Origin of the sequence: Streptomyces sp. NPDC050546, from assembly GCF_044457425.1 — a bacterium.
Lineage (GTDB): Bacteria > Actinomycetota > Actinomycetes > Streptomycetales > Streptomycetaceae > Streptomyces.
Map to the genome: position 1 here is coordinate 331,285 of NZ_JBITGX010000003.1, position 56,840 is coordinate 388,124.

The window sequence follows — 56,840 nt, forward strand, 5'->3', positions numbered from 1 at the left end:
CTTCACCCGCTTCCTCAACCGCCTGGTCGACGGCCTCGGCACGGACTGAACCCGAGTGGGCGCCCCCGGCCGGCAGGCGCATGATGAAGGCATGACCGACCGCGACGACTTCCTGGCGTGGGTCAGGACCGCCCTGTACGAGGCGGAGCGCGCGCTGCACAACGGCGATGCGGCCCCCCGCCGGGCACTCTGGTCACGCGACGAGCCCGTGAGCGTCATGGGGGCGTGGCGCGACGCCTACGGCCGGCGGGAACTCGACAAGCTCTTCACCACCCTCGGGGAGAGCTTCTCCGACTGCACGTCGTACGAGTTCGAACTGCGGGCGTACGACGTGTCCGGAGACATGGCCTACACGGTCGGCCTCGAACACGCCTCCGCCTCCGTCGACGGAGAGCCGCGCACCTACACCCTCCGCGCCACCCAGACGTACCGACGCGAGGACGGCGAGTGGAGGGTGGCCCACCGTCACGCCGACCGAGTCACCGAGTGACTGCCGCCATTCATGCCGGATCGGAGACACGCATGACAGATCTCAAGTTTGAGCAGAAGCGCTCCCTGTCCCGCCTGGAGGCGGCCGACCAGCTCACGGCACTCGCAACCGCCCTGAGAGAAGGTGGCGACGCTGAACTGGAACTCAGCTCCGGAACGCTGAGCCTGCGCATCCCCGACGACCTCCAAAGCGAGATGGAGGTCGAGATCGACAACGGGGAGATCGAGCTGGAAATCGAACTCAAATGGCCGACCACGCCGAAGCGAGATAAGCCCCCCGCCAAGGCCGCCCGGAAGAGCCCGAGCCCGAGCCCGAGTACGAGCAAGCCCAAGACCACGAAGCGGTCGGCCACGAAGAAGCCGACCACGAAGAAGCCGACCACGAAGAAGTCGGTCACGAAGAAGCCGACCACGAAGAAGTCGGCTACGAAGAAGCCCTGAGCGGCACCGGAGACGAGGCCGGCGCCGAGTCTCCGTAACGGGCGGCCAGCGCGGCGGCCCGGTCGCGCAGGGCGGAGCGCAACGACTGCGGAGTCAGCGCCTCCGCGTCCGTGCCGAGCTGCCACAGCGCCCATTCCGCGTGTCGTGAATCCTGGAAGGTCACCTCCAGCCGCAGCCGGCCGTCCGCGTCGGGCTCTTCCGCGCGGACGGCCAGCGCGGCGTCCAGCAGCTCCTCCCGCCGCGCCGGGTCCACCCGGACCAGCGCGGTGATGTGGTCGCCGCCGGAGAGGAACCGCGCGGAGCGTTCCCGCCAGATCCGGTCCAGATCGACCCGGTCCGGCCGCTCTGCCGTTTCGGGCAGTTCCTCGGCGGCCAGCACCCGCGACAGCCGGTACGTGCGGTCCGTGCCGGCTCTCGTGGCCAGCAGATAGCCCCGGTCGCGCACGGTGACCAGGCCGATCGGGTCCACCGTGCGCCACCGTGGCGTCTGGCCCGTGGCCGCGTAGTGGATACGCAGCTTGTGCCCGGCGAGCACAGCGCGCCGGACCTCGGCCATGGTGGCGCCGGACACCTCATCGGTGACCAGCCGGCGCGCGAGCAGGTCGGTCTCCGGATCGACGAGAAATCGCCGGGCCGCGTCGCTCGCGGTGGCCCGGTGGTTCTCGGGCAGCGCGTCGACCACCTTCCGCATGGCCGAGGCGAGCGCCGGGCCGAGGCCGAACGCCTGCTCGCCGCGCGCCGATCCGGTGGCCAGCAAGGCGAGGGCCTCGTCGTGGTTCAGCCCGGTCAGCTCGGTCCGGAACCCGGGCAACAGCGCGAAACCGCCGTGCCGGCCGCGCTCGGCGTAGACCGGGACGCCGGCCGCGGACAGCGCCTCGATGTCGCGCAGCACGGTACGGGTGGACACCTCCAGCTCGCGGGCCAGCGTGTCCGCGGTCAGCCTGCCGCGCTGACGCAGCAGCAGCACCAGTGAGACCAACCGGTCGGCGCGCATACAAGCACGCTAACGGAATACATGACCAAGGGTGTCATGTTTTGTTGGGAGGCTCGTTGCCACGACGTCGCATCGAATCGAATGGAGCTGACGTGGCAATGGAACGTACGGCGGTCAACCCGGTGACGTGGTCCATGGACCTGGGGTTCAACCAGGGTGAGCTCGTCTCCGGGCACACCCGGACCCTCTACATCTCGGGACAGACCGCGATGAGCGCCGACGGCAAACCCCAGCACGACGGCGACATGGCAGCGCAGTTGGCGCTGAGCATCGACAACCTGGAGGCCGTACTCGGCGAGGCCGGCATGTCTCTCACGAACCTCGTCCGGCTCAACGTCTACACGACCGACGTCGATCTCCTCCTCCAGCACTACGGCGTACTGGCGGCGCAGTTGGGCGCCGCCGCGGTGGCACCGACCACCACGATGCTCGGAGTGAAGCGCCTGGCGATCCCCGGCCAGCTGGTCGAACTCGAGGGAACCGCCGTCGTGTGACGCGGCCCTTCGGCGGTTCACCGCGCCACGGTCGCGAGGACGTCATGCCCCAGCCGCTGGATGACATCCGTGGCGAGCCGGTGCCGCACCAGCTTGCCGTCCCGGGTGGAGCGCACCAGGCCCGCGTCGCGCAGGGTCCGCAGGGCGCGGGAGACCTGCGGTTCGCTGGAGCCGAGCCGGGCGGCGAGCTCCGAGGTGGTGATGGGCTCGCCCAGCAGATGACGGCACAGCTCCATCCGGGCCGGCGAGGTGAGCGCCATCAGCCGGTCGTGCAGATCCCGCAGGGTCAGCTGCCCGCCCGGGACGGCGCCGCGCGCCGCGTACTGCAGCACCACGCACGACGGGTGCTCGTGCTTGACCGTGAGATGCGGCCACACCCGGGCGGACGGGACCAGGACGAGGGGTCGAGGGGCCACCTTCACCTCGTCGATCTGAAGCTTGTCCAGCCGTACCCGTTCTCCCGGCCCGACCCGGGCCGCCGTCGGCAGCAGTTCGGTGAGCACCTCGGCGGGCGACCGTACGGCCAGTGCGCGGCGTACCTCCCGCGCGTGGTTCTCCAGAGCAGGCCGCAGGGCGTGCCAGTCCTCGGCGAAGAACGCCGCGTCGGCGGCCCGCAGCACCGCCAGCAGCCGGTCCCGCAGCTCCAGCGGCGCCGCCACCAGCTGCCGCGCCAGCTCACCGCGGGCGTAGGAACGGCGTAGGCAGCGGCGTACGTAGTCCTCCGCGGCGGCGGTGCCGGCGCGCAGCTCACGGGCCGACGGCACGGGCAGCGCGGTGGTGCCGAGGACGCCGGGCGCCGCCAGCTCCAGGAAGTCCTCGGCCGGCAGCGCCGCGATCGCGGTCAGCTCCTCGTCGAGGCAGGACGCGAGCGGCAGCGCTCGGGGAAAGAACAGGCGGCAGCGGAACCGGGCCCACAGGGGAGCGAACACGGACAGTTCGTCGCGGAGTTCGTCTCCCGCCGCGGCGGCCCGCGCCGTCCAGTCGGCGGCCTCCGGGTGGTGCTCGGGTTCGGCGAGGACGTGGAGGCTCGCCATCAGTTCCGACAGCGCGGAGGGCCCGGCCGTGAGGTCCGCGGGGCCGAGCCCTCCGAGGTCGAGGACGATGCTCACGTCGTCAGCGTACGGCTCGCCGCCCGTGCCGGTGACTCACCGTACGGGCGCGCCAGGGCCGAGCGGGATGCCCAGCAGGTACCAGGCGAAGAACAGCAGCACCCAGACCACCAGCATGATCATGGCCAGGGGCAGGGTGAAGGAGATCAGGGTGCCGATGCCGGCCTTGCGGTTCAGGGTCTGCAGATAGCCGACACAGAGCATGAACGAGGTGCTCATCGGGGTGATGGAGTTCGTGCAGGAGTCGGCGATGCGGTAGAGCGCCATGGTGGTGGCCGGGCTGGTGCCGAGCAGCATCAGCATCGGCACCAGCGCCGGGGCGACCAGCGTCCACAGGGCGGAGCCGGAGGTGATGAGGAGGTTCAGCAGCGCGACCGCGACGATCAGCAGGGTGAACAGCACCAGCGTGGGCGCGCCCAGTTGATCGAGGAAGTCCGCACCCTCGACCGCGACGACCGTGGCGATGTTGGTCCACTTGAACAGGGCGAGGAACTGGGACACGGCGAAGAAGAGCACCAGCAGCGGCGCGATGGAGCGCACCCCGTCCGCCATGAACTGCGGTATCGCACGGCTCCCCCTGATCCGCCCGGTGAGCCGCCCGTACACGGCGCCGACGAGCAGGAAGAAGACGGTGAGGAAGACGGCGATGGCGTTCATGAAGGTGGACTCCACGATCGCGCCGCCCTCACCGCGCAGCGGCGAAGAGGAGGGCAGCATCGCGAGCACGACCAGCGTGGCGTAGCCGAGCACGGCCAGCCCGGTCAGCTTCAGGGCCCGCCGCTCGGTGGCGTCGTCCACCTCGGCGGCGACCACCTGCTGTGCGGCGGCCGCCTCCAGGTCCGCGTCGGGGACCAGGCGGTGCTCGCGCCTGGCGAGGATCTTGTCCACGACCAGGGCGATCGTGCCGGCCAGCACGAACGCCGACACGGTGGTGAAGTACATGTTGTCCGTCGCGCGGACCACCACGTCCTGGTCGACGAGCCGCGCCGCCTCGGTGGCCACGGAGGCGAACAGCGCGTCGCCGGGTGCGATCAGCGGGTTGGCGTCACCGGCGGCGTTGATCGACACGAACGCGACGATCATGCCCAGCATGGGGGAGCGGCCCACGGCGCGGAAGGCCACCGCCCCGAGCGGGATGAGCACCACGTACGCGGAGTCGGACAGGAACTTCCCCAGCACGCCGCCCAGCGCCACACCCAGCACGACCGTACGCGGCGACAGCCCCGACAGCATGCGGCGGGCCAGCGCCTCGAACAGCCCCGACCGCTCGGCGACCGCGACGCCGAGCATCACCATCAGCACGATGCCCAGCGGCCCGAAGGTCACGAAGGACTCCTCGGCGCCGGTGAGCAGATCCCGTACGGCGTCCGCCGACAGGGCGCTGCGCACACCGACCGGGTCACCCGAGGAGGGATCCTCGACCTTCAGCCCGGAGAGGTTCAGCGCCCAGCTCGCGACGGCCACGACCCCGCACAGGATCCAGAACAGCCAGAACGGATGCGGCAGCGCGTTGCCCGCGCGCTCGACCAGGTCGAGGAGCCGGGAGCCACGGCCGCCCTGGTCGGGCCCGGTGGCCGGCACCTCCCGGGTGCGGTCGGCGGATGTGCTCATGGCGGGGCTCCTGGGGCTGCTCTGGGGACGATGGATCAGGGGCGGCAAGTCGCGGGCCACGCCGCGAGCGATGCGAGACGGGAAACGGAACCGGAACGGCGCCCGATCTCCCGACACGGCGTGGGACGGCACGCGGGGCGTTCCCGGGTTGCGCTGCACAGTAGGTCCGCGCTCCGCCCCCGTCACCGTCCGGCGCAACAGTTGACCTGATGACGTCAAGTGATCGCCATGACCTGGGCCATTGCCTAGCGTCACGAAGGTGACCTCGTATGACACCTCCCACACCCACCGGCCCGAGCCCCTCCAGGGCGGCGCCCTGTGGCGTCGCACCCTGCGCATCCCCATGCGGGACGGTGTCCGTCTCGCCGCCGACCTGTACTCGGCCTCACCCGAGCCCGCGGTGACCGCACTTCCCGTGCTCCTGGAACGCACCCCCTACGGCCGGCGCGCACCGCGCGGCTCGGACCAGGACCGCGGCGACGCACCGCTCCCGCGCCCCGAGGACATCGCCCGGCACTTCACCGAAGCCCGCTACCACGTCGTACGGCAGGACTGCCGGGGCCGCGGCGACTCCGGGGGAACGTTCGTGAAGTACCTCGGCGAGGGCCCGGACGGAGCGGACACGATCGCCTGGCTCAGGGACCAGCCCTGGTGTGACGGCAGGATCGTGATGACAGGTGTCTCCTACTCCGCCCACGTCCAGGCAGCGGCGGCCGCCGAAGGACCCACGGGCCTGGCCGCCATGTTCCAGGACTCGGGCGGCTTCTCCTCGGCGTACGACGCGGGGATGCGGATGGGCGGCGCCTTCGAGCTGAAACAGGTGACCTGGGCACTGCGGCACGCCCTGCGGAGCCCGGAGGCCGCGGCGGACCCGGTGCTCTCCGAGGCACTGCTGCGGGTGGACGTCGGGGGCTGGTTCGGCGCGATGCCGTGGCGCCCCGGCTGCACACCGCTGCGCCACCTCTCGCCCTACGAGGACTACCTGCTGGAGCAGTGGCGGCAGGACGCCTTCGGCGACTACTACCGCAACCCCGCGATCTACGGCCGGGGCTTCTACGACCGCTTCCCGGACGCCCCCAGCCTGCACATGGGCAGCTGGTACGACCCCTACGTCCGCTCCACCATCGAGAACTTCACCGCCCTGCGCGAGCTGAAGTCGGCCCCGTCCTACCTGGTCATGGGCCCGTGGACACATGGCCACCGCTGCGAGACATACGCCGGGGACGTGGACTTCGGCCCCCGCTCGACACTCGACGGCAACCTCGCCCCGTCCTACCTGGAGTTCCGCCGCCGCTGGTTCGACCGGGCGCTGAGCCGCGAGGCCGACCCGGAACGGGAGCCCGGCGACCTCCCCGCCGTCCAGTACTTCCTGATGGGCGGCGGCGACGGCAGACGCGACCCGGCGGGCCGCATGCGGCACGGCGGCGCGTGGCGCACCGACACGCACTGGCCACCGACGTCGACGTCCCCCGTCGCCCTGTACCTCACCCCCGCCGGCGGCCTCACCCCCACCCCGCCCACCACGCCCGCGGCATCGGTGACATACGACTTCGACCCACGTCACCCGGTCCCCACGATGGGCGGCCAGGTCACCTCGGGCGAGCCGGTGATGACGGGCGGCGCCTACGACCAGAACGCCCCCGACGCCCGGGTGTACGGCGCACGCGAGCCGTACCTTCCCCTGGACGCCCGCCCGGACGTGATCAGCCTGAGCACCCCGCCACTGGAACGGGACGTGGTGCTGGCCGGCCCGGTATCGGCAAGGCTCCACATCTCGACCACAGCCCCCGACACGGACTTCACCATCAAACTGATCGACGTCCACCCGCCCAACGCCGACTATCCGCACGGCTTCGCCATGAACCTCACCGACGGCATCGTCCGCTGCCGCTTCCACCGCTCCTGGGAACACCCGGAGCCCCTCACGCCGGGCGAGGTCTACGAGATCGAGGTCACCGCCCCCGACACGGCCAACCTCTTCGCCACCGGCCACCGCATCCGCCTCGACATCTCCTCCAGCAACTTCCCCCGCTTCGACATCAACACCAACACCGGGGAACCGGAGGCGACGGCCCGCCGCACGGCCACGGCGACGAACACGGTGCACATGGACGCGGAGCGCCCTTCCTGCCTGCGGGTGTGGCTGGAGGGAGGAGCGGACGCGCTCGGGTGATGTGCCCCGGCCTGCTGTAGCCCACGCGAGGGAACCACTGCTCAGACCGCTCGGGGGCTGGGAATGATGGACGCGTCGATCGTCCATGGCTTCAGTGTCCTCAGTGCCTTCGGGTCTCTTCAGGTCTCTTCAGGGGAGCGAGCATGTCGAACATTCCGGCTGACCTGCGTTACGCCGAGTCGCACGAGTGGGCACGACGGGAATCGGACGGCGTGGTCACGGTCGGCATCAGCGATCACGCTCAGAAGGCGCTCGGCGATCTCGTGTTCGTGGAGCTGACGCAGATCGGCAAGGTCTTCGAGGCCGGCGATGCTGCCGGTGTCCTGGAGTCCGTGAAGGCGGCGACGGACATCTACACGCCGGTCGGCGGTGAGGTGATCGCTGTCAACGAAGAGCTGGCGGACAGTCCGGAGCTCCTCAACGAGGATCCCTACGACGCTTGGATCTTCAAGCTCAAGCCGTCGAACGCCCGTGAGCTCGAAAGCCTCATGAACGCCGCAGGCTACAAGGCCGCGATCGGCGAGTGACCGGCACAGTCCTGAGCTTGAGGCCCGTGGACCGAGTGGAGCGTGCTCATGGCCCGGAACCGGATTCTGATCCAGAGCTCGCCGTCGGAAGTCTGGCGCCTGCTGTCCGACGGCCACCGCTACGGGGAGTGGGTGACAGGAACCCGGCAAGTCCTCGCGGTGGACCCGCATTGGCCGGACGTCGGCGCCCGGCTGACGGTCCGCGTCGGCGCCGGCCCTCTCACCCTTGACGACACCTGCGTCGTCCGGATCGCCGAACCGCGCCACCGCTTGCAACTGGAAGCGAAGGCAGGGCCCTTCGGCGCGGCCCGCATCGCCATGAAGCTGACCCCCTGGGGCGAGCACACCCTCTTCACCCTCGACTGGCACCCCCTCCGGGGCCCCGGCACGCGGATGCACGGCCTCCCCGTGGACTACGTCGTCGCGGTCCGCAACGGCATGATGCTGACGAAGCTGGCCCGGATCGCGGTACGCGAGCACGCCGCGAGTGTCTGAGGCACCTGACCAGACCCTGAGAGCGGCGCATCTGAGTACCTGTACTGATGCGCGATGCCCGCGGCGGCACCACGCTGACCGCATGCGGTTGGTGGAGCGTCACCTGCGGACGGGACGACAGTGGGCATGAGACAGCCGAACGAGCCTTCAACCGGCCGGCAGATCGGGGTCAGCGTGGCACTGCTCGTCATCGACTTCATGCTCATCGCCTGGTCGGTGTACGCCGTGGGGATCGCGGGATGGGCCGACAGCTACGAAAGCGACGGCGTCGTTCCGACGAGTGCGTCGCGCGCGGCGTCGCAGGCATCGTGGATTCTGGGAGGCGGCGCAGTGCTGACGGGCGGTGGCCTGCTCGCTCTGGGATGGCGCATCCCCGGCATCGTGCAGTTGGTCGCCCTCGGGGGCGGGGCGCTGCTGGTCTCCTCACTTGCTGCCGGCGGATAGCGCGCCTGCCCAGTCGCAGCAACTCCACCAGCCTGCCGCCGGCAGATAGCATCAGAGCTCCGGCGTGGCTCCCAGTGAAGGCGACGATCATGGATCCGGCCGCGGTATCTCCGCTTCCCGCGAGCATCAGCCTGCGCGAGTTGCTGATGGCTCTGGGCGATTCGCTGGTGGAGGTGCAGGCCGCTCCCGCCGGACTGGACGTCGAGATCCGCGGCGTCGCCCTGCTCGATCCCGAGGAGCCGCCGGCCAGTCGGCCGGGCGAGCTGGTGCTCGTCATCGGTGCCCGTGGCCGAGCCGCCTATCCCGCGCTGCGGGCCGCCGGACGCGACGGAGCCGCCGGCGTCGTGGTCAAGGTGGACGGCCCCGGCCAGGCCGCGGCCCTCAGCGAGACCGCCACCGAGGCCGGGGTCGCCCTGCTCTCGCTGCGCGGCGAAGCACGCTGGGAACAGGTGAACGCGGTGGCCCGCGCCGCCCTCGACGACGCGCCCCCGGGCCAACCCGGCGAAGCCGAGGCGAGCGACCTGTTCTCGCTCGCCCAGACCACCGCCATCCTCACCAGCGGCATCGTCAGCATCGAGGACGCCGCCAACCGGGTGCTTGCGTACTCCCGCTCCACCGACTCCGACGAGATCGACGACCTGCGGCGGCGGTCCATCCTCGGCTGGCAGGGACCGGAGGCGTATCTGGCGAAGCTGCGCGAGTGGGGTGTGTTCCAGCACCTGCACTCCAGCGACGAGGTGATCAGTATCGACAGCCACCCCGAGCTGGGGATCCGCCGCCGGCTCGCGGTGGCCATCCGCTCCGGTGACCGGCAGCTGGGGACCATCTGGGTGCAGGAGGGCTCGACACCGCTGTCCGAACGCTCGGGCCAGGCACTGCTGGGTGCCGCCCGGGTCGCCGCGCTCCATCTGGTGCGCCGCCGCCGGGAGCACTCGGAGAACCTGACGTTCACCCGGACCCTGCTGGCCGGACTGCTGGAGGGGAACACCGGGCCACAGCCGCTGGCCACCCACCTGGGATTCGACGCGACCCGCCCGGCCGCCGTCCTGGGCTTCTCGTACGGGACCGCGGAGGGCGTCGCCGCGGCGGAGCTGACCCACGCCGAAGTCACCAACCTGGTCTCCGTGCACATAGCCGCCCGGCATCGCAGCGCGCTGGTCGCGCAGGTCGACCCCCGCATCTACGTGCTCCTGCCCCAGTTGCCGCGCAGCATCGACATAGACACGCTGCGCGGCTGGGGTCAGGAGATCACCGACGCCGTACGCCGGCACCTGGGCCTGCCGCTGCGTGGCTCGGTCGGTTGCGTGGTGTCCACGCTCGGCGACGTCACCGAGTCGCGCCGGGAGGCCGACCGCATCCTCGACGCCATGCTGGCAGCGGACGTACCCGCCGCGGTCGCCGCGTTGCCGGACATCCAGTCGGAAGTACTGGTCAGTGAGGTGCTGACGCTGCTCTCCGGCCATCCCGAGATACGGGATCCACGGCTGACCGCCCTCGTCGCCCACGACAGCCGGCACCAGGGCAGCCTTTCGGAGACCCTGCTGACCTACCTCAATTCCTTCGGTGACGTGCGGGATGCCGCCGCCCAGCTGCATGTGCACCCCAACACGCTGCGCTACCGCCTTCGCCGGGCCGAGGAGCTGACCGGTCTCGATCTGAGCCGCCCTGACCAGCGTCTTCTCGCCATGCTCCAGCTGCGACTGCCGCCCGGCAGCTGATCCCGCTCCCTCTCCGCATCGGCGGGCCGTACAGCCATCGGCGACGAATTCGTCCTACTGGACAAGCCTGCTGCCCCATGACCCCTCATACGCTTGCGCAAATCTCCTCCCGCAAGCGAAACGGGCCGCCTCTCATGAGGAGGCGGAGCGCAGCGCGGACGTGCGGTGACGACCCCCTCACCTGCACGGCATCCGGATACCGCGCCCCGCACCCTGAACGCTTGCGGCATCTTCAAGGCCACCGCCCTCCCCCGGTGATGCAGTGCCCCAGCAACCACGGCAGCCCTTCCCCACACGGCTTCCCAACCCCTCAACGGATGGATGTCGACCGACATGACCACACGTCCCCCAGATGCACCGGCCCATGACACCGCCCCACCTGCCGACGGTCAGTCGTCCCCGGAGCAGGCAGGCCTGAAGGCCGGTCTCAAGAACCGCCATCTGTCCATGATCGCCATCGGTGGTGTGATCGGCGCCGGCCTCTTCGTGGGCTCCGCCTCCGGTATCGCCGCCGCGGGGCCCGGCATCCTGCTGTCGTACGCGCTGGTCGCGGCCCTGGTCGTGTTCGTGATGCGGATGCTCGGCGAGATGGCCGCGGCCTACCCGACCTCCGGCTCCTTCTCCGCTTACGCGGACCGGGCGCTGGGCCGCTGGGCCGGGTTCTCGATCGGCTGGCTGTACTGGTTCTTCTGGGTCGTCGTGCTCGCCGTGGAGGCGACGGCGGGTGCCGTGATCCTGGAAGGGTGGGTGCCGGCCGTGCCGCAGTGGGCCTGGGCCCTGATCGTGATGGTGGTCCTCACCGCCACCAACCTGATCTCGGTCGGCTCCTTCGGCGAGTTCGAGTTTTGGTTCGCCGGCATCAAGGTCGTCGCCATCGCGGGCTTCATCCTCCTGGGCGGCCTGGCGATCTTCGGTGTGCTGCCCGGCACCGACCACGCCGCCACGGGCTTCGGCAACCTCACCGAACACGGCGGCTTCCTGCCGAACGGCTCCGGAGCGATCCTCACCGGCATCCTGCTGGTCGTCTTCTCCTTCATGGGCAGCGAGATCGTCACCCTCGCCGCCGCCGAGTCCCCGGACGCGCGGCGGGCGGTCGCGAAGGCCACCCGGAGCGTGATCTGGCGGGTCGGCGTCTTCTACATCGGCTCGATCCTCGTCGTGGTCGCCCTGCTGCCGTGGAACGACCCCGCGATCGAGAAGAAGGGGTCGTACGTCGCGGCCCTGGACTCGATCGGCATCCCGCACGCCGGCGAGATCATGAACTTCATCGTGCTGACCGCCGTGCTGTCCTGCCTCAACTCCGGCCTCTACACCGCCTCTCGTATGGCCTTCTCCCTCGGCCAGCGCGGCGACGCCCCGCGGTCCTTCGTACGGACGAACGCGCGAGGTGTCCCGCAGCCCGCGATCCTGGCCTCCGTGGCCTTCGGCTTCGTGGCGGTCGCCTTCAACTACCTGTGGCCGGACACGGTGTTCCAGTTCCTGCTGAACTCCTCGGGCGCGGTCGCGCTCTTCGTGTGGCTGGTCATCTGCTTCTCGCAGCTGCGGATGCGGGGGATCATCCTGCGCGAGAACCCGGAGAAGCTCGTCGTCCGGATGTGGCTGTTCCCGTATCTGACATGGGTGACGATCGCGATGATCTCGTTCGTCCTTGTCTACATGCTCACCGACGACAAGGAGGGCGGCGGCCGGAGCCAGGTTCTGCTCTCCTTGCTCGTGGCCGCCCTGGTGATCGCGATCGCGTTGATCCGGGAGCGCAGGCGCCCGGAGAGTGCCAAGGACGCGGTCCTGCCCCAGTAGCAGCCGCGGACGCCGCGCTCGGCTTCGGTTGGCGGGCTTGCCTCTCCTCAGTGCGGCTTCCGGCCGACCGGAAGCGGGACTGGGGAGGGGCGGTTGCGCCCGTCGAAACGGGAGGCCGGGTCATTGCCCCATCGCGCCGAGAGGCGCGGCACGTGGTCCACCCACGCCAGGTCGGCCGTCGTGACGAGCGACTGGCCGGCCACGGTCGCGGGGGTCACACCGGTGAACGACACGACGTCCCGGTGCAGATGCGGCTGGTCGGCGTAGCCGCAGTCGGCCGCGACCCTGGCCGCCTCCTGGCCCCCGGCCAGGCGGGTGGCGGCCCAGTCGAAGCGGACGAGCTTCACGGCGCGCTTGGGCGGCAGGCCGAGCTGCGCGTGGAAGCGGGACCACAGGCGCTTACGGCTCCAGCCCAGCTCGTCGGCCAGCCCCTCGACCCGCACCTGGCCGTGCCCGGCGACGATACGGTCCCAGGCCCAGGCCAGCTCCGGCTCGATGGCGGGCCCCGCGGCGGACAGCCGGGCGAGGAACGCCTCGACGAGCGCGAAGCGTTCCTCCCACGAGGCGGCCTGGGCCAGCCGCTCGCGCAGCCGGGACGCTCGCCGCTCTCCCCACAGGTCGTCCAGGGCCACCACTGAGTTCTCCAGCTCAGCAGGACCCACGCCCAGCACGGTGCGCGCGATGGCGGGGGAGAGGCGCACCTGCATCCACTCGACGTTCGCGGCCCGCACCCGCGCCGCACCGCCGACGCCGAACCCGAGCCCGGTGACGAGGCTGCCGCGGTGCCGCCGCCCCGTCGGCTCGTCGATGCCGAGCGCCGCCTCGCCGCAGGCCAGCGCGAGCGTCAGCACGGGGTGCGGGTCGAGCCGGTGGTCGACCGGAGCCGGGCCGCGGTCGCGCAGCCCCGCCAGGACGACGCCGGGTACGCGGCCCGGCCGGGCCGGGCGCGTGACCTCCCACACGGGGACAGCGACGTGCCGGCGCACGGCAGTTGACATGCGTCCATGCTACGGGCCTGCCCGAACCGAGCATCCGGACGGAGCACCCGGACGGAGCACCCGGACGGAACATTTCTTCAATCCACCGGGCCGCAGCCGCGGCGAAGGTGAGCGCATGACTTCCACCGGAACCACCGCGCCGCCACCACCGGGCGTGGCCCGTCTGTTGCGCCCGTACGCGGGCGGCTTCGCCGTCGTCATCGTCCTCCAGGTCATCGGCGCCGTCGCCGGCTTGGCGCCGCTGCTCGCGGTCGTCGAGCTCGGCCGTACGCTGCTGGCGCCGGGACCGGCCGACGACGGGCACGTGCGCGACGTCGTGATCGCGGGCGCGGCAGGGCTCCTCGTACGGCTGCTGTTCACGGCCGCCTCGTCCGGCGTCGGACACCTCCTCGACACCCGGGTGCAGCTGTCGCTGCGCCGGCGACTCGCCGCGCGGCTCGGGCGGGTGCCGATCGGCTGGCTGGCGCGGCGGCGCAGCGGGGAGCTGGCGAAGCTGGTGGGCGAGGACGTCAGCGCCGTGCACCCGCTCATCGCCCACACGCCGGGCGAGCTGGTCTCCGCCTTCGTGGTGCCGCTGGCCTCGCTCGGCTACCTCCTCACCGTGGACTGGCGGCTGACGCTGATCACGCTGATCCCGGTGCTGCTGGCGGTCGCGCTCGTGCCGCTGATGATGACCCCCACGCGGCTGCGGGAGCAGCAGGAGTTCGACGCCGCGATGGGGCGGATCTCGGCGTCGGTGGTCGAGTTCGTGCAGGGCATCGCGGTGGTGAAGGCGTTCGGCGGGTCGGAGAGGGCGCACGGCAGGTTCCGTACCGCGGTGGATGACTTCACCCGGAGCTTCTACCGGATGGTGCGCGGTCTTTCCGGGGTCGCCGCCGGGATGCAGGTGGCGCTGTCACCGCCGTTCGTGCTGCTGGCGGTGCTGGTCGGCGGCGCGTACCGGATCACCGGGGGCGGGCTCGCCCCGGCGGACCTGCTGCCGTTCCTGCTCCTCGGCCTCGGTCTGACCGCGCCCGTGGCCGCGCTCGGGCACGGCTTCGACGACCTACAGGCCGCGCGGCGCGCCGTCGGCCGCATCCGGGACGTACTCGCCGAGCCGCCGCTGCCCGAGCCCGCACGGCCCGTGATGCCCGAGGGACACCGGGTGGAGCTGCGGGACGTCCGCTTCGGGTACGCCGGGTACGCCGGGTACGCCGGGTACGCCGGGTACTCCGGGTACGAGGACGGAGCGGTCGGGCGCGAGGTGCTGCGCGGGATCGACCTGGTGCTGGAGCCGGGGACGATCACCGCCGTAGTGGGGCCGTCCGGCAGCGGCAAGTCCACGCTGGTGCAGCTGCTGCCACGGTTCTACGACCCGACGCACGGCTCCGTGCTCCTCGGCGGTGTCGACCTGCGTGAGGTGGGCAGCCAGGAGCTGTACCGGCGGGTGTCCTTCGTCTTCCAGGACGTCCGGCTGCTGCGCGCCTCGGTCGCGGACAACATCGCCCTCGCCGTCCCGCACGCCGACCGCGACGCCGTGGTCCGCGCCGCCCGCCGGGCGAGCATCCACGACCGCATCCTCGAACTGCCCCGCGGCTACGACTCGGTGATCGGCGAGGACGCCCGCCTCTCCGGCGGCGAGGCACAGCGCGTCTCGATCGCCCGCGCCCTGCTCGCGGACGCCCCCGTCCTGGTCCTCGACGAGGCCACCGCGTTCGCCGACCCGCGGACCGAGCAGGCGGTGCGCGAGGCGCTGGCGCAGACCCGGGAGAAGCGGACGACGCTGGTCATCGCCCACCGCCTGGAGACGATCGCCGACGCCGACACCGTCGTGATGCTGCGCGACGGCGAGATCGTGGAGCGGGGCACGACCACCGAACTCCTCGCGCATAACGGCGAGTTCGCAGAATTCTGGAAGATCCACGCGGGTGCCAAGGAAGCCGGTGCCGTGGAAGCCGGTGCCATGGAAGCCAGTGCCATGGAAGCCGGTGCCATGGAAGGGGAAGAGGCCCGATGATCAGCACACTGCTGCGTGTGCTCGGCCACGAGTACGCCGTGCCGGTGCGCCGCACCATCGCCCTGATGACGGCGACCGCCCTCGCCGAGGGACTGTCGTACGCCCTGCTGGTGCCCGTACTGCGCGCGCTCTTCGGCAGCACACCCGAGGACGCCCGGCCCTGGCTGGCCGCCTTCGGCGCGGCGGTCGCGGTGTACGCGGTGCTGCGGTACGTCAGCGACCGCTCCGGTTTCCGCGTGGGCACGACGCTGCTGCACGGCATGTACGAGCGCCTCGGCGAACACCTCGCCCGGTTGCCCATCGGCTGGTATCGACCCGGCCGCACCGGCGAGGTGTCCGTCCTCGCCGGCCAGGGCGTGTTGCAGGCGATGGGCGTGATCGCGCACCTGCTGGCGCCGTTCGTCTCCGCCTGTGTGACGCCGCTGACGATCGTCGCCGTGATGCTCGCCTTCAACTGGCAGCTGGGGCTCGCCGGCCTGGCCGCCGTGCCGTTGGTGGCCGCGGTCCAGCTGCGTACGGCCCGCGCGACGACGGTGACCGACGCGGAGCGTGTGGAACGCGAGCGCGCGGCCACCGGCCGCGTCATCGAGTACCTCCAGGCCCAGCCGGTGCTGCGCGCCGGCGGCCGCACCGGCGAGCGATTCGGTCTGCTGGACGACTCCCTGAAGGAACTGCGCCGCGCAGCCCGCCGTTCCACCCTTGCGGCGCTGCCGGGTGTGCTGGGGCTGGCGGTCACCGTGCAGGCGGTGTTCACGGCCGTGCTCGCACTCGGTGCGTACCTCGCCCTCGGCGGGGACATCGGCACGGCCGACGTACTTGCGATCCTGGTGCTCGCCGCCCGCTGCGCCGACCCGCTGCTGTCCCTCGCCGAGATGAGCGGTGGCATCCGCGCCGCCCGCGCCGAACTGACCCGCCTCGACGAGGTCCTCACCACCAAGCCGCTGCCGGAGCCCCGCGCGCCGCGCGAACCGTCCCGTCACGACGTCGAGTTCGACGAGGTGACCTTCCGGCACGGCGACCGCGCGGTCGCCGACGGGGTGACACTGTCCGTCCCCGAGGGCCGGCGGCTCGCCGTCGTCGGGCCGTCGGGCGCGGGCAAGACGACCCTGCTGCAACTGCTCGCCCGCTTCTACGACGTCGACGCGGGCGCGGTGCGGATCGGCGGCGTGGACGTACGGGAGATGGACTCTGCGGCGCTGATGGCGCGGATCGCCATCGTCTTCCAGGACGTCTATCTCTTCGACGGCACGATCGAGGAGAACGTGCGCCTCGGCCGCCCGGACGCCACCGACGCCGAGGTACGGGCCGCGGCCGCCGCGGCCCGTCTCGACGAGGTGATCGAGCGGCTGCCCGGCGGCTGGTCGGCGGACGTGGGCGAGGGCGGGGCGCTGCTGTCGGGCGGCGAACGGCAGCGCGTCTCCATCGCCCGCGCGCTGCTGAAGGACGCCCCGATCGTGCTGCTCGACGAGATCACTTCGGCCCTGGACCCGGTGAACGAGGCGGCCGTGCACGCCGGTATCGAGGAGCTGACGGCGGGCCGGACCGTGCTGCAGGTGGCACACCGCATGGGGACTGTGCGCCGAGCCGACCGCATCGCCTTCCTGGACGCCGGGCAGGTGGTCGAACAGGGCAGCCACGAGGAACTGCTGCGACGCGCAGGCCGGTACGCCGCGTACTGGGAAATGTCCCTGGCGGGGGCGGCGCGGGGCTGAGCCCGCACGCGGCCGCCGGGGACCGACACCCACTGCTAGCCTCACACGACTCTGACTGCTACTCACATAAGAACTACGGGGATTGAATTGCGCATCAAGCGAATAGTTCAGGGCGGAATGTCCGCACTGGCCATGGGCGCTGTCGCGGTGGCCATGGTGCCGGGCTCGGCGCAGGCGGTGGACTGGGACCACGGACCGCTGTACGACAGGGGCAAGCACGCCGCGGCTTACATCGAGGAGCGCGGCGACTACCTCAGGGTCTGTGACACCAAGAGCGACGGCAAGAAGGCGTGGGTGAACGTCTTCGACTACTACAGCGGCGACCTTGTGTACAGCCTCACCGACACGAAGAACGACGGTAAGTGCAGCTACCGGGACGCCTCGGACGGCGGCAAGTACAACCTCGCGGAACACAGCAAATTCGACGTCATCGTCTCGCATGAGCCCTCGGATAATTCGGGCTCCTACCACTTCAATTTCCTCAACGATCACTGATCGCATTCTCGTGACGGGCCATCAGCGATGCGCTGCTGATGGCCCGTCGGTCTGCTGCGAGCTTGACCTCGGCGGCCTGGCGCACGATGTTCGCGACCCTCGTGCCGGCAGCGACCCCTAGGTCGTGTCCCCGACCCCTTTCCGGGGCGTTCCCGATGGTGTGAGGAACGCGCCCTTGGTGACCTGTTCTCATGAGCCATCGACAGTCCTCTCGTGGACTCCCCATCGCCCTTGCCGTCGCAGCCGTCGCCCTGGGAACACTCACCGCCACCACTGCCGCACCGGCCGGGCCACCCCACCACGCACCATCCCGATTACATCCGCACAGCCAGGTCGCGCACGCGAAGACCCAAGCCGTACTGAACGAGATCGTCGCGCAGGGCACCCCCGGCGTCATCGCCCAGGTACGGGACCCGCGCGGTGTGTGGGACGGCCGGGCCGGTGTCGGTGACCTGTCCGCCGAGCGGCCGAGGAGCACCGGCGAGAAGTTCCGGATCGCCAGCGTCACCAAGACCTTCACCGCCACGGTGCTGCTCGGGCTCGAAGCCGAGGGCAGGATCTCGCTGGACGACAGCGTGGCGGAATGGCTGCCCGGGGTGGTGCGCGGCAAGGGCTACCGGCCCGGGAACATCACGGTGCGGCACCTGCTCAACCACACGAGCGGCATCTTCGACTACAACATGGATGAGGGCTTCCGCGCCCTGTACGCGGGGGACGAGTTCGACCGGAACCGCCACATCAGGTGGTCCCCACAGGAGCTGGTGGACATCGCGCTCGCCCACCCGCCCAACTTCCAGCCGGAGCAGGGCAGCAGGCCCGGCAGGCCAGGCAGGTGGGACTATTCCGACACCAACTACGTCCTCGCCGGCATGATCGTCGAGAAGGCCACCGGCGGCACCTACGCGCAGGCCGTCGAGCGTCTTGTCATCCGGCCGCTCGGCCTGCGCGGCACAAGTGTGCCGGGCACCTCGCCCAAACTGCCCGCACCGCATGCGAGGCACTACTCCACGCTGTTCGAGGACGGGCCGGCGGCGAAAGTGCGTGACGTCACCGAGTTCAGCCCCACCGTCGCCTTCTCCGCCGGACAGATGATCTCGACCGTCGAAGACGTGAACACCTTCCTGTCCAAGCTGCTGGCCGGTGAACTGCTGCCGCCCGCCCAGCAGCGGCAGCTGCTCGACGCGGTCCACGTCGACGGGGACAAGGGACACGGTTCTCCGCAGGACAGCTACGGCCTCGGTATACGGCACTTCAAGCTCAAAGAGGGCTGCTGGGCATGGGGCCACGGCGGCATGATCCCCGGCTCCGCGACCCGGACGCTCGCCTCGGCGGACGGCCGACGCGTCATGACCATGAACCGCAACGGCGACTGGGGCGAGCAGCGACTGGAGGACGCGGCCGTCGAGACCGAGTTCTGCGAACTCTGACAGGGCCTGCCCAACAGTGCAGGCCGCCGGCGGTCGCCCGGCTGATCGCCGCCGGGCGGCACTGTCTGGCGACCGAGGCGGACGTACGAGCGGCACCGTGTACCCGTCCTTCGTCGATGCCCGCTGGGCGGTCGCGTTCGTGAGCCTGACGAACCACTGGATCACCTACGCGACGTGCATTGTCCTGGACTCGGACGGCGCGAAGCTCGAGTTCCCCCGCGCCGTGGCCGACCGACTGCACGAGGAATTCCGACAGGCACGGCGCGCTTACCGGCCGCACCACTCCGGCCCCGGATTCCACCGAGCCGGTGGGGCGGGCTGCCGTCCCGGAGCGGTTCAGCGAGCCTTCAGAAGCTAGGCAGGCAGCTACCGGTGAGTCCGGCAGTCTGTGGACCTGCCCGGTAAAGCACGATTTGGGGGACGTGATCTTCGAGGCCCGCCCTGCCATGACCGGGACACGAAGCGAATCGGCACCACACGGCGCCTGAAACAGTGAAGGGCCAGCCTGGGAGGAAACCCCTCCTGAGCCGGCCCTTCTCTCTGTGCCCCCGGCAGGATTCGAACCTGCGACACCCGCTTTAGGGGAGAGGCTGGGGTGTCTGGCCGGTGACCTGCGGCTTCCCTGGTCGGGGTAGTGGGCACTGATTCACCCGCTCGTTCCCGTTGTTGACCGTGGCTGACCCCTGCACCTGGCACGGTTGTGGCACGCGACCCCTCGGTCCCGAACCAGGGATCGTTCAGTCCAGGAAGTAGGACCAGAAGGGGATCGTGGCGTACTGATGGTCCTCGGGTGTCTGCGCAGGGCGACCGAACTCGTGGTGGAAGTAGTCGACCAGATCGGTGCCGTAGTGAATGATGTCCGTCTGGTACATCGAAAGCACGGGCGTACCGGTGCGGTCTGGATCGGCGAGCAGGTACCGGTGCGAGTAGATCGGCACCATCACAGGGACCTTGGCCAAGTACGTGCGAGCAACTTCCAAGGCATCCTGAGTGTCCGCCGGCCGCGGTTCCCAGTCCGGATGCCAGAAAGCGTTGTGCTCCACGTCGAACAGCACACCGTCCACCGGCCACGCCAACCGCTCCGCCAGGTCTTCCGGCTCGCCGTCCCGCCAATCGGGCCAACCGCGGCTCCCCGTGGGTAGCCCTGCAGCCAGCAGCGTTCGGTGCTCCGGCGCGAAACGGAACCCCCAGCGCTCCTCAACGCGGTCGAGTTCTCGCTCGCTCATGCCTCGCTTCACCTTTACGCGGGCGGAGAGCATGGCAAGCAACGCTTGGGCGTCTTCTGAGGTCAGTGGGTTCCCGGGGCTGATCGGAGTCATGCGTGGAACGGTAGGCCACCTTGGGGGCTGGGAGCAGGGGGATTTCGCCGAGACATCAGCTTGGGAAGCTGCGGGCATTTGGGGCCGGTTTGGGCTCTGACCTGCGCAAACGTTCGGTTACTGATCCTTCCGGGCTCGGCCACTTTCACCGTGGTTCCCCGCTGTTCCCCGCTCGTTCTGGTGCGGCAGTGGTGCAGAGCTGTGGCGACCAGGAGGTGATCAGCTGGGCACCTGCCATTCATCGAGGCGGATCTTCACCTGCCGGTTGTGGTCCGTGTGCCAGATCACCTCACCGGCGACAGTGGCGCCCAAGGCAGGCAGCTGCATGTGGTGAGGCATGGCCGTGATCTCGGCAAGCCCGACTGCATTCGGCACGCCATCGAGGAGGAGGAAGACGCCGAATGGCTGTCGGCCGATGACCCGTCCGCTGACGTGAGATCCGAGGGGCAATGCGGAGACTGTCGCTGGCCAGCTCCGGTCTATGGCGTCTGAGGCTGGCACCAGGGAGCGGTCCGGCCAACTGAACTCGGGCATTGGCCAATCATGGCCAGAGCAGTGGATGTTGTCGACATGAGGTCGCAACGCCGCGCCGCCGGCCGCGCGAGACCAACACGCTTTCCAACTGTGTTGGTGGGCTCGTGGGCTGCGGTCGGGGGCGTTCACCTGTGTTCATGCACGGCTGGTCGCCGGGATGTGTTGACCTCCTGGTCGCCTGCGACCGGTCTTGAACGTGGCTGAATGAGACGGAAACTGAGACGGCCGAGCTCGTCATCGCAGCATGTCAGGGCCCCCGGTGCTCGGATCCGCCGGACTACCAGGGGAGCCCCGGAGCAACTGCCATGCGATCTCAGGATGCACTTCATCCCATCGCAGGTGGACCCACCGCAGGGACGTGTCCCAGAATCTGATGGCATGGATTCGACCTTCCTGGCAGCACTGATCGCTGCGATGGTCACTGTCGGCGGATGGATTGCAAATCATGCCCTGTCCGCTCGAGCCGATCTGAGGCGAAGGCAGGCTGAAGCAAGGCTCACCCATGTGGAAAACCAGCTGGAGCAGCTCTACGGACCGCTCCTGTTCCTGGTCGAGGAAGGGCGGTCGGCCTTCCACGACTTCTGCGACACCCTAGGGCGTAACTATGTGTTCGCGGCGGGCAGGCCGCTCAACCCGGAGGAACAAGACCTCTGGCTGTTCTGGGTTGACCACGAGTTCATGCCGCGCAATGAGGCGATCCAGAACCTTCTATCCTCAAAGACGCACCTCATCGTGGGTGACCGGATGCCGGACTCCTACTTGGCCTTCATCCACCACTACAACTCTTGGCGCGTGACTCACCTGAGGTGGAAGGAAGACGGAGTACCGTACTCCTGGCACTCCAAGGCCAACTGGCCAAGCTCGTTCGAGACAGAAGTGATCGAGTCCTACGGACGACTCAAGAATCTGCAGATCCAGCTGGCAGGCCTCGTAAGGGGTGTGGAGGCTTGATCGGGATCTCACCTGCAGACCGCGCCATGAGGTCGGCATCCTCAGCCTGGGAAGCTGCGATCATTTAGGGCCGGTTCCGTTGCTGACCTGGGCGAACGACCTGCATGAGGTCTCGTCGGCCTCGGGGGCTTTCACCGTGATTCCCCTGTGTCCCCCGCTCGACCTGGTTCGCTTGTGGTGCGACAGCAGCGAGATGTTGCACCGCACTGCAACAGCCACCAGTACGCCACCTGTTGCGGGAGAAGGCGCCCGTCTACCATGCCGACGTGATGATTGACTGGGGGGATGTCCCAACTTGGGTCGGCTCAATCACTACAAGTGGAGCACTTCTTTTGGGACTGGTAGTCCTGTTGCGTGACCAAACACGTCTACGTGGCGAGTTGATCAGTCAGGTGTCTTACTGGGTCAGGGTGGATCCAGATGGGCGGACTCACGCTTATGTCGACAACATGGGCACCCTTCCAATTAAAGTGATCTTACTGGGAAGGAATCAGCATCCGCCTGAGTCCATAAAATGGCGTCACGATCAGATGGTTCAGCCCTTCACGCTGGCAGAGCCCTGTATGTACTTTGTTCCCCCTGGGAATGGATTTAGGGTGACCTTCACGCCATTGACGGAACTAGGTAGTATCCGCGGAGCCCTTCTCTATGATCCTTTGCACATGACCGCAATTGATAACCGCGGGTATGCCTGGGTGTCGGGAGCTAGCGGCTGGAAGAAGACTAGATACTCCGAGCGAACCAGGCAGGTTTTGGCTGGCGGCTCCCTACCAACAGTGGAGTCCGAATAGCAGACAGGAAGCCTCTGCTGCGTTGCTTCCCTAAAAGCCGTGGAGCCGACCGCCCCAGCCACAGGGTGTCTCCCACTTCATGCCCGCAGCCGCCGAGCGCGCCGCCGGGCGCGGCCAGCCGGGGCGCAGACAGGAGGCAGGCCGCGCCGCAGAGGCGGCGCGCGCCCGCGCCGTGCGCGGGCCTTGAACCCGTGAAGAAGGTTGTTACTCAGGAGTGGATGTGATGCGTGTCCGGTCCCGGTAGATGCTTGACACTTCGGTCCCAGCTGATGGTTGACAGTGGCCGTGTTCGGCTTTTCTGTGCGCGTCGTTGCGGTGCGTGTGGGGAGGCCGGGATTGGCGCTGGTGGAGTTGTCGGTTGTCGAGCAGAGATACCGGGCTGTCCTGGCCGTGCTGGCGGGAGCGACGGTGACGGAGGTCGCCGCCCAGGTGGGGGTGTCGCGGCAGACGGTGGCGCGGGGCTTGAAGTCGTATGCACACGCTGGGAGTTCGCCGATTCGACGGTGAGCCAGGGGCAGGAAGAGCACTGGTCAAATCGTCCAGGTGGTGCAGGGGACGCGAAGGCCCTCTCACTCCAGAAGGCGAGAGGGGCCTTGCGTTGTGTCCGGAGGTGTTGCTATTCCCCCATGGTGCTGCGCAGCCAGTCCAGGGGGTCCATCTCGAGGAGTTGGTCGGCGAGTTCGTTCGCGGTCTTCGTGGTGAGCCGGTTGCGGCTGTTGTCGATCCAGCGCTGGGCGAGCTCGTAGCCCTGGGCCTTGTACTCGATGCCCTGGAGCATGCATTCGAGCTTGTCGGCGTCTCGGGCGCAGATCGCTTCGGGGGTCTCTCGGGCCTCGTACTCGCCGATCAGTTCTCGCACGGTGATGGCGAGGACCTCGGGCATGCCCTTCACCTGGTCGGTGGTCACATCCTGCGGGTCTGCCTCGCCGGCGTACTTCTTCGCCAAGTGGTTGACGTCGCCGGTGCGGGTCTCCTGGGCGTCGTGCCACACCGCCAGGAAAGCTGCACGCGCGGGGTCCGCTCCTTCCAGCTTGGCGATGACGGAGGCGATCAGCGAGGTGCGCCAGGAGTGCTCGGCCACGCTCTCCGGGTCGCGTACTCCAGCCATCCACCAGCCGGTGCGCTTGGAGTGCTTGAGCGTTCCCGCTTCGTACAGGAACCGGGCGACCTGGGCCAGCTCTTGTGCCACGGTTGAGTCCCCTCTCACGCCTCAGCAAGGCGGATCGCGTACCTGACACTGTCCAGTTCACGGCGAGCGCGAGGAGACAGTTCCCGGCTATCCAACATCACGGGCAGCCGGTCGCTCAGAGCCTGGGCCGCAGCGCCCGATTTGAGAAGGTTCGGCTTGATGGCGAGCAGGGACCAGAGGGAGTGGATGTTCAGCTCGACGTACCCGTGGTGAGGCGTCAGCCCGCGAGCCAGGTGCGATAGCAGTTTGTCCCCGGGCCAGGGGCCGGGGTTGCGAGAGGCGATGAAGTCGTCGGACAGCTCGAGGTGTTGGTTCTCGCCGATCCAGTAGGCCCAGTAGTTCAGGTTCGCTGCCTCGCCGCGGTCATCGTCGACCAGAAGCGTGTCGATGAAGTGGCACATGCGGTCACGGTCGCCCTGCCGCGTGGCGACCGCCGCCACGGAGCGGGCGTTGAGCCAGTCGATGAGCCGGCCCTTGGGCCGTTCGGTGGCCTGCTGGTGGGCGAGCCACTCGGAGGTGTCGGCCTGGTCGTCGTAGCCGGACAAGTACAGCGCTTGGCGTCGCAACAGGAACCGTTCCTCGCCTCGCGCCTGCTCTGCGGTGTCCCGCATCCGTGCGAAGAACCGGCGCCGGTCGGTGGCCGGTAGCTCCGGAGCCGACGGCACCGGGCCGCGGCGGGGCCGTGGAGTGACGGGGAGATCACGGACCGGCTGAGGTGGTACCCGCGTGAGCGGCCAGGCGAGGACCTCGACAAGGTCGCGTTGCATGACCCACGCCCCGATTGCGCTTTCGTCAGCGGGCGCTTCCTCGTCCAAGGCGCTCGCCAGGAGAACATCGGCCTCGATCGCCCTCTCAAGGGCCTCCAACAGGGATGGCGAGGTCCCTATCCGCATCAGCCGGCGACGGTGCACGAGCATCTGCCCCAACGGCACCGCGGTCAGCGGCCTGCGCCCCGACTCCCAGCCCGCGATCGTGTCCGGCGAGACCTTCAACTGCTCGGCGACGTCCTCCTGCGTGTGACCGAGCTGCTCCCGGATGACGCGGAATACGTAGCCGGAGATGACCCCGATCCGGGGCCGCGATGGCCTACCCCTACTGCCGGTCCGGGTTTCTCCCGAGTTCGACGGCATTACACCTACCTCTCCCCGCGCGGTCCCCGTAGGCACCCGTACCGCCAGTCACTTCAACCGCTGAGACAGGTTCTCTACCGTCCAGGTAGCCACTCAACTACCGAGCGTATAAGGAAGGTGCTGCCGTGGACTCTGATTCGCCCGCGACTACGCATCGAGGGACAGGCCCGTCGGGAGCGCTCGGCGTGCTGCGTCCGGTTGCCCCGGAGCCGAGGGTGCTCGTACACCCCACCGTGGACCGGCACTTGGCGACAGCGCACTGGTTGCTGTCGGCGCTGCCGAGCCCAAGCCGTGACCAGGCTTGGCTGGAGTGGCAGGAACACCAGGTGACGATGCTGCCGCTGGGCACGCTCTTCTCCGCCGTGCGGATCCCCGGGCGGCTGGTGGCCGCCCTGACGTCCTGCACCGAGACCGCCGAGCTGGACGCGTTCATGGGGCAGGCCCTCGGCGGTGGCCCGGTCGTGTGCGATCCACGGCACTTCCGTTACTACGCGCTCGTGCCTGCCGGCATGCCGAAGAGGCGGCGGCGTGTGGCCGACGCCTGGCGCGCGATGGGGGTGGAGCTACTTGGCCTCGGCAGCTACCTCGGGGTACCTCAGGTGGACGCCGTGGAATGCACCCCGGCATGTGCCTCGTACTGGTCGGTGCCGATGAAATCGGCCGCGACGCTGTGTTCTCCGCCCGCCGTCGCCCGACTGATCGCCGCCGGACTGCGCAGCGCGGATCCCGGGGTGGAGGAGTGAACGATGCCGCATGCGAACCTCACGCGGAGTCCCTCCAAGTGACACCCAGACAAGCCGCGTTCGTGCGCTTCGCAGACCACTGCGCCACCTGCCCGACGTGCTGTGCCATGGACGGCGAGGGCGTGAACCTCAACCTCCCCTGCGAGGAGCAGGACCGGTTGCACGAGGAGTACCGGCAGGCGTCCCGCGCCGCCGCGCAAGGAGGAGACCGGTGAATGGGTCCAAGAGCGCGGTAGAGCGGAGGCTGCCGCTCCCCGAGCCGGAGCCCGTGAGCGGCTGTCCAGAGTGCCAACGGTTTGCCCGCCAACGGGAGGCCGCCAGGTCAGAGAGCGACATGTCGCGCGTCTCCGACTGGAACGTCCATATTCGCCGCCACCCTCACAGGCCGCGCGGGACGGGCCACGGCCGTTAGCCCCCGGGGTGGCAGGTGCCTGCCGATCATGAATCAGGCCCCCGTTCGAATGGAACGAGGGGCCCGTGACTCTCTGACCTGCAATGCAAGCTGTGTCCCCGGCAGGATTCGAACCTGCGACACCCGCCTTAGGAATTTTCCCTGGGCGGGGCTGTGCCCTGCGGAAACGATAACCGCAGGGCACCTGGCCTGGGAAAACGTTCCTCTGTAGTTCTCACGTGTTCGCGGGCTATCCCGGCCTTATGGGCGCTGGATCCGTTCCGCGTGAGCCCGATGTGACGGCATGGACGCAGCCTGCATCGGGTCTGGCATGGCGGCGCCGCTATCGGTGAGGATGCGGTTGACCTCGGCGCGCAGTGTCGTCGGTCCAGTCCGGATGCTGGATGCGCACCTTCGCGTCGACGCTCACGGCCTCCGCCTGCTGGAGCAGCGACAGGGTCTGCGCGACGCTCGTTGGCTCCTTGCTCACGGAGTCACCGAACGAAATCCGGGAACCCTGCGGTACGAGCCAAGTCCCCGGCAACGCTACTCCTTGCCCCAGGGATCACGTTTTTGCCCTTCACGGCTGTGACGTCGGGCCCAAAGGTTGCGACCTGATGCCGATCATCGACGGCTGCGCCGAGTAGTCGGCGGTGCCAAGAACCATGCCCCACGCGAGCTCTGCCAACACAGTCAATGTCCCCCCCACCGCAGCGATACCCACTACCCAGTATCGAACCTGGCGCTCGACCAGCCCGCACGGGCCCAGGACGGTGCGGTCACCTGTGCACTGTGCTCGCACGCGCCGCCTGGACCCGGCCGGTATCCGCCCAGGCGCCCATTGGGCCGTGGCGCTCGGTTTCAAGCGCGGGAGCATCGACGTAGTCGTTTGCCGGCTCTTACGTGTATCGGCGGAGCCCCGCGAGAGCGGGTTCGCTGTTGTTCCCGCGCCGGGTGGTGACTCGACGATCAGGAACCCCCGCTGCCCGCGTCTGTCCTGTCCAGACCTTCGGGCGGTAGCTTGGTGGAGAAGGCGCCTGAAGGAGGGCGATTCGATGCCGTGGTTCATATGGCTGTTCGCCGCCGCGGCACTGGGTGCCGCGGAGTTCTTCACCCTGACACTGGTCCTCGGGTTGCTGGCCGGTGCCGCGTTGGTCGCCGCCGTGGTCGCCGGTGTGGGGATCGGCCTTCTCGGCCAGCTGCTGGCCTTCGCCGCCGCGGCGGCAGCGGGCCTGTTCATCGTCCGCCCCGTCGCGCTGCGGCACATGAACCAGCAGCCCCTCACCTACGAGGGCAGCTATGCGCTGATCGGCAAGCGGGCCGAGGTCATGCAGGAGGTCACCGCGACCCGTGGCCTGATCAAACTGTCCGGCGAGGAGTGGTCCGCCCGTGCCTTCGACGAAAGCCTCGTGATCCCGGTGGGAGCGCTGGTGGACGTCATGGAGATCGAAGGCGCCACGGCCATCGTCTACCCCCGCGAGCTTCTTCCGTGAACGGCTGAACGCACAGCTACGGAGGCACCTGTGGAACCAGTTGTCGTCCTCGCCCTCGTGGCGGCCATCGTCGTCGTCTTCCTCGTGGCCTCCAGCGTGCGGATCGTCCCGCAGGCCCGCCGCTACAACGTGGAGCGGTTCGGCCGGTACCGCCGGACGCTGCAACCCGGCCTGAACCTGGTCGTGCCGGTGGCCGACCGGATCAACACCAAACTCGACGTGCGCGAGCAGGTCTACTCGTCCGACCCCCGGCCGGTGATCACCGAGGACAACCTCGTGGTCAACATCGACACCGTGCTCTACTACCAGATCACCGACCCGCGGTCGGCGGCCTACGAGGTCGCCGACTACCTGCAGGCGATCGATCAGCTCACCGTGACGACGCTCCGGAACGTCATCGGCAGCATGGACCTGGAGGAGACGCTCACCTCGCGTGAGGAGATCAACTCCCGGCTGCGCGCCGTCCTCGACGACGCCACCGGCAAGTGGGGCATCCGGGTCAACCGGGTCGAGATCAAAGCCATCGATCCACCGCACACCATCAAGGAGGCGATGGAGAAGCAGATGCGGGCCGAGCGTGACAAGCGCGCGGCCATCCTGCACGCCGAGGGAGAGCGGCAAGCCAAGATCCTCACCGCGGAGGGCACCAAGCAGAAGGACATCCTGGAGGCACAGGGCACACAGCAAGCCATGATCCTTCGGGCGGACGGTGAGGCGAAGGCGGTGGAGCTCGTCTTCCAGGCCGTCCACCGCAACAACGCCGACGCGAAGATCCTGGCCTACAAGTACCTGGAGACGCTTCCCCACCTGGCGAGCAGCGACAACAACACGTTCTGGGTGATCCCGGGGGAGCTGACCGAGGCGATCCGGACCGTCACCCGTGCCTTCGGTGACCAGCCGGCGGCGCAACCGGAGGGAGCCGCCGACGCCGGCGCGGACCACCCGTCGGACGACGGCGGGACTCCGGAGCTCGACGCGGGCTGGACGGCTTCGCTCGACGCCGCCGCGGCGGCCGACGAGGCCGGTAAGCAGGCCGCCGCCGCGGTGAGCGACGCCAAGGCCGAGGCGGAGGCCGCGAAGTCGCCCCAGACACCGCGCCGGGGGCAGACGCCCGGCAGCGATTGAGCCGACCCTCGGTCGTCCCCGGGGGCAGACGCCCGGCGGCGATTGAGCCCCACCCCTCGTTCGTCGCCGGTGGGCCGCGCGGCGGCGGTCAGGTCATGCGCTGCTGGATCCAGTGCGCTGGTAGATGTCGGGGATGCCGTCGGCGTCCTCGTCGACGTTCTCCTCCTCGTACAGGCGCCGGTACACGGCGTTCCTGCGGCGCAGGAGGACGGTGGCCAGCAGGGCGGCGGTGAGCGAGGCGATCAGGACGGCGGCCTTGACGTGCTCGCCGACTGCCGTGCCGGGGAAGGCCAGCTCGCCGATGAGCAGGGCGACCGTGAAGCCGATGCCGGCCAGGGTCGCCAGGGCGAGGACGTCGGCCCAGGCCAGGTCCGGGTTGAGCCGGGCTCGGGTGAAGCGGGCGGCAAGGTAGGTGCCGACGAAGATTCCGAGGATCTTGCCCGCGACCAGGCCGACGATCACGCCGAGGGGTTCGGGAGTGGTGAACACCTTGCCCAGTGCGTCGCCGGAGACGCTGACCCCGGCGGCGAACAGCGCGAACAGTGGCACGCACACGCCGGCGGAGAGCGGGTGCAGCAGATGGCCGGTGCGTTCCGCGGGCGACTCGTTCTCGTCCTTGTCGCGGACGGTCCGTAGAATCAGGCCCATGGCGACTCCCGCGACGGTGGCGTGGACGCCGCCGTTGTAGAGCAGGGCCCAGATCACCACCCCGAGCGGCACGTACCACCACCAGCCCCGCACCCGTCGCCGCTGCAGGACGTAGAAGACGACGAGCCCGGCGAACGCACCGGCAAGCGCCCAGTAGTTCAGGTCCGAGGTGAAGAAGACGGCGATGATCAGGATCGCGCCGAGGTCGTCGACGACCGCGAGGGTCAGCAGGAAGGCCCGCAGGGCGGTCGGCAGATGGGTGGAGATGACCGCCAGGACCGCCAGGGCGAAGGCGATGTCGGTGGCCATCGGCACCGCCCAGCCGTCCATGCCACCGCCGCCGGCCGCGACTGTGAGGGCGTAGAAGGCGGCGGGTACGGCCATGCCGCACACGGCGGCGATGACCGGCAACGCGGCCGTCGCCGGGGTGCGCAACGAGCCGACGACCAGCTCACGCTTCAGCTCGATCCCGGCGACCAGGAAGAAGACGGTCAGCAGTCCGTCGGACGTCCAGTGGCCGACCGAGAGGTCCAGGCCCAGTGCGGGTATCCCGAAGTGGAAGTCGCGGATGGTGGTGTAGGCGCTGCTGAGCGGAGTGTTCGCCCACACCAGGGCGACCACCGCCGCGGCCAGCAGGACGAGGCCGCCCACCGTCTCGGTGCGCAAAGCCCGGGCCACTGCCTGTCGTTCGGGCCAGGAGAGAAGCCCGAGGAACGGACTGCGGGGTGGGGTGGCGGCCAAGGCGGCGACCCTCCGGGTGTCGGGGAAACGGGCACACGGCCCTACGGACGCCGACCAGACTTCCCGGCACACCCCGCGTCTCATTGACGCGTTCTTAACACCCTAACCGGAGCGGGTCCGTCGGCCCAGCCCCGCCTTGTCCACCGCAAACGGGAAGGCGGCGAGCTGGGTGAGCATGCGGGCGAGGTGTGGCTCGGTGGGCGGTCGTGGTCGGCAGACGTACGGGCCCGTACCCACCAAGGCGCGAGGTGAGGACGGGCCCGTACCGGAGCCGGGCCGCCGGGGGCGGTCAGACGGTGGTCTTCACCGACTCCTGGTCTTCGTCGCCGTCGCTGATCTCACCGGCCTTGCGGGCGCGGACGAACTCCAGGAAGGAGTTCAGCTCGCGCTTGACGACCGGGGCGAGCAGGTACAGGCCGATGATGTTGAAGACCGACAGCAGGAAGAGCGCGGAGTCGGCGAGGCTGATCAGCGAGTCGAGGGACATCAGGGCGCCCAGGACCACGAACAGGCTCCAGACGACGTTGAAGACGGTCTCGCTGGCCCTGCTCTTGCCGAACAGGTACGACCAGGCCTTGAGGCCGTAGTAGCCCCAGGTCAGGATCGTGGAGAAGGCGAACAGCAGCACCGCGACGGTGAGCACGGCCGGGAACCACGGCAGTACGGTCTCGAAGGCGTCGGAGGTGATGGTGACGCCGACGGCTTCGCCGCTCTCGCGGGCCTCGCCCCAGCTGGCCGGGTTGGCGATGACGATGGTCAGCGCGGTCATGGTGCAGATGACGACCGTGTCGATGAACGGCTCCAGCAGGGCGACCAGGCCCTCGCTCGCGGGGTGGTTGGTCTTGACCGCGGAGTGGGCGATCGGGGCGGAGCCGAGACCGGCCTCGTTGGAGAACGCGGCGCGCTGGAATCCGATGATCAGGGCACCGAGCACACCGCCGGCGACGCCGTCGGCCTCGAAGGCGCCCTGCAGGATGGTCTGGAAGGCGTCCGGGACGTGGGCGACGTTGGTCAGGATGACGATCAGGCAGGCCACGATGTAGATGCCGGCCATCGCGGGTACCAGCCGGCTGGTGACGGAGGCGATGGAGCGGATGCCGCCGAGCAGCACCAGCCCGACCAGCGCGGAGACGACCAGGCCGAAGAGGACGGCACCCGCGGAGGAGGCCAGGAAGCCGTCCTCGCCGCCGAAGGTCGAGGAGACCTGCGCGTAGCTCTGGTTGGTCTGGAACAGGTTGCCGCCGAACAGGCCGAAGAAGAGGACCATGATCGAGGCGAGGACGGCGAGCACCTTGCCGAACTTGGCGCCGCCGCTGCCGAAGCGGTCCTTCAGGCCCTTGTGCAGGTAGTGCATCGGGCCGCCGGAGACGGTGCCGTCGGCGTGCACCTCGCGGTACTTCACACCGAGGGTGACCTCGACGAACTTGGTGGCCATGCCGAGCAGGCCGCACAGGATCATCCAGAACGTGGCACCGGCGCCGCCGATGGAGACGGCGACGGCCACACCGGCGATGTTGCCGAGGCCGACCGTGCCGGAGACGGCGGCGGTCAAGGCCTGGAAGTGGTTGACCTCGCCCGTCGACCCCTTCTCGTCGTACTTCCCGCGCACCACGTCGAACGCGAGTCTGAACTTGCGGACCTGCACGAACCCGAACCAGCCGGTGAAGACCAGACCGGCGACGACGAGCCAGGCGACGATGAGGGGGAGTTCGGTTCCGCCGACGGGGACCGAGTAGAAGACGACGTCCCCGAGCCACTTGGCTATGGGAAGAAATCGCTGACGGCTTCGTCGACGTTTTGGGTGACGGAGTCGAGTGACACAGTGGCTACCTCGATGGTGCGAGCCGGGGACACGGGGAAGTGCCGCCGGTTGATGTGCGGTCTCTGAACGAACGCCGTTGTCCGAATCGGCGACTCTGGGCGGGCGCTCCGCGGATGCGGATCGTGATCACCCTTCTGGTGTTGCCGGTGCATGCCGACCGCTCCGCGCTGTGGTGTTGAGCGGTTCCACCTGCGGAGTTGCGCAGTTCTACCACGCTCTTTGCCATGTCTTTAGTGATGCAAGTCACATAACTTGCAGTGACGTTCGAAAATGCCAGCGAGTGATATCGGACCGTTATCCGGTGCCCGAGTTCTGTTCATCGGACATCTATCGGACGGGCCGGCTCGCACGTCTTCGATGACGGCGCGTACGTCAGCCTCGGCAAGCTCAAGGGCCACAAGGGGAGTCAGAACTACGCCGTGCCCGCCGACGTCGACCCGTCCCGGTTCACCAGCGTGAGCATCTGGTGCGGCCGCTTCGACGTGTCCTTCGGCGCGGCCGAACCGGCGCGCACCTGAACTCCTTCGCAGGGAGGCCCGTCAGAGCTCCTCGGCGGGCCAGTCCAGCAGTCGGGCTCCGATCACCGAGGTCTGGAGCATGTAGCGGTGGGCCGGATCGGCCGGGTTGGCGCCGGTGAGCTTGTGGATGCGCTCCAGCCGGTAGGTCAGGGCCCGCACGCTGAGGGTGAGACGGCGGGCCGCCTCGGCGGCCACGCAGCCGGAGTCGAAGTAGGCGGTGAGGGTGTCCAGGAGGGGCTGGGCGCCGCCGCGGGCCGTGGTGAGCGGGCCGAGAGTGGCGAGGACGAGTTCGGCCATGGCCTGCCGGTCGCGGGTGAGGACGGGGTAGACGAGCAGGTCGGCCGCCCGAAGTACCGGGTCCTCCAGTTCCAGGCGTTCGGCGAGTTCCAGCGCGTTGAGCGCCTCCTCGTAGGAGTGGACGACCCCGCCGGGGCCGGGCTGGGGGCGGCCGATGGCGACCCGGCCGCCGTCGGTGGCGTCATGGGCCTGCTTCGCGAAGTGGGCGAGGACCTCGTCCTGCGGTCCGGGCGCGATGCACAGCAGCCGGCCGTCCTTGGTGGTGAGCAGGATGCTGCGGTCGCCGAAGCGGGAGATGAGGGCGCGTTCCACCTGGCGGGGGACGGGGTCGCCCTCCTCGTAGGCGGTCGGGCCCTCGGCGACGGCGACGGCGTGGGCGTGCGAGAGACGCAGACCGAAGCGTTCCGCGCGTTCGGCGAGGCGTCCGAGGTCGCTGCGGCCGTAGAGAAGGTCGTCGATGAACTCGCGGCGGGCCGCCTCCTCCTGCCGTACGGCCTGGCGCTGGGCGCGCTCGAAGCCCTCGGCGAAGGCGTCTGTCGCCTGCTGGACGGCGGCCAGGACGCTGTCGGCCGATGCGGGGCCTGCCGGCCAGGCGGCGCGTGCGGCGGTCAGATGGGCGCTGACCAGGGCCCGCAATCCATGGCCGGCGTCAGCCGCCTGTTCTCCGAGTGCCCGTCGGGAAGCGAGTTCTTCCCGGGTGAGGCGCCGGCCTGTGGCCGCGACCTCGTTCAGTATCCGGGCGTACCCCTCCAGATACTGCTCTGGAACCTCCAACTCCGCCATCTTTCCCCCGAGTTCTTGACGCGCCACTGACGGTTTCTTAGCGGCTGCCCGGCATGCAGACCCTAGACAACGCTGCCGGAAACCGGCAATGCGCGGGCGTACGCCCTCGATGCAGGATGGGCCGTGGGGAGCACTACGGGGGATCCGAGTGCCGGACACCGGCAGGTGTCCGGCACCGGAACCCTGCCGCGAGCGGTGCGCCGCCGAGCGCGGATGGCAGGCAGTACGGACGGGCGGATGGCAGGCAGTACGGACGGAGGGGGTACGACATGCGGACATTGCTTTCGGTCGTCACCGGGCCGCCCACGATCCTCCTGACCACCGCCCTCGTCGTGCTGGTGTGCTTCTGGCTCCTCGTCGCCGCGGGCTTCACCTCTGCCGGCACCTTCGACGCGGACGCGAACCTCCGTGACTGGGGCATGGGCGGCGTACCCGTGGCGGTGGCCGTATCCCTGCTGACGGCCGTGGCCTGGTTCCTGAGCGTCGGCGGCGTCCTCCTGCTGGCCGTGTGCGCGCCGCGGTGCGCCGCCACCGGACTGCTGAGCATGGTCCTGCCCATCGCTGCCCTGCCCGTGGCATGGCGGCTGACCTGCCTGTTCGTACGGCCGCTGCGCCGGCTCTTCCCCGACGAACCCGCCCCGCCCGATCACGGCCGGTCAGGCCGGGCACGGGACCACGTGGACTCCCGGGCACGGGACGACGCGGACCACGCCGCCTGAGCAGTACCCCGCCTGCCTTCGCCGCCGGCCCCTCACGCTTCGTTTTCCTTCACGCCTCAAGGACGTTGGCCATGACTCTCATCCTCTTGGGCGTCGGCGTGCTCGTCGCCGTCACCCTGCTCGCCGTACTGCTCGTCTCGCGGCTGTTCCGCAAGGTGGAGCAGGGCAAGGCGCTGATCGTCTCCAAGTTGCGGAAGGTCGACGTGACCTTCACCGGGCAGGTCGTGCTGCCCGTGCTGCACAAGGCCGAGGTGATGGACATCTCGGTGAAGGCCATCGAGATCACCCGGACCGGCAAGGACGGTCTGATCTGCCAGGACAACATCCGGGCCGACATACGCATCACGTTCTTCGTCAAGGTCAACAAGACCGTCGAGGACGTCATCAAGGTCGCGCAGGCCGTCGGCACCGCACGGGCCAGCGACCGGGACACGCTCCAGGAGCTGTTCCACGCGAAGTTCTCCGAGGCGCTGAAGACCGTCGGCAAGCAGCTGGACTTCACCGACCTGTACACCAAGCGTGAGGAGCTGCGGTACCGGATCATCGAGGTCATCGGCGTCGACCTCAACGGCTACCACCTGGAGGACGCGGCGATCGACTACCTGGAGCAGACGCCGGTCGCCCAGCTGGACCCGGCCAACGTCCTCGACGCCCAGGGCATCCGCAAGATCACCGAGCTGACGGCCGTGGAGCACGTGCGCACCAACGAGGCGCAGCGCACCGAGGAGAAGGAGATCACCCGGCAGAACGTCGACGCCCGCGAGGCCATCCTGGAGCTGGAGCGCCGGCAGGCCGACGCGGAGATCAAGCAGAAGCGCGAGATCGCGACCGTGCGGGCCCGGGAAGAGGCCGAGACGGCGCGGGTGGTGGAGGAGGAGCGGCTGCGGGCCCAGGGAGCCTTCCTGGTCACCGAGGAGAAGCTCGGCGTGCAGCGCGAGAACCAGGCCCGTGAGGTCGCCGTCGCCGCGAAGAACCGCGAGCGGGTCATCGCCATCGAGAACGAGCGCATCGAGAAGGACCGGCTCCTCGAAGTCATCGGCCGGGAACGGGAGACGCAGCTGACCCGGATCGCGGCCGAGAAGGAGGTGGAGGCGGAGAAGCGGGACATCGCCGAGGTCATCCGCGAGCGCGTGGCCGTGGACCGCACGGTGGCCGAGCAGGAGGAGTCCATCAAGAAGCTGCGGGCCGTGGAGGAGGCGGAGCGGCAGCGGCAGGCCGTGATCATCGCGGCCGAGGCCGAGGCGCAGGAGAAGCTGGTCAAGGACATCAAGGCCGCCGAGGCCGCCGAACAGGCCGCCACGCACCGCGCGTCCGAGGAACTGACCTTGGCCGAGGCCCGGTTGAAGACGGCCGACCTCGACGCGCGGGCCAAGCTCCGCCTCGCCGAGGGCATCCAGGCCGAGGTCGCCGCCGAAGGACTCGCGGCCGTCCAGGTCCGCGACAAGGAAGCCGACGTCATCGAGAAGGCCGGCCGCGCGGAAGCCGCCGCTACCGAGGCCCGGCTCCGGGCCGAAGCTGAAGGCGCGCAGGCCCAGGCACTGGCGGAGGCCGCGGCCATCGGCGAGAAGCTCAAGGCCGAGGCGGAGGGCCTGACCCAGAAGGCCGCCGCCATGGCCGCCCTCGACGACGCCTCGCGCGGACACGAGGAGTACCGGCTGCGCGTCCAGGCGGACAAGGAGATCCGCCTCGCCGGGCTCGACGTGCAGCGGCAGGTCGCGGAGGCGCAGGCGACGGTGCTCGCCACCGGCCTGGAGAACGCCGACATCAACATCGTCGGCGGCGAGTCGGTCTTCTTCGACCGGCTGGTGTCCTCGATCGCGCTCGGCAAGGGCGTCGACGGGTTCGTCCAGCACTCCGAGACCGCGCAGGCCCTGGCTCGGCCCTGGCTGGACGGCACCTCCAGCTTCACCGACGACCTGGGCCGCATCCTCGGCTCGGTGTCCACGGCCGACGTGCAGAACCTGACCGTCTCGGCGCTGCTGATGAAACTGATGAAGACCGGCGGGTCCGACTCGGGGCAGCTCCAGCAGCTGCTCGACCGGGCCGGCGAGCTGGGCCTGGCGGACAAGCGGCTCACCGCCCTGAACGGCAGTGCCGCTCACGCCTGATGCGCCTCACTCTCCGGTCCGGAGCCGCGGCACAGGGGACGGCGGCTCCGGACCGGCCTAGACCGACTTCCTGAGAGGCATGCCATGACGATCGCCCCGGACGCCGGCACGTACGACGCCCCGGACGCCGGCACGTACGACGCCGTGGACACGGGCACGTACGAAGTGCTGCGCGACCGCCTCGGCGCGCAGGCCGCCGAACTCGCCCGCCGCGCCGAGGCGCTCAACGCCCGCCGGGGTGAGGAGTTCGGCTCGACGCGGCTGGAGCTCGCCGGCACCGAGCGACTTCGTACGGAGCACGCCGCGGTGCCCCGGGACATCGTCGCGGTGGGCGCGGTGCTGCTGTTCGGCGGCAACGGAGTCCCGAGCCGGGAGGCGGACACCCGCGTCGGCGACGTCCTGGCGCTGTACGACCGCGACCTGCACCGGCTGCCTGACGACGCCGTCCCCGGCCTGCTCGACGACCCCGCCTTCGTCCGGGAGTTCGCCGCCCTGCACCGCTACTACCGGCACGCCCGCCTGCTCCGGCTCCGGCGCACCGCGGGCAAACTGCTCGCCGTCTTCCAGACAGGGGAGAAGGCGGGCGACACGCGGGTGCTGCGCTGGGCCCTGTCCGACGACGGACGGGCCACCTTCCTCGACGCGCGGGGCGACCGCGACGACGTCCTTCCCCCGCCCCACGACGTCGAATGGACCGACAGCACGCGCGAGGACCAGGTCCTCGGACGGCACCCGCACGTCTCCGTCCACGGCGAGGTGTTCGTCTCCACCGTCGGCGGCGCGCTGACCGTCAAGGTCGACGACGACACCGAGGCGGCCGAAGGCATCCACAGCGAGCCAGTCGACGAGCCGCTCCAGACCCTCGCAGACGCGCACATCGCGCACGCCCGCGTGGGCGCCCTGATCCTCCTGCGCGTCCGTCCCTACAAGGAGGACACCGACCGCGACCTGGTGTTCAACACGCTCACCAGGACCGTCGTCCGCCTCGACGGCATCGGCCGGGCGTGCCGCCGTCTGCCCGAGGACCAGGGGATCGTCTTCCCCGGCGGCTACTGCCTGGCCAACGGCACCCACAAGACGTACGAACTCGACATCACGGGACTGGATTTCGAGCGGGAGATCCGCTCCCCGAACGGCGAGGACGTGCTCTACGCCTTCCACGCACGCGTGGAGGGCCGCAGCCTCCTCCTGCCGTACAACACGATCCGCAAGGAAATGGCGAGCCCCCTCCTCTGCCAGGGCTGGGCACTCTTCGACGACGGAGTGCTCGCGATCCTCCGGGCCGACACCGGCGAACCGCAGCGCGTCCACCCCCTTCAGTTGTGGAACTCCCCGTACGTCTCGGACACCCACGCCGCCGCCCAGCCGGTCGACACCGGCCCCCTGGCACGCGTCGGCAACGCCGACCTCGTGCGCGGCATCTCCGACTGCCTGTCCATCACCGGCGCCGTCGCCGGGACGACCCCCACGACCGAGGTGTACGAGGCGCTGCTGGCCGCCTGCGACCGGGCGGCGGACACGTACCACTGGCTGGCCGATCCCGAACTGGGCGACCTCCACACCCCGCTGGCCCACCTGCGCGACACGGCCGAACAGGTCCTGGCCGAGTTCGAGACCGTCCAAGCCCTCACCCAGCAGGCCGAGAACGCGCTCACCGAGGCCGCCGCACGGGTCGCCGAGGTCGTACGACGGCTGCGCGGCGAGGCCCCACGCGGGGCGGCGGACTGGGTGACCGGGTTGACCGAGCTGCGCCGCGCGCGGGGCCAGCTGCTCACCCTCAAGGACATGCGGTACGCGGACACCGCCCGCATCGACGAACTCGCCGCCGCCACCGCATCCGACCTCGCCGCCTTCGGCCGGCGCGCCGTGGCCCACCTCGCCCGCGAGGACGCCTTCGCCGACCACCACGCGCAGGTCGAGCGGCTCGCCGCCGACGCCGGGGCGATCGCCACCGTGGCCGAGGCGGCTTCCGTCGCCGCCCGCACGGACCAACTCGCCGACGGACTGCGCACGGTGACGGAGGTCGTCGCCGGCCTCGACATCGCCGACGCCACCGTCCGCACCGTGATTCTGGAGCGGATCGCCGAGGTCCTCGGTGGCGTCAACCGCGCCCGCGCCGCCCTCGACGGCCGGCGCCGCGAACTCCTCGTCCGCGAGGGACGGGCCGAGTTCGCCGCCGAGTTCGCCCTGCTCGGCCAGTCCGCCACCGGCGCGCTCACCGCCGCAGACAGCCCCGAGGCATGCGACGAGCAGCTCGCCCGCCTGCTCGTCCAGTTGGAGAACCTGGAGTCCCGGTTCGCCGAGTTCGACGACTTCCTCGCCACCCTCGCCGACAAGCGCGACGAAGTCCACGAGGCGTTCTCCGCCCGCAAGCAGACCCTGGCCGACGCCCGCGCCCGGCGCGCCGAACGCCTGGCCGACTCGGCGGCCCGCGTCCTGAGGACCGTCGCCCGCCGGGCTGCCACCCAGCCGGACGCGGACGCCGTCACCACGTACTTCACCTCCGACCCGATGCCCGCCAAGGTCCGCGGCATTGCCGACGAGCTGCGCGACCTCGGCGACCAGGTCAGGGCCGAGGAACTGGACGGCCTCCTCAAGGCCGCCCGCCAGGAGGCGCTCCGCGCCCTGCGCGACCGCACCGACCTGTACACCGACGACGGCCGCACGATCCGCCTCGGCACCCACCGCTTCGCCGTCAACACCCAGCCCCTCGACCTCACCCTCGTCCCGCACGGCGATGACGGGCTGGCCTTCGCCCTGACCGGCACCGACTACCGCTCCCCGGTGACCGACCCCGACTTCGCGGCCACCCGCCCGTACTGGGACCGCCCCCTGCCCTCGGAGTCACCCGAGGTCTACCGCGCCGAGTACCTCGCAGCCCGCCTCCTGGACGAGCACGGCCCCGAGGCCCTGGCGGAGGCCGACCTGCCCGCCCTGGTACGGCAGGCCGCGGAAACGGCGTACGACGAGGGCTATGAGCGCGGGGTCCACGACCACGACGCGACAGCGATCCTCACCACGCTCCTGCGCCTGCACGAGGACGCCGGCCCGCTGTGCCACGAACCGGCCGCCCGAGCATCGGCCCAGCTGTTCTGGGAGCACGGCACGACCGACGAGGAGCGCCAGAGCTGGACCCGCCGCGCGCTGTCCCTCGCCCGGGCCAGGGACACCTTCGGCCTGGCACCCGCCATAGCCGACCTGCGACGAGAGCTGTCGGGCGTCGCGGGCGGAGAGGAGTCGGCCGCGTACCTCTTCGAGGAACTGACCAGCGGCCCGCCCGGCTTCGTCATCAGCGCCGGCACCCGCACCCTGCTCGACAAGTTCCGCCGTACGGTGGGCACCTCGGCCTACGACGACGACGTCACCGCCCTCACCGACCCGGCAGCCCGCGAGCAGCTGGTCGAGGCCTGGCTGACGGCGTACACCACGGCCACCGGCACCGCCCTCACCCCCGGCGACCTGGCCGAGGCGGTGGCCGCCGAACTCTGCCCCGGCCTGACCCGCTACGAATCCGACGCGCCGCTGACGGAGACAGTGACGGGTCTGCTCGGCACCCACCCCCGCATCCGGGGCCGCGCCCTGGCGGTCCGCATCGACGAACTCCTGGCCCGCACCCGCCGGTTCCGCCTCCACGACACACCCGCCCACCGCGCCTACCAGCACCGCCGCACCGCTCTGGTGACCGCCGAACGCGCCCGTCTCCGCCTGGACGACCACCGGCCCCGCGTGATGTCCGCCTTCGTACGCGGCAGGCTCATCGACGGGGTCTACCTCCCCCTGATCGGCGACAGCCTCGCCAAGCAGCTCGGCGCCACGGGCGAGTCCAAGCGCACCGACTCGGGCGGCCTGCTCCTGCTCATCTCCCCGCCCGGCTACGGCAAGACGACCCTCATGGAGTACGTCGCCGACCGGCTCGGCATGATCCTGGTGAAGGTCGACGGCCCGGCCCTCGGCCACACCGTCACCTCGCTCGACCCGGCCGAGGCCCCGAACGCCACCGCCCGCCACGAGGTCGAGAAGATCAACTTCGCGCTGGCGGCGGGCAACAACACCCTCCTGTACCTCGACGACATCCAGCACACCTCGCCCGAACTGCTCCAGAAGTTCATCCCCCTCTGCGACGCCACCCGCCGCATCGAGGGCGTACGGGACGGCGAACCGCGCACCTACGACCTGCGCGGCAAACGCTTCGCCGTCTGCATGGCCGGCAACCCCTACACCGAGTCCGGCAGCCGCTTCCAGGTACCCGACATGCTCGCCAACCGCGCCGACGTGTGGAACCTCGGCGACGTCCTGACCGGCAAGGACGACGTCTTCGCGCTCAGCTTCATCGAGAACGCCCTCACCGCCAACCCGGTCCTCGCCCCGCTCGCCGGCCGCGACCGCACCGACCTCGACCTGCTGATCCGCCTCGCGCAGGACGACCCGACGGCCCACGCGGACCGCCTGACCCACCCATACGCCCCCGCGGAACTGGAGCGGATCCTGGCAGTACTGCGCCACCTGCTCACCGCCCGGGAGACGGTCCTGGCCGTGAACGCGGCGTACATCGCCTCGGCCGCCCAGTCGGACGCGACGCGCACGGAACCGTCCTTCCGGCTCCAGGGCTCCTACCGCACCATGAACAAGATCGCCCAGCGCGTCCAGCCCGTCATGAACGACGCCGAACTGTCCGCGCTGATCGACGACCAGTACCGCGCCGAAGCCCAGACCCTCACCACCGGAGCCGAGGCCAATCTCCTCAAGCTGGCCGAACTGCGCGGCGCGCTCACCGCCGAACAGTCGGCCCGCTGGACCGAGTTGAAAGCGGTCTATGTCCGAGCCCAAGCCCTCGGCGCCCCGGAAGACGACCAACTCGCCCGGGCCGTCTCCGCCCTCGGCCTCCTGGCCGACCGGATCGCCGCCGTCGAGACGGCGATCAACCGGGCGACGGACCCACGACAGGTCTGAAGACGGCCCCGCACGGCTGCGGCTGTGATGGTCGTGGTGACAGCCCTTCCCATCGCACTCGGTGCCCTCTCCAAAGGGGAGCATCCTGGTCACAGCACCGGCCCTGGTGGCCGACGTGGCCGCGCTGGTGTTCCTGCGGGTGAGGCGACCGGCGGAAGGAAGCTCAGCCTCGTTCGGTCCGTAAGGCGTACGTCGTCCTCAGCCGCGTTCTCGGCTACGCGGTCAAGGCCCGCCGTCTGGCGGCCAACCTGGGCGCCGGCGTGCCCCTGCCGAAGGTGGCGTCAGCCGACTTCTTCGCGCCGGCGGTCGTGAAGGCCGGGTTGGGGCACCTGAACGTCACCCCGCCCAAGCTGCGCCATGGGGCGGCGGACGCTCGACCGCGTTCTGGAGTCGGAGAGGTGACGTCGCCCGTCACAGAGCAGTGATTCCTCGGCGTACCGCAACCGCTGTCTCGTCCAGCAGACGGCGCTCGTGCACGCGCCAATCCGCCTCGATGCGAAACGGATCCCCCTTGAAGCGGGGGAAGACATGCAGGTGGACGTGGAAGACCTCCTGGAAGGCCGCCTCGCCGTCGGCCAGGAAGAGGTTGACTCCCTCGCACCGCAGGCCGGACAGCCGTAGTGCGCGTCCGAGGCGATGCGCCACCGTCCAGACCCGTACGCCGATGTCCTCCCGCAGATCCTCCAGGCCCTCCGCGTGCGACTTCGGAATGACGAGCAGGTGCCCCGGGGTGACGGGTTGGATGTCCATGAACGCGATGATCCATTCGTCCTCGAAGACGACGCTCGCCTCAGCCTGGCCTCGCGCGATGGAACAGAAAACACATCCGTCGCCTTGCAATTCGCCGACCCCGATCCGTAGATGGCGCAGGCTCCTACGAGACCACAGGTGACCGGCCACGCCCAGACGATTTCCGTCGACGAGACGGTTGCGGCTCTGCCAGGCTGACGCGCCATGACCGCTTACGAATTGTTGCTCATCGGTGGTGGGGCAGGCGTCGGCAAGACGACCGTCGGGTGGGAGATATCCGCGGTGCTGCAAGGGAGGGGAACGGCCCACTGTCTGATCGAGGGCGACTACATGGACCAGATCCATCCGGCCCCGCACGACGATCCTCACCGGGCGGCGATCACGGAGCGGAACACCGCCGCGGTCTGGTCGAACTACGCCGCTCTCGGCCAGCGACGCCTCATCTACACGAACACGGTGAGCATCCTGGAAGAGCCGATGATCTGCCGGGCCATGGGCGGGGACGAGATCAGATCCACCTGCGTTCTGCTCACGGCCGAGGAAGCCACCGTGCGGGAACGGCTCGCTCGACGCGAGATCGGCTCGCAGCTCAACCCGCACATCGAGCGGAGTTTGCGGGCCGCAAGGGCACTGGACGAGAAGGCTCCGGCCGGAACCGTCCGTATCCCGACAGACGGCCTGTCGGTCCAGGACATCGCCGTACGAGTGATCAAGGCGGCGGCCTGGTAGCGGCAGCCGCCTTCGACCACAGCGCACACAGCGCGCCGCAGGAGTGACCCGATCACGGGGACCGCTTCCTCCAGTTGCTACACCGAGAGCCAAACGGCATGGTCCGGTGGCAGCAGGCCGTCCGCGACGGGTCCGCTGGTGAGGAGGGCCGGGGTGGGGTCGGGGAGGCGATACGGCGCGGTGGAGAGGTTGACGATGCAGGTGAAGCCAGGGGCGCGGCGGGTGCCGAGGGCCGGGTCGACGGGGCCTTCCGGCCGGTAGGGCTCGGTGGGTGACCAGCGTTTGACCGTCTTGCGGGCGTAGCGGCTGGCGTGGCGCATGACGTCGTGGTTGGAGAGCACCCAGGTGGCCAGCGCGTCCACCGAGCTGAGGAGGGTGAGGGAGTCGTCGATGACCTTGCGTAGATCCTTGGCGTCCCAACTGGCCATCAGAAATTCGAAGTTGAAGGCGGTGTGCAGGCCGTCCGCGCGGACGTAGTGGGCCAGGCGCTCGGGGGTGTCCGTCCAGGCTTCGGCGACGAACGCCCGGTCGCCGTCGTACTCGGCTGCCAGCCGGCACCAGCTCCGGAAGATGTCGTGGACCTCGTCGCGGTCCCAGTGCGGGTGTTCGCCCTGCCCGCCGGGTGGTAGGTCGGGCAGTTCGGGATGCTTGATCAGCCCATGTGCCACGTCGATACGGATGCCGTCGACTCCTCGGCTGAACCAGAACCGCAGGATCGACTCGAACTCCGTCCGTACCTCTGGGTGGTGCCAGTTGAGGTCGGGCTGTTCGGGGGCGAACAGGTGCAGGTACCACTCGCCGTCGGGCAGCCGGGGCCACGCGGGGCCGCCGAAGACCGATACCCAGTTGTTGGGTGGCTGGGCGCCCTCGGGGCCGCGGCCGGGCCGGAAGATTTAGCGTTCCCGTTCCGGGCTGCCCGGCCCGGCGATCAATGCCGCCTGGAACCAGGCGTGCTGGTCGGAGGTGTGGTTCGGGACGATGTCGGGACGCCTGCCCGAACTCTTCGCGGGCCATGGCACGGAGGCGGGCTGCCATGGCACCGGTGCGGGGACAGGACGCTCATCGTGGCCCCTACCCCGCGTCCTGCCGACCGCAGGCGTGGGCGGCCGCGTCCTCGGTCCTCGTCCTCCAGGCGGCCCTGGGCCTGGACGCGGACGTCCCGACCGGCACGCTCATCGTGGCCCCTACCTTCGCCCGTCACTACGGCCCGCTGACCGTGAACGGGCTCCAAGTCAACGGGGAGCAGCTGGATGTCACCGTGACCACCGATGGATCAGTGAAGCTGGCAGCGCCGGAGGAACTGACCGTGACCCCGGGCTGACCGTGGCAACCCTCGCGGAGGCACGAGTAGACGCTCTGCCTGCGTGGGCCGGGGGGACCCAAGGACCTCGAACGCGACGGAGGGCCAGCCGAGGAGGAAACGCCCCAGGCAGGCCCTTCTCGCTGTGCCCCCCGGCAGGATTCGAACCTGCGACACCCGCTTCAGGAGTTCGATCCGAGCCCGCTTCGACTGCGACCGACGACGGGTGGGACGGCCGGACGGAGTCGCTGGTGTACGCCCCGTCCGGCGTCGTTGATGTCAGCCGTGGATGTCAGGCCTCCCACCGGGCGTGGCGCGGTCCACTCAGGCGCGGTCTACTCAGGCGCGGTCCGCTCAGGGGCGCGCGGCGAAGTCCCGCCAGGTCTTCCCCGCGACCGGCACGGTGTCCACCCACAGGGAGGTCACACAGTGCGGGCAGACGTGGGCGACGACGGTGAGCGCGTCATGGACACGCACGTCCCCTCCCAGGTCGTCCGGACCGAGCGTCAGACGGCCGGCGACGCCTTCCCAGCCGTCCGACAGGGGGCCGAGTCCGGCTCCGCAGTGACGGCACGCGGCGGCCGGCCCGTCGGGGCCGGGGAGGATGCTGAGGGCGCTGCCCCAGATTCCGGTGGGCTCCGCCATGGCCGTACCGGGGTGGGGACCACCCGTGGCCGGGGCGGTCATACGAGCCCGGCGGTCCTCGCGGATCCGCTGCCGGCGGGCGGTCGTCGCGGGCTCGTCCACACCGCCGTCATCGCGCAGCGCGACTCCGTACAACCGGGCGGCGGCCTCCGGGGTCACCGCGTGGCGCTCGACGTCGGCGGCCACCCTGGCGGGGTCGCGCAACAGCGGGTCGCCGTAGCCGCCGCCGTTCTGGACGGTGCATTCGAAGACGTCGCCGTGCGCGATGCGGGCAGCCGGTGAGACGCCGGGCAGCGTTTCATGGGTGCCGTCGAGATCGGCGAGCCGGGTGACGGCGCGCCCGTCGGCCAGCCGTTCCAGCGGCCGGGCGGACGTGACGCGCTCGAAGCGGGCACACGATCCGGGCAGACCGCCGAAGAGGCCGGTACGGTTCGGCAGCGAGACGCCATGGGTGCCCAGGACGCCGGTCACCTCGGACGTGTCGATCGGCGTCAGCGCGAACTGGATGCCGTTGCCGCCGCGATAGGTGCCCGCCCCGCCGGAGTCGGGGACCTGACGGCGCCACAGGTACATCAGCGGGTGCCGCATCTCCTGCTGTTCGACGTCGGTCGCGCCGCCGCCGAGGATGACCATCGCGCCGCCCGCGTCGACCCCGTCGCGGAAGGAGAAGGCGGGCCCGCCCCACATCAGCGAGTCCATGTACATCGAGGCGAACGGCTGCCCGTGCTGGTCGGCGCCGCCGAACTGGTTCAGCTGCCAGGACCCGTCGCTCGGGCCGAACGCGAAACTCTCGTACGTCTCGGAGAAGCTCAGCATCTTCGCGATCGCGCCGCCCGCCGAGCACGTCGCCGTCCAGTTCGCGCCCGCGGCACCGCCGCTGACGGGCATTGGCTCGACGGCGGTGACGCACAGCCCGTCGGGCGCCCTGACCTCGACCGGGCGCATGATGCCGTGGTTCCAGGGGATCTCCGAGCCGAACGTGCACAGCATGAGGGTGGCCACGGCGCCGAGCAGACCGCCGCGCGTGGTCATGCCGTAGGCGGGGCTCTGCGGGCTGGCGTCGGAGAAGTCGAAGACCAGCCGGTCGCCGTGCTTCTCCATCCGGCAGGGGACCTCCAGCAGCTCGATGCCCTCGTCACCCCGGTCGCTCCCTTCGCCCCGGCCGTCCGGGCGGTCCAGGTACGAGGTGTGCTCGTACACCCCGTTCGGCAGCTCGCGCAGCATGGTCCGCAGGGCGGCCTCGCTGTGGTCGAGGGTGCGTTCCATGGTGGTGCGGACCTGGCCGGTGCCGTAGCGGTCGCACAGTTCGTCGAAGCGCCGCCCGGCGACGCGCAGTCCGGCGAGGAAGGCGCGGAAGTCGTTGGCGACGGTGTGGGGCATGCGGGAGTTGGCGACGACGGTGTCCCACAGCTCCTGGTTGACGGTGCCCTTGCGGACGATCCGGCCCGGCGGGATCCGGATGCCCTCTTGGTAGACATCGGTGGCGGTGGTGCACCAACTGCCCGGGTCCATACCGCCGAGGTCGACCTGGTGGGCCATGCAGCCCAGCCAGGCGACCAGTTCGCCGTCCCGGAAGACCGGGCTGCAGAACTGCACGTCGTTCTGGTGCATCGCGGCGATGTAGGGGTCGTTGATGACGAAGACGTCACCGGGTTCGATGTCGTCGTACCGGCGCTGGAACTCCCGTATCGCCATCGCACCCGTGTAGACCGGGGTCAGCAGATAGGTGCCGATGACGGCCATCTCCCCGGCCGCCGTGTAGATGCCGAAGTTGTAGTCGGTGGCGTGGACGACCGGGGAGCCGGAGACGTGTTCCACGGTGGTGGCGCCCTCGGCGTTGATGGACCAGAGCTTGTGCCGGATCACCTCGTGCGTGACCGGGTCGGCCGTCCCATTCGTGTCGGCCGTCCTGTTGGTGGCGGCCGCGGTCGGGCGGGCGGCGGTGTTCATCGTGGTTCCTTTCGGGGACGAGCCGCGGTTCACGGGCGGTTGTGGATGACGATGCCGCCTAGCCGGTCGACGACGGCCTCCTGACCGGAGCCGATGACGACGGTGGTGTCCGGCAGTTCGACGACGGCCAGGCCGTCGATGCTCAGCCCTTCGCGGAGGTGCTCGGCGCGGTAGACGGCCGCGTCGGTCCAGTCGCCCCCGGTGAACACGCGCCGGGTACCCGGCCCGGCCACGGTCCCGTCCCCCTCGATCCGTCCGGATCCGAGTTCGGCACGGGGGACCGGGCTCGCCGCGACGACCCGGAAGGTGGTGATCTCCACACCGCCCTCGGGGAACGCCGAGCCCTTGCCGAACCGGCCCTCGTACTGGTCGATGAACCGCTCGACCATGGCGTTCACTCCGGCGGGAGTGATCGGGCCGCCGTCGAACCCGACGGCCAGCACATGGATCTGCGCCCGGAACCGGATCTCGACGGACCGGGTGAAGCCGACCGATTCCCGGGCGGCCCCGGCCGCGACCAGCCCGCGCGTGGCCCGGTCCTCCAGCTCGGTGAAGGTCGCTTCGATCTCGTCCGCCGGCAGGGCAGCGCCGTAGTCCGTGGTGCCGGGAGGCGTTTGCAGGGGCTTGGACAGCTCCTCGACCATCGTCAGATCGGAGCTGCCGATTCCGAACGCCGAGTGGACCGAGGCGGTGAGCGGCACCACGATCCTCGGGCAGCCCAGCTCGGCGCCGTACGAGAACGCGTGCAGCGGGCCCGCGCCGCCGTACGCGAACACCGCGAAGTCCGTGGGGTCGTACCCCTGTTCCACGGTCACCTGGCGGACGAGGTCGGCCATCCGGGCGTCGACGATGGTCTTGATGCCCTCTGCGGCCTGCTCGACGCTCAGACCGGTCGGCCGGGCGATGTGCGTGTCGATGGCGGCGCGGGCGCGCTCCACATCGAGGACGAGCCGCCCGCCGAGGAAATTGTCCGGGTTGAGGTAGCCGAGCACCAGGTCCGCGTCGGCGACCGTGGGCCGCTCGCCGCCACGCCCGTAACAGGCCGGTCCGGGGTCGGCGCCCGCGCTCTCGGGCCCGACCAGCAGCACACCGTCGCGTACGGAGGCGATGGATCCGGCCCCGGCGCCGATCGCCCGCACCGCTACGGACGGCAGAGCGAGCCGGTCCCGGCCGATGAGCGTGGTGTTGGACATGACCGGACGCTCGTCCAGCACCAGCCCGACATCGAAGCTGGTGCCGCCCATGTCGGTGGTGACGATGTTGCGATGGCCGTCGCGGCTGCCCAGGTACTGGGAGGCGACCACCCCGCCGACCGGCCCGGACATCACCGCCGCCGCGGCGCGCTTCTCCACCTCGGCGAAGGTCGCGAGCCCGCCGTTGGACTGCATGAGCAGCGGCCCGGTCCGCAGGCCGGCCGTGGCCAGGGTGGATTCGAAGCTGTCCAGCGAGGCCCTGAGCAGCGGGCGCAGACCGGCGTTGACCGCGGTGGTCAGCGTGCGCTCGTACTCCCCGATGCGCGGCAGGAACTCGCTCGACAACGTGACGCTCGCCCCGGGCGCCTCCTCGGCCACGATCTCGCCGACCCGGCGTTCGTGCGCGTCATTGGCGAACGACCACAGCAGGGAGACGGCGAACACCTCGGCCCCGGCGTCCCGCAGCCGCGCAACGGCGCGTCGCACATCGTCCTCGTCCAGCGGGCAGACGACCCGGCCGGCGTAGTCGACGCGTTCGGTGACCTCCTCGGTCCGCGAACGGGGCACGGCCGGGGGCTGTTTCACCAGCGTACGGAAGCGCTTGATCTCCTCTTCCTCCAGGCCGGTCCCCTTGAACCCGCGCATGGTCGTCAAGGTGTCCCCGAAGCCTCGGGTCTGGATCAGGCCGACCTTCTTGGTACGGCCTTCGAGCATCGCGTTGGTGGCGATCGTGGTGCCGTGCGCGAACATCTCGACGTCCGCGAGTAGTTCGGCGAGACCGACACCACGCTCGTCGGCGGCGTCAACCAGCGTGTTCAGCACCCCTTGAGCGGGGTTGTCGGGAATGGTGGAGGACTTGTACCGGCCGACCCGACCGCCGTCGTCGATCACGACGGTGTCGGTGAAGGTGCCTCCGATGTCGGAGGCCACGTAGTACTCGGGCATCCGGTGGGATCACTCCTTGTTTTTCAGGCTCGTTCGGGGCATGTCGAGCCTTTCCGGCAGGTCGGAACGCTGTCAATCCGGGACGGTCGCCGCGCGTCCGTGCCGCGCGACCTCTGCCGCTCCTTCACCCGCGTCGCCCGGTCCGCCGGCCTCCGCGTCATCCGGTTCCACGATGCCCGGCACGGGACCCGCACCCTCTTTACGGCGGCCGGAATCGCGCCCCGCATCGTGATGGAGATCTTCGGGCACAGCCAGATCAGCATCACGATGGATGTGTACACGCACGTCGTGCAGGACACGCAGCGCGCAGCCATGTGCCACATGGACCGCCTGCTCAGGAGGCGCCCCGGTCGTCAGTGACCGTGCCCGTTGATGTCAAGAGGGGAAGTCAAAGACCCCGGACCATGATCGGTCCGGGGCCTTTTGGCTGGTGCCCCCGGCAGGATTCGAACCTGCGACACCCGCTTTAGGAGAGCGGTGCTCTATCCCCTGAGCTACGAAGGCAGTGGCATCGGACGCAAGCAGCGGCGTGCCTGTGGTCTGGGAGGACCACTGGCGTCAGCGTACCGGATACGGGTCGGGTGGGTGTGGGGGTCAGGTCAGGGGGACGTGGGTGTAGCGGGCGGCGGTGTGGAGGTCTGACTCGATGCGGGTGGCTGTGGTTGTGAGTTCGGGGAGTAGGTCCGTGACGCACTCGCGGAGGGTGTGGCGGCTTGCGTGCATCGCTGTGTTCAGGGCGGAGACGACCCTGCCGGAACGGTCGCGGATCGGGACCGCGAGGGAGCGGAGGCCCTCTTCCAGTTCCTCGTCCACCAGGGCGTAGCCCTGGGAGCGGATCGAGGTCAGGGTGTCCGTGTCCGTGGTGGTCCTGTCCGAGAGGAGGACTCGGCCCAGAGCCGTCGCGTGGGCCGGCAGGCGGGTGCCCAGGGTGATGTTCACGCTCATGACGCGGCCCGTCGCCACCCTCGCCGTGTACTGGATCTCCTCGCCCGAGTCCGAGAGCACCGCCAGTGACGTCGACTCGTGGATGCGGGACGTCAGGTCGGAGAGGTGGGGGTGGGCGATGTCGGGAAGGGTGGTGCGGGAGAGGGGCGGGAAGCCCAGGGAGAGGACCCGGGGGGTGAGGGCGAAGGTGCGGTCGCCTGTCGGCGTCACCAGGTCCAGGTGTTCGTAGGTGATCAGTGCGCGGCGGGCCGTCGCCCGGGCCAGGCCCGTCGCCTGGGCCACCTCCGTGAGTGTCAGCTCCGGCCTGCCCTCGCCGAAGGCCGTGAGGACCGTCAGGCCCCGCGCCAGGGATTCGATGAAGTCTCGGCCGAGTCGCTGTTTCGACGCGCCTGTCCAGAGTGCCAGGTCGGAGGGTGGTGCCCCGGGGGTCGGGGGCGGGGTGCGGAGCAGTTCCTCTTCCATCTGTGCCACCGCCGACCGCAACCTCGGCAGCAGCGTGGTGCGCAGGCTGTGTGCCGTGTGGCGGCTGGTGTGGCTGACCACGCTGGCCACGCATGCCAGGGGTCGGTGATCGCCGACGGGGTGAGGGGAGCGGACCGGTACCGAGACCGCCACCAAGCCCGGTTCGATCAGCTGGTCGTCCAAGGCCCAGCCGTTCGCGGCCGCCTGCTCCGTGCGGCTCACGAACATGTCGTCGTCTCTGGCGTCCGCTCCGTACTTGCGTGGTGGTACGGCCGTGAAGGAGAGGTCCCTCGGGTCCGCCGCCCGGCGTTCGCGCCAGCGTTGCCAGTCGGTGGCCGTCCACTCCGTCGCGAACAGAGGGCCGGGGGCGGTGCGTTCGGCGGGGAGCAGGTCGCCGATGCGGAAGCTCAGGGACATCGCGCGGCGGCGGGTGGCCTGGTGGATGAAGCGGATGCCGTCGCGGTCGGCGACCGCCAGGGAGACCGACTCGTCCAGTTCGTCGGCCAGGGCGTCCGCCCGGGAAGCGAGCAGGGCGGGGAGGCGCAGGGCGGCGAGGTAGGCGTTGCCCAGTTCCATCAGACGGGGGGAGAGGTGTACGTCCCGGCCGTCCACGCGGACGTAGCCCATGCGGGCGAGCGTGGCCGTGATGCGGTCGACCGTGGAGCGGGCGAGTCGGGTGGCACGCTCCAGGCCGCTCAGGCTCAGCGTGCCGTCCGCCTCGGTCAGCTCCCGCAGCACCGCGATGCCGCGTATGAGTGGTGTGACCGCCTCGTCCGGTGTGGCCGCCTCGTCCGGTGCCGTCGTTCTCCTGGTGCCGACCTCTGCCGCCGTGCTGCCGCCGACCTCTGCCGCCGTGCTGCCGCCGGCCTCTGCCGTCGCCCCACCGGCCTCCGTCGCCGCGCCGTCCGCCTCCGTCGCCGTCCCACCGGCGGGCCTCCCGGCGTCATTCACGGGCCCCCCGTTCTCGTCGGCCGAGGGGCCGGACCCCTCGGGGTCGTCGTTCAAGGGTGGCTTCGCTGGCATCGGCTCTCCGGTACGGCGGTCGCGGCAGGCCTTACGGTAATCCGGAGTCCGGGACGGGGTCCGGGACGGGCTCCTCCTGGCGCCCGGGACGGGAGCCGGGACGGGCTCCTTCTGGCGTCGCTACCCCCTCGTCACCCGCACCCGATACCCGCCCTCACCCCCACCTCCCCCCTCCAGATCCACCCCCGCAACCTCGATCTCCACTCCCTTGCGCGGATCCCGGAACGTCTCCCCGGGCGTGAACGGCGCGTCCGACAGTTCCGCGTGGACGTTCGGCGCGCGGGTGCAGCCTCCGCTGTCGCGGCGGGAGTCGTGGACGGTGACCGGGCCCATGCCCGTGTCCACCTTCGCGTCGACCTTGTAGATGAGGACGCCCGGGCGGCACACCGTCTCGTCGTTGCCCGCGCGGGTGCGCAGTTCCACGGCGTAGCCGGTTCCGCTGTCCAGGGGGAGGACGACCAGCTTGGAACCGCCGGCGCTGGCCAGCGGGGTCAGGGTGTACTCCGTGGTGCCGGGGGTGGCCACGCAGTGGACCTGCGTCGCGTCGAGCCAGCCCAGCTTCCACTTGTGCCAGCCGAGGAAGTCGTTGTTGGCGCCCCAGTCCTCGCTCATGATGTCCCAGTGGCCGACCGCGCCTCCGCCCTCGGCGGTGTACAGGTCGGGCAGGCCGAAGACGTGGCCGTTCTCGTGGGGGAGTACGCGGTAGCCGTTGCGGTCGTAGGAGCCGGAGCCGTCGTCCTGGCGGGAGTAGACGAACGAGGCGTTGGCCACGGGGGTGCCGTCGGCCGTCGGGGCCTCGGGGTTGCCGGCGAAGGTGACGGACAGGACCGTGTCCAGGGCGGAGGGGCCGGCGTTCGGGGTGACCAGCACGTTCACCAGGTCGTACGCGCGGAAGTCCACCTTGGGGTCGGCCGCGGCCACGAGATCCTGGACCAGCGTGCGGTAGCCGGGGTCGAAGGGGGCGCCGCGCTCTATGCCGTACTCGCGGAAGGACTTCGGCATCCGCAGCCACTCCGGGATCGGGGTCTCGGGGCGGTAGTCGAGACGGCCGTAGGAACTGGTGCGGAACCACTCGCGGGTCTGCGGGAAGAACTCCCGGAAGCGGTCCAGGGCGTCGCCGTCGCCGGGGGCGTCGGAGAAGTCGATCATCAGGGTGAGGGCGCGGACGGTGCCGGTGGAGCGGGTGTAGCCGTCGGAGGTGGGGATGCCCTCGGACATCTGGACCTCGCGGCCGCCGTGGATCAGGCAAGGGGCGTGCGAGGAGGTGCGGGACAGGGAGATCGGGCCGGCTCCGGCCGCCGTGGCGCCCGGTGCGAGGTGGCCCGTGCCGGCCGAGGTGCTGACCGAGAAGGTCAGGGCGGTCACGCAGGCCAGGGCGGCCAGACGGCGCCGGGGTATCCGACGACGGGGTTGCCGGGTGCGGCCCGCGCCGCCCCCGTGATTACGGCCCGAGCCGGTCGACCCCGCCGCGCCCGGCCGGGGTCGCTGAGGCTGCGGCTGGGGCTGCATGCAGGGGACCTCCCGCGCCACGGCAGCCGCCGGTCTCCGGCTGCACCCTTTCGCTCACCCTGCGTTGCGGGAGATGGGGGCGCGCGCTGGAGGAGACCGATCGTGGGTTTCCCGTCAGTAGCGCCCGGCCAGAGCCAGGAGGGCTCTTGTGAGCCAGGTCACAAAGAAAAAGTCCCAGCTACGGGAAATACCGGGGACCCACTCCCCGTTTAGCCATGTGTCAGTGCGAAACGGGGACCCGCTCCCCGGATCGCAAACACCGCGCACCGCGCACCGCACACCGCGCACCGCGCACCCACCACACCGCAGCCACCACACCTCACCCACCCAGGAGTACGCCGTGCAGACCGCCACCCCCGAACAGCGCAAGGCGCCCCGGCCTCGCGCCGACGCCCTGCGCAACCGGGAGCGGATCGTCACCGCCGCCCGGGAGATGTTCGTCGAGCACGGCCCCGAGGTGCCGCTCGACGAGATCGCCCGCAGGGCCGGCGTGGGCAACGCCACGGTGTACCGCAACTTCCCGGACCGCGACGCGCTGGTCCGCGAGGTCGTCTGCTCCGTCATGGACCGTACGGCCGCCGCGGCCGAGCTCGCGCTCGCCGAGACCGGCGACGCGTTCGAGGCACTGGAGCGCTTCGTGCACGCCGCCGCCGACGAGCGGATCAGCGCGCTGTGCCCGATGGTCTCCAGCACGTTCGACAAGCACCACCCGGATCTGGAAGCCGCGCGCGAACGGGTCGAGAGCCAGGTCGCCGAGGTCATGGACCGGGCCAGGGCCGCCGGGCAGCTCCGCTCCGACGTGGACGTCGGAGACGTCATGATCGCCGTGGCCCAGCTCAGCCGGCCTCCGGCCGGGACGGACTGCTTCCGTGCCGACCGCTTCGTCCACCGCCACCTTCAGCTGTTCCTGGACGGGCTGCGGGCTCCGGCTCGCTCCGTTCTGCCGGGCACGGCCGTGACCCTGGAGGATCTGCGCCAGCCCTGACCGATCCGCCCTGACCGATCCGCCCTGACCGATCCGCCATGACCGATCCGCCATGACCGACCCGCCCTGACCGACCCGCCCAGCCCGATCGGTTCCGTCCGACCGGTTCAGCCCGATGAGTTCAGGCCGCCCCACCGGTCTGAAACCTGAACGACAGTCCCTGCGGTCGTCCCGAGGGCGAGCCGTCACTTTTCGTCACCTTTTTCCGTCACGAAGTCCCGAAGTGGGTATCCCCATGTCTGAAACAGCCTCAAAGGCACTCGGCAATCCGGCCGGCTCGCCGGACGCCGGCCGCTGGAAAGCGCTCGTCTTCATCGCGCTCGCCCAGCTGATGGTCGTCCTGGACGCCACCATCGTGAACATCGCCCTGCCCTCCGCCCAGCAGGACCTCGGCATCTCCGACGGCAACCGGCAGTGGGTCGTCACGGCCTACGCCCTCGCCTTCGGCGGTCTGCTCCTGTTCGGCGGCCGGATAGCCGACCTGTGGGGCCGCAAGAGGGCGTTCGTCCTCGGGCTCGGCGGCTTCGCCGCGGCCTCCGCGCTCGGCGGCGCGGCCACCAACGAGGCGATGATGTTCGGCGCCCGCGCCCTCCAGGGCGTCTTCGGTGCCCTGCTCGCGCCCGCCGCGCTCTCCCTGCTCGCCGTGATGTTCACCGACGCCAAGGAGCGCGCCAAGGCGTTCGGCATCTACGGCGCGATCGCCGGTGGTGGCGGTGCCGTCGGTCTGATCCTGGGCGGCTTCCTCACCGAGTACCTGGACTGGCGCTGGACGTTCTTCGTGAACATCCCGTTCGCCATCGTCGCCGCTGCCGGTGCGTACTTCGTCATCCGTGAGCCGGAGGGCGGCCGCAACCGCTCGCCGCTCGACATCCCCGGCGTGTTGCTGTCCACCTTCGGCCTGGTCGCCCTGGTCTACGGCTTCACCCGCGCCGAGTCCGACGGCTGGAGCGACACCGTGACCGTCGCCATGTTCGTCGCCTCCGCCGTCCTGCTGCTGGCCTTCGTGTTCGTCGAGTCCAAGGTCAAGGCCCCGCTGCTGCCGTTGCGCGTGGTCACCGAGCGCAACCGCGGCGGTGTCTACCTCTCCCTCGGACTCGCGATCATCGCGATGTTCGGCCTGTTCCTCTTCCTGACCTACTACCTGCAGATCGTGAAGGGGTACTCGCCGGTCAAGACCGGTTTCGCCTTCCTGCCGATGATCGTGGGCATGATCACGGGCTCGACCCAGATCGGCACCCGTCTGATGACCCGGGTCGCGCCGCGCCTGCTGATGGGCCCCGGCTTCCTGGTCGCCGCGCTCGGCATGCTGCTGCTGACCCAGCTGGAGATCGGCTCCTCGTACGCGGCCCTGCTGCTGCCGGCGATGCTGCTGCTCGGTCTCGGTATGGGTACGGCGTTCATGCCGGCCATGTCCCTGGCCACCCAGGGCGTCGAGCCCCGGGACTCCGGTGTCGCCTCCGCGATGGTCAACACCTCGCAGCAGGTGGGCGGCGCCATCGGTACCGCCCTGCTGAACACCATCGCCGCCTCGGCGACGACCTCGTACATCGCCGACCACATCGTGGGGGCGACCAGCCGGTCCCAGCAGCAGCTGGTCCAGCTGGAGGGCATGGTGAAGGGCTACACGAGCGCCATCTGGTTCGCCGTCGGCATCCTCGTCGTGGCCGCCGCGATCGCCCTGACCTTCGTCAACGCCGGCCGGCCGGACAGCTCCACGGTGACCGGCTCGGACTCCGGTGTGGACGACGAGGTGCAGATCCCGGTCGTCGCCCACTGACGACAGCTCTCGGAAGAACCCCTTCGGGCCACCCGTAGGCACGAGGAAGGGGACGCCTCGTACCTATGGATTCCAGGACCTGCCCCGGCTCAGCGGAGCCAGGGCAGGTCCGCCCCCGCTTCGGTCGGCTGAAGTCCCTCGGCGACGATCCTCATGATCTCGCCGAGGGACTTCTGCTGTTCCGGGGAGAGCCGGTCGAAGACCGCCTGCCGTACGGCCTCCACATGGCCCGGGGCGGTCTGTCGCAGCACCTCGTAGCCCTCCTCCGTGAGCACGGCGAACTGGCCCCGCTTGTCGTCGGGGCAGTCCTCGCGACGTACCCAGCCGTTCTTCTCCAGACGCGCGATGGCGTGCGAGAGCCGGGAGCGGGTGATCTTCGCCAGCATGGCGAGCTCGGTCATCCGCAGTTGCCGCCGGGGCGCGTCGGCGAGCTTGACCAGGAGGCCGTAGTAGACGTGCGGCATGCCCGCGTCGCGCTGGAGCTGACGGTCGAGATGGTCGTCGAGGAGGGTGACGCCCTCCATGAACGAGCGCCAGACGCGCTGCTCCTCGTCGGTGAGCCAGCGCGGTTCCTGGGGCCCTTCGGCGGAGCCCGGTGTCGGTGCGGATGCGGGTGCCTTCATGCCTTCCACTTTACGTGGCCCCTCCTTGAAGATTAAACAAATGGCCCGTACAGTTTTGTCAGGGAACCATTCTGGAGGGAGTCGCAGCATGTCCGCCGCCACCCAGGAGCGCATGCCCGCTCTGTACCTCAGCCACGGCGCCCCGCCGCTGGCGGACGACCCGGTCTGGCCCGGTGAACTGGCCGCCTGGTCCGCCGGACTGCCGCGACCCAAGGCGATCCTGATGGTCTCCGCCCACTGGGAGGAGGCCCCGCTCGCCCTCGGCGCCACCGAGACCGTCCCCCTCGTCTACGACTTCTGGGGCTTCCCCGAGCACTACTACCGGGTGAGGTACGAGGCTCCCGGCGCACCGGAGCTCGCCGAGTCGGTACGGAAGCTGCTGCGCGCCCCCGGTACGCCCGTCCAGGACATCCCCGACCGCGGCCTCGACCACGGCGCGTACGTGCCGCTGGTCGAGATGTACCCGGAGGCCGACATCCCCGTCCTCCAGGTCTCCATGCCGACGCTCGACCCGGTCAGGCTCATGGAGATCGGCCGCAGGCTCGCCCCGCTGCGGGACGAGGGCGTGCTGATCGTCGGTTCCGGCTTCTTCACCCACAACCTGGCCGCGCTCCGGCAGGGCGGCATCCCCGGCTGGTCGGCGGAGTTCGACGACTGGGGCCGGCGGGCGCTGGAGGCGCGGGACGTGGACGCGCTGCTGGACTTCACGCGCACGTCCCCGGCCGGGCAGCTGGCCCATCCGCGCACCGAGCACTTCGCCCCGCTGTTCGTGACCATGGGCGCCGCTGACGCGGCCGGTGAGCTGGACGCGCAGAAGTCGGTGATCGACGGG

45 protein-coding genes, 3 tRNA genes and 4 pseudogenes (2 of these 52 only partly in view) are annotated in these 56,840 nt (G+C 70.0%); 30 read left to right on the forward strand and 22 right to left on the reverse strand.

Annotated features, from left to right (window positions below):
• The 3 genes in view from ACIBK5_RS09575 to ACIBK5_RS09585 are tightly spaced (at most 42 nt apart) and all read left to right on the forward strand, a layout consistent with a single transcriptional unit that may run on beyond the window.
• On the forward strand, nucleotides 1-49 hold the final stretch of the coding sequence (locus ACIBK5_RS09575) for a TetR/AcrR family transcriptional regulator (RefSeq protein ID WP_399018316.1). It extends 668 nt beyond the left edge of the window; only the last 49 of its 717 coding nucleotides appear in the window; the start codon falls outside the window, past its left edge; it ends in the stop codon at nucleotides 47-49.
• Between the two features lie 42 nt (nucleotides 50-91).
• The gene (locus ACIBK5_RS09580; RefSeq protein ID WP_399017882.1) at nucleotides 92-490 is read left to right on the forward strand and encodes a YybH family protein; all 399 of its coding nucleotides are present in this window, start codon (nucleotides 92-94) and stop codon (nucleotides 488-490) included.
• A 32-nt stretch (nucleotides 491-522) separates the two neighbouring features.
• Nucleotides 523-930, forward strand: coding sequence for an amphi-Trp domain-containing protein (locus ACIBK5_RS09585; protein ID WP_399017884.1), 408 nt, complete (start codon nucleotides 523-525; stop codon nucleotides 928-930).
• Here the strand turns inward: ACIBK5_RS09585 and ACIBK5_RS09590 are convergent.
• Complete coding sequence (locus ACIBK5_RS09590; RefSeq protein ID WP_399017886.1) at nucleotides 914-1,924, reverse strand: helix-turn-helix transcriptional regulator; 1,011 nt, start codon at nucleotides 1,922-1,924, stop codon at nucleotides 914-916. The genes ACIBK5_RS09585 and ACIBK5_RS09590 overlap by 17 nt on opposite strands.
• Nucleotides 1,925-2,022: 98 nt before the next feature.
• Here ACIBK5_RS09590 and ACIBK5_RS09595 point away from each other — a divergent pair, with 98 nt between their 5' ends.
• The gene (locus ACIBK5_RS09595) at nucleotides 2,023-2,418 is read left to right on the forward strand and encodes a RidA family protein (RefSeq protein ID WP_399018319.1); all 396 of its coding nucleotides are present in this window, start codon (nucleotides 2,023-2,025) and stop codon (nucleotides 2,416-2,418) included.
• 17 nt (nucleotides 2,419-2,435) lie between these two features.
• Here ACIBK5_RS09595 and ACIBK5_RS09600 read toward each other — a convergent pair whose 3' ends face one another.
• Together ACIBK5_RS09600 and ACIBK5_RS09605 are read right to left on the reverse strand one after the other, a co-directional pair.
• On the reverse strand, nucleotides 2,436-3,527 hold the full coding sequence (locus ACIBK5_RS09600) for a DUF5937 family protein (RefSeq protein ID WP_399017888.1): 1,092 nt from the start codon (nucleotides 3,525-3,527) through the stop codon (nucleotides 2,436-2,438).
• A gap of 36 nt (nucleotides 3,528-3,563) precedes the next feature.
• Entirely contained in the window at nucleotides 3,564-5,138 is a 1,575-nt protein-coding gene (locus tag ACIBK5_RS09605) for an AbgT family transporter (RefSeq protein ID WP_399017890.1), read from the reverse strand.
• A gap of 259 nt (nucleotides 5,139-5,397) precedes the next feature.
• Here ACIBK5_RS09605 and ACIBK5_RS09610 point away from each other — a divergent pair, with 259 nt between their 5' ends.
• From ACIBK5_RS09610 to ACIBK5_RS09635, 6 genes are all read left to right on the forward strand, one after another.
• Nucleotides 5,398-7,311 carry a CocE/NonD family hydrolase gene (locus tag ACIBK5_RS09610; RefSeq protein WP_399017892.1) on the forward strand — a complete coding sequence of 638 codons (1,914 nt, stop codon included), beginning with the start codon at nucleotides 5,398-5,400 and terminating at the stop codon, nucleotides 7,309-7,311.
• 143 nt (nucleotides 7,312-7,454) lie between these two features.
• Complete coding sequence (gene gcvH, locus ACIBK5_RS09615) at nucleotides 7,455-7,838, forward strand: glycine cleavage system protein GcvH (RefSeq protein WP_399017894.1); 384 nt, start codon at nucleotides 7,455-7,457, stop codon at nucleotides 7,836-7,838.
• A gap of 48 nt (nucleotides 7,839-7,886) precedes the next feature.
• Entirely contained in the window at nucleotides 7,887-8,333 is a 447-nt protein-coding gene (locus ACIBK5_RS09620) for an SRPBCC family protein (RefSeq protein ID WP_399017896.1), read from the forward strand.
• 126 nt (nucleotides 8,334-8,459) lie between these two features.
• The gene (locus ACIBK5_RS09625) at nucleotides 8,460-8,777 is read left to right on the forward strand and encodes a hypothetical protein (RefSeq protein WP_399017898.1); all 318 of its coding nucleotides are present in this window, start codon (nucleotides 8,460-8,462) and stop codon (nucleotides 8,775-8,777) included.
• An 89-nt stretch (nucleotides 8,778-8,866) separates the two neighbouring features.
• Nucleotides 8,867-10,495 carry a helix-turn-helix domain-containing protein gene (locus ACIBK5_RS09630; protein WP_399017899.1) on the forward strand — a complete coding sequence of 543 codons (1,629 nt, stop codon included), beginning with the start codon at nucleotides 8,867-8,869 and terminating at the stop codon, nucleotides 10,493-10,495.
• A 333-nt stretch (nucleotides 10,496-10,828) separates the two neighbouring features.
• Entirely contained in the window at nucleotides 10,829-12,292 is a 1,464-nt protein-coding gene (locus tag ACIBK5_RS09635) for an amino acid permease (protein WP_399017901.1), read from the forward strand.
• A gap of 47 nt (nucleotides 12,293-12,339) precedes the next feature.
• Here ACIBK5_RS09635 and ACIBK5_RS09640 read toward each other — a convergent pair whose 3' ends face one another.
• A complete protein-coding gene (locus ACIBK5_RS09640; RefSeq protein ID WP_399017903.1) occupies nucleotides 12,340-13,290 on the reverse strand; it encodes a helix-turn-helix domain-containing protein in 951 nt (316 codons plus the stop codon).
• A gap of 115 nt (nucleotides 13,291-13,405) precedes the next feature.
• Here ACIBK5_RS09640 and ACIBK5_RS09645 point away from each other — a divergent pair, with 115 nt between their 5' ends.
• The 4 genes from ACIBK5_RS09645 (at nucleotide 13,406) to ACIBK5_RS09660 (ending at nucleotide 18,920) form a co-directional block, all read left to right on the forward strand.
• Nucleotides 13,406-15,286 (forward strand): ABC transporter ATP-binding protein, encoded by a 1,881-nt coding sequence (locus tag ACIBK5_RS09645; protein ID WP_399017905.1) that lies wholly within the window; start codon nucleotides 13,406-13,408, stop codon nucleotides 15,284-15,286.
• On the forward strand, nucleotides 15,283-16,998 hold the full coding sequence (locus tag ACIBK5_RS09650) for an ABC transporter ATP-binding protein (RefSeq protein ID WP_399017907.1): 1,716 nt from the start codon (nucleotides 15,283-15,285) through the stop codon (nucleotides 16,996-16,998). The genes ACIBK5_RS09645 and ACIBK5_RS09650 overlap by 4 nt, the downstream gene beginning before the upstream one ends.
• Before the next feature lie 117 nt (nucleotides 16,999-17,115).
• A complete protein-coding gene (locus ACIBK5_RS09655; protein ID WP_399017909.1) occupies nucleotides 17,116-17,493 on the forward strand; it encodes a hypothetical protein in 378 nt (125 codons plus the stop codon).
• Nucleotides 17,494-17,684: 191 nt separating this feature from the next.
• Complete coding sequence (locus ACIBK5_RS09660) at nucleotides 17,685-18,920, forward strand: serine hydrolase domain-containing protein (RefSeq protein WP_399017911.1); 1,236 nt, start codon at nucleotides 17,685-17,687, stop codon at nucleotides 18,918-18,920.
• Nucleotides 18,921-19,463: 543 nt separating this feature from the next.
• On the opposite strand, the gene ACIBK5_RS09665 is transcribed toward ACIBK5_RS09660, so the two are convergent.
• From ACIBK5_RS09665 to ACIBK5_RS09675, 3 genes are all read right to left on the reverse strand, one after another.
• Nucleotides 19,464-19,538: transfer RNA gene (locus tag ACIBK5_RS09665), tRNA-OTHER, on the reverse strand.
• 119 nt (nucleotides 19,539-19,657) lie between these two features.
• Entirely contained in the window at nucleotides 19,658-20,239 is a 582-nt protein-coding gene (locus ACIBK5_RS09670; RefSeq protein ID WP_399017913.1) for a hypothetical protein, read from the reverse strand.
• 219 nt (nucleotides 20,240-20,458) lie between these two features.
• The gene (locus tag ACIBK5_RS09675; protein WP_399017915.1) at nucleotides 20,459-20,773 is read right to left on the reverse strand and encodes a hypothetical protein; all 315 of its coding nucleotides are present in this window, start codon (nucleotides 20,771-20,773) and stop codon (nucleotides 20,459-20,461) included.
• A gap of 378 nt (nucleotides 20,774-21,151) precedes the next feature.
• On the opposite strand from ACIBK5_RS09675, the gene ACIBK5_RS09680 reads away from it, so the two are divergent.
• A complete protein-coding gene (locus tag ACIBK5_RS09680) occupies nucleotides 21,152-21,724 on the forward strand; it encodes a hypothetical protein (protein ID WP_399017916.1) in 573 nt (190 codons plus the stop codon).
• A 1,199-nt stretch (nucleotides 21,725-22,923) separates the two neighbouring features.
• Nucleotides 22,924-23,022 carry a hypothetical protein gene (locus ACIBK5_RS09685; RefSeq protein WP_399018321.1) on the forward strand — a complete coding sequence of 33 codons (99 nt, stop codon included), beginning with the start codon at nucleotides 22,924-22,926 and terminating at the stop codon, nucleotides 23,020-23,022.
• A 109-nt stretch (nucleotides 23,023-23,131) separates the two neighbouring features.
• On the opposite strand, the gene ACIBK5_RS09690 is transcribed toward ACIBK5_RS09685, so the two are convergent.
• Complete coding sequence (locus ACIBK5_RS09690) at nucleotides 23,132-23,704, reverse strand: HD family hydrolase (protein ID WP_399017918.1); 573 nt, start codon at nucleotides 23,702-23,704, stop codon at nucleotides 23,132-23,134.
• Between the two features lie 14 nt (nucleotides 23,705-23,718).
• Nucleotides 23,719-24,834: a helix-turn-helix domain-containing protein gene (locus ACIBK5_RS09695; protein WP_399017920.1), complete on the reverse strand. Its 1,116-nt coding sequence runs from the start codon at nucleotides 24,832-24,834 to the stop codon at nucleotides 23,719-23,721.
• A gap of 185 nt (nucleotides 24,835-25,019) precedes the next feature.
• Here ACIBK5_RS09695 and ACIBK5_RS09700 point away from each other — a divergent pair, with 185 nt between their 5' ends.
• Together ACIBK5_RS09700 and ACIBK5_RS09705 are read left to right on the forward strand one after the other, a co-directional pair.
• Nucleotides 25,020-25,577, forward strand: coding sequence for a hypothetical protein (locus tag ACIBK5_RS09700; protein ID WP_399017922.1), 558 nt, complete (start codon nucleotides 25,020-25,022; stop codon nucleotides 25,575-25,577).
• Between the two features lie 38 nt (nucleotides 25,578-25,615).
• Nucleotides 25,616-25,792 carry a hypothetical protein gene (locus ACIBK5_RS09705; RefSeq protein WP_399017924.1) on the forward strand — a complete coding sequence of 59 codons (177 nt, stop codon included), beginning with the start codon at nucleotides 25,616-25,618 and terminating at the stop codon, nucleotides 25,790-25,792.
• A gap of 290 nt (nucleotides 25,793-26,082) precedes the next feature.
• On the opposite strand, the gene ACIBK5_RS09710 is transcribed toward ACIBK5_RS09705, so the two are convergent.
• Both ACIBK5_RS09710 and ACIBK5_RS09715 read right to left on the reverse strand, forming a co-directional pair.
• Nucleotides 26,083-26,157, reverse strand: a tRNA-OTHER gene (locus tag ACIBK5_RS09710).
• A 154-nt stretch (nucleotides 26,158-26,311) separates the two neighbouring features.
• The gene (locus ACIBK5_RS09715) at nucleotides 26,312-26,458 is read right to left on the reverse strand and encodes a hypothetical protein (RefSeq protein WP_399017926.1); all 147 of its coding nucleotides are present in this window, start codon (nucleotides 26,456-26,458) and stop codon (nucleotides 26,312-26,314) included.
• A gap of 565 nt (nucleotides 26,459-27,023) precedes the next feature.
• Between ACIBK5_RS09715 and ACIBK5_RS09720 the strand changes: the two genes are divergently transcribed.
• Nucleotides 27,024-27,461, forward strand: coding sequence for an NfeD family protein (locus tag ACIBK5_RS09720; RefSeq protein ID WP_399017928.1), 438 nt, complete (start codon nucleotides 27,024-27,026; stop codon nucleotides 27,459-27,461).
• Nucleotides 27,462-27,491: 30 nt separating this feature from the next.
• Complete coding sequence (locus tag ACIBK5_RS09725) at nucleotides 27,492-28,586, forward strand: SPFH domain-containing protein (protein WP_399017930.1); 1,095 nt, start codon at nucleotides 27,492-27,494, stop codon at nucleotides 28,584-28,586.
• Between the two features lie 93 nt (nucleotides 28,587-28,679).
• Here ACIBK5_RS09725 and nhaA read toward each other — a convergent pair whose 3' ends face one another.
• A complete protein-coding gene (nhaA, locus tag ACIBK5_RS09730) occupies nucleotides 28,680-29,975 on the reverse strand; it encodes a Na+/H+ antiporter NhaA (protein ID WP_399017931.1) in 1,296 nt (431 codons plus the stop codon).
• Between the two features lie 289 nt (nucleotides 29,976-30,264).
• Nucleotides 30,265-31,796: pseudogene (locus tag ACIBK5_RS09735) on the reverse strand (alanine/glycine:cation symporter family protein).
• Between the two features lie 333 nt (nucleotides 31,797-32,129).
• Between ACIBK5_RS09735 and ACIBK5_RS09740 the strand changes: the two are divergent.
• Nucleotides 32,130-32,315: pseudogene (locus ACIBK5_RS09740) on the forward strand (DM13 domain-containing protein); the annotation flags it as partial.
• Nucleotides 32,316-32,336: 21 nt separating this feature from the next.
• Here the strand turns inward: ACIBK5_RS09740 and ACIBK5_RS09745 are convergent.
• On the reverse strand, nucleotides 32,337-33,395 hold the full coding sequence (locus tag ACIBK5_RS09745) for a PucR family transcriptional regulator (RefSeq protein ID WP_399017933.1): 1,059 nt from the start codon (nucleotides 33,393-33,395) through the stop codon (nucleotides 32,337-32,339).
• Nucleotides 33,396-33,664: 269 nt separating this feature from the next.
• Between ACIBK5_RS09745 and ACIBK5_RS09750 the strand changes: the two genes are divergently transcribed.
• From ACIBK5_RS09750 to ACIBK5_RS09760, 3 genes are all read left to right on the forward strand, one after another.
• Nucleotides 33,665-34,114 (forward strand): hypothetical protein, encoded by a 450-nt coding sequence (locus ACIBK5_RS09750; RefSeq protein WP_399017935.1) that lies wholly within the window; start codon nucleotides 33,665-33,667, stop codon nucleotides 34,112-34,114.
• A 71-nt stretch (nucleotides 34,115-34,185) separates the two neighbouring features.
• A complete protein-coding gene (locus tag ACIBK5_RS09755) occupies nucleotides 34,186-36,222 on the forward strand; it encodes a flotillin family protein (RefSeq protein ID WP_399017937.1) in 2,037 nt (678 codons plus the stop codon).
• Between the two features lie 84 nt (nucleotides 36,223-36,306).
• Nucleotides 36,307-41,172, forward strand: a complete 4,866-nt coding sequence (locus tag ACIBK5_RS09760) for a DNA repair ATPase (RefSeq protein WP_399017939.1) — start codon at nucleotides 36,307-36,309, stop codon at nucleotides 41,170-41,172.
• A 411-nt stretch (nucleotides 41,173-41,583) separates the two neighbouring features.
• On the opposite strand, the gene ACIBK5_RS09765 is transcribed toward ACIBK5_RS09760, so the two are convergent.
• The gene (locus ACIBK5_RS09765) at nucleotides 41,584-42,231 is read right to left on the reverse strand and encodes an HIT family protein (RefSeq protein WP_399017941.1); all 648 of its coding nucleotides are present in this window, start codon (nucleotides 42,229-42,231) and stop codon (nucleotides 41,584-41,586) included.
• Here ACIBK5_RS09765 and ACIBK5_RS09770 point away from each other — a divergent pair.
• Nucleotides 42,127-42,651 carry a hypothetical protein gene (locus ACIBK5_RS09770; protein WP_399017943.1) on the forward strand — a complete coding sequence of 175 codons (525 nt, stop codon included), beginning with the start codon at nucleotides 42,127-42,129 and terminating at the stop codon, nucleotides 42,649-42,651. The two genes, ACIBK5_RS09765 and ACIBK5_RS09770, sit on opposite strands and share 105 nt — an antisense overlap.
• A gap of 212 nt (nucleotides 42,652-42,863) precedes the next feature.
• Here the strand turns inward: ACIBK5_RS09770 and ACIBK5_RS09775 are convergent.
• A pseudogene (locus tag ACIBK5_RS09775) lies at nucleotides 42,864-43,634 on the reverse strand (alpha-amylase family glycosyl hydrolase); the annotation flags it as partial.
• Nucleotides 43,635-43,684: 50 nt separating this feature from the next.
• Between ACIBK5_RS09775 and ACIBK5_RS09780 the strand changes: the two are divergent.
• Complete coding sequence (locus ACIBK5_RS09780; RefSeq protein ID WP_399017945.1) at nucleotides 43,685-43,972, forward strand: hypothetical protein; 288 nt, start codon at nucleotides 43,685-43,687, stop codon at nucleotides 43,970-43,972.
• A 333-nt stretch (nucleotides 43,973-44,305) separates the two neighbouring features.
• Here ACIBK5_RS09780 and ACIBK5_RS09785 read toward each other — a convergent pair whose 3' ends face one another.
• Nucleotides 44,306-46,546, reverse strand: coding sequence for a hydantoinase B/oxoprolinase family protein (locus tag ACIBK5_RS09785; protein WP_399017947.1), 2,241 nt, complete (start codon nucleotides 46,544-46,546; stop codon nucleotides 44,306-44,308).
• Between the two features lie 29 nt (nucleotides 46,547-46,575).
• Nucleotides 46,576-48,684 (reverse strand): hydantoinase/oxoprolinase family protein, encoded by a 2,109-nt coding sequence (locus ACIBK5_RS09790; RefSeq protein WP_399017949.1) that lies wholly within the window; start codon nucleotides 48,682-48,684, stop codon nucleotides 46,576-46,578.
• Between the two features lie 102 nt (nucleotides 48,685-48,786).
• Between ACIBK5_RS09790 and ACIBK5_RS09795 the strand changes: the two are divergent.
• Nucleotides 48,787-49,044: pseudogene (locus ACIBK5_RS09795) on the forward strand (tyrosine-type recombinase/integrase); the annotation flags it as partial.
• A gap of 68 nt (nucleotides 49,045-49,112) precedes the next feature.
• Here ACIBK5_RS09795 and ACIBK5_RS09800 read toward each other — a convergent pair.
• From ACIBK5_RS09800 to ACIBK5_RS09810, 3 genes are all read right to left on the reverse strand, one after another.
• A tRNA-Arg gene (locus tag ACIBK5_RS09800) sits at nucleotides 49,113-49,188 on the reverse strand.
• A 90-nt stretch (nucleotides 49,189-49,278) separates the two neighbouring features.
• Nucleotides 49,279-50,844, reverse strand: coding sequence for an IclR family transcriptional regulator C-terminal domain-containing protein (locus tag ACIBK5_RS09805; RefSeq protein WP_399018323.1), 1,566 nt, complete (start codon nucleotides 50,842-50,844; stop codon nucleotides 49,279-49,281).
• A gap of 390 nt (nucleotides 50,845-51,234) precedes the next feature.
• A complete protein-coding gene (locus tag ACIBK5_RS09810) occupies nucleotides 51,235-52,623 on the reverse strand; it encodes a M6 family metalloprotease domain-containing protein (RefSeq protein ID WP_399017951.1) in 1,389 nt (462 codons plus the stop codon).
• Between the two features lie 340 nt (nucleotides 52,624-52,963).
• Here ACIBK5_RS09810 and ACIBK5_RS09815 point away from each other — a divergent pair, with 340 nt between their 5' ends.
• Nucleotides 52,964-53,608: a TetR/AcrR family transcriptional regulator gene (locus ACIBK5_RS09815; RefSeq protein ID WP_184598039.1), complete on the forward strand. Its 645-nt coding sequence runs from the start codon at nucleotides 52,964-52,966 to the stop codon at nucleotides 53,606-53,608.
• Between the two features lie 235 nt (nucleotides 53,609-53,843).
• Nucleotides 53,844-55,385, forward strand: a complete 1,542-nt coding sequence (locus tag ACIBK5_RS09820) for an MFS transporter (RefSeq protein WP_399017954.1) — start codon at nucleotides 53,844-53,846, stop codon at nucleotides 55,383-55,385.
• 89 nt (nucleotides 55,386-55,474) lie between these two features.
• Here ACIBK5_RS09820 and ACIBK5_RS09825 read toward each other — a convergent pair whose 3' ends face one another.
• Nucleotides 55,475-56,008: a MarR family winged helix-turn-helix transcriptional regulator gene (locus tag ACIBK5_RS09825; protein ID WP_399017956.1), complete on the reverse strand. Its 534-nt coding sequence runs from the start codon at nucleotides 56,006-56,008 to the stop codon at nucleotides 55,475-55,477.
• 88 nt (nucleotides 56,009-56,096) lie between these two features.
• On the opposite strand from ACIBK5_RS09825, the gene ACIBK5_RS09830 reads away from it, so the two are divergent.
• Nucleotides 56,097-56,840 carry the 5' portion of a dioxygenase gene (locus ACIBK5_RS09830; protein WP_399017958.1) on the forward strand. The gene runs 42 nt beyond the window's last position, so the window shows 744 of its 786 coding nt (coding positions 1-744); its start codon is at nucleotides 56,097-56,099; the stop codon falls past the right edge of the window.

Excerpts from the sequence above, each read along its gene's own strand:
- ACIBK5_RS09580 (WP_399017882.1), top strand. The coding sequence starts at position 92 with ATGACCGACCGCGACGACTTCCTGGCGTGGGTCAGGACCGCCCTGTAC.
- ACIBK5_RS09585 (WP_399017884.1), top strand. The coding sequence starts at position 523 with ATGACAGATCTCAAGTTTGAGCAGAAGCGCTCCCTGTCCCGCCTGGAG.
- ACIBK5_RS09590 (WP_399017886.1), bottom strand. The coding sequence starts at position 1,924 with ATGCGCGCCGACCGGTTGGTCTCACTGGTGCTGCTGCTGCGTCAGCGC.
- ACIBK5_RS09595 (WP_399018319.1), top strand. The coding sequence starts at position 2,023 with ATGGAACGTACGGCGGTCAACCCGGTGACGTGGTCCATGGACCTGGGG.
- ACIBK5_RS09605 (WP_399017890.1), bottom strand. The coding sequence starts at position 5,138 with ATGAGCACATCCGCCGACCGCACCCGGGAGGTGCCGGCCACCGGGCCC.
- gcvH (WP_399017894.1), top strand. The coding sequence starts at position 7,455 with ATGTCGAACATTCCGGCTGACCTGCGTTACGCCGAGTCGCACGAGTGG.
- ACIBK5_RS09620 (WP_399017896.1), top strand. The coding sequence starts at position 7,887 with ATGGCCCGGAACCGGATTCTGATCCAGAGCTCGCCGTCGGAAGTCTGG.
- ACIBK5_RS09625 (WP_399017898.1), top strand. The coding sequence starts at position 8,460 with ATGAGACAGCCGAACGAGCCTTCAACCGGCCGGCAGATCGGGGTCAGC.
- ACIBK5_RS09630 (WP_399017899.1), top strand. The coding sequence starts at position 8,867 with ATGGATCCGGCCGCGGTATCTCCGCTTCCCGCGAGCATCAGCCTGCGC.
- ACIBK5_RS09635 (WP_399017901.1), top strand. The coding sequence starts at position 10,829 with ATGACCACACGTCCCCCAGATGCACCGGCCCATGACACCGCCCCACCT.
- ACIBK5_RS09640 (WP_399017903.1), bottom strand. The coding sequence starts at position 13,290 with ATGTCAACTGCCGTGCGCCGGCACGTCGCTGTCCCCGTGTGGGAGGTC.
- ACIBK5_RS09645 (WP_399017905.1), top strand. The coding sequence starts at position 13,406 with ATGACTTCCACCGGAACCACCGCGCCGCCACCACCGGGCGTGGCCCGT.
- ACIBK5_RS09650 (WP_399017907.1), top strand. The coding sequence starts at position 15,283 with ATGATCAGCACACTGCTGCGTGTGCTCGGCCACGAGTACGCCGTGCCG.
- ACIBK5_RS09655 (WP_399017909.1), top strand. The coding sequence starts at position 17,116 with ATGTCCGCACTGGCCATGGGCGCTGTCGCGGTGGCCATGGTGCCGGGC.
- ACIBK5_RS09660 (WP_399017911.1), top strand. The coding sequence starts at position 17,685 with ATGAGCCATCGACAGTCCTCTCGTGGACTCCCCATCGCCCTTGCCGTC.
- ACIBK5_RS09670 (WP_399017913.1), bottom strand. The coding sequence starts at position 20,239 with ATGACTCCGATCAGCCCCGGGAACCCACTGACCTCAGAAGACGCCCAA.
- ACIBK5_RS09675 (WP_399017915.1), bottom strand. The coding sequence starts at position 20,773 with ATGCCCGAGTTCAGTTGGCCGGACCGCTCCCTGGTGCCAGCCTCAGAC.
- ACIBK5_RS09680 (WP_399017916.1), top strand. The coding sequence starts at position 21,152 with ATGGATTCGACCTTCCTGGCAGCACTGATCGCTGCGATGGTCACTGTC.
- ACIBK5_RS09695 (WP_399017920.1), bottom strand. The coding sequence starts at position 24,834 with ATGCCGTCGAACTCGGGAGAAACCCGGACCGGCAGTAGGGGTAGGCCA.
- ACIBK5_RS09720 (WP_399017928.1), top strand. The coding sequence starts at position 27,024 with ATGCCGTGGTTCATATGGCTGTTCGCCGCCGCGGCACTGGGTGCCGCG.
- ACIBK5_RS09745 (WP_399017933.1), bottom strand. The coding sequence starts at position 33,395 with ATGGCGGAGTTGGAGGTTCCAGAGCAGTATCTGGAGGGGTACGCCCGG.
- ACIBK5_RS09750 (WP_399017935.1), top strand. The coding sequence starts at position 33,665 with ATGCGGACATTGCTTTCGGTCGTCACCGGGCCGCCCACGATCCTCCTG.
- ACIBK5_RS09755 (WP_399017937.1), top strand. The coding sequence starts at position 34,186 with ATGACTCTCATCCTCTTGGGCGTCGGCGTGCTCGTCGCCGTCACCCTG.
- ACIBK5_RS09760 (WP_399017939.1), top strand. The coding sequence starts at position 36,307 with ATGACGATCGCCCCGGACGCCGGCACGTACGACGCCCCGGACGCCGGC.
- ACIBK5_RS09770 (WP_399017943.1), top strand. The coding sequence starts at position 42,127 with ATGACCGCTTACGAATTGTTGCTCATCGGTGGTGGGGCAGGCGTCGGC.
- ACIBK5_RS09780 (WP_399017945.1), top strand. The coding sequence starts at position 43,685 with ATGGCACCGGTGCGGGGACAGGACGCTCATCGTGGCCCCTACCCCGCG.
- ACIBK5_RS09785 (WP_399017947.1), bottom strand. The coding sequence starts at position 46,546 with ATGAACACCGCCGCCCGCCCGACCGCGGCCGCCACCAACAGGACGGCC.
- ACIBK5_RS09790 (WP_399017949.1), bottom strand. The coding sequence starts at position 48,684 with ATGCCCGAGTACTACGTGGCCTCCGACATCGGAGGCACCTTCACCGAC.
- ACIBK5_RS09810 (WP_399017951.1), bottom strand. The coding sequence starts at position 52,623 with ATGCAGCCCCAGCCGCAGCCTCAGCGACCCCGGCCGGGCGCGGCGGGG.
- ACIBK5_RS09820 (WP_399017954.1), top strand. The coding sequence starts at position 53,844 with ATGTCTGAAACAGCCTCAAAGGCACTCGGCAATCCGGCCGGCTCGCCG.
- ACIBK5_RS09825 (WP_399017956.1), bottom strand. The coding sequence starts at position 56,008 with ATGAAGGCACCCGCATCCGCACCGACACCGGGCTCCGCCGAAGGGCCC.